This window comes from Microbacterium sp. B35-30, assembly GCF_010634855.1.
In the GTDB taxonomy this organism is placed as follows: Bacteria; Actinomycetota; Actinomycetes; order Actinomycetales; family Microbacteriaceae; genus Microbacterium.
The window spans coordinates 1-47,608 of the sequence record NZ_MWLQ01000025.1 but is presented as its reverse complement, the minus strand read 5'-3'; the positions used below and the strand labels follow the sequence as shown (position 1 = coordinate 47,608).

The 47,608-nt window shown below is 68.1% G+C and carries 41 protein-coding genes; 20 read left to right on the top strand and 21 right to left on the bottom strand.

From position 1 onward, the window contains the following. Together B2K11_RS14180 and B2K11_RS14175 are read left to right on the top strand one after the other, a co-directional pair. Positions 1-903 (top strand): carbohydrate ABC transporter permease (locus B2K11_RS14180; protein WP_204260141.1); only part of this gene is annotated, 903 nt, incomplete at its 5' end. Between the two features lie 50 nt (positions 904-953). Next, positions 954-2,681: an ABC transporter substrate-binding protein gene (locus B2K11_RS14175; protein WP_239526070.1), complete on the top strand. Its 1,728-nt coding sequence runs from the start codon at positions 954-956 to the stop codon at positions 2,679-2,681. A 326-nt stretch (positions 2,682-3,007) separates the two neighbouring features. Here B2K11_RS14175 and B2K11_RS14170 read toward each other — a convergent pair whose 3' ends face one another. Next, positions 3,008-3,568, bottom strand: coding sequence for a hypothetical protein (locus tag B2K11_RS14170; RefSeq protein ID WP_163618997.1), 561 nt, complete (start codon positions 3,566-3,568; stop codon positions 3,008-3,010). 239 nt (positions 3,569-3,807) lie between these two features. Here B2K11_RS14170 and B2K11_RS14165 point away from each other — a divergent pair, with 239 nt between their 5' ends. From B2K11_RS14165 to B2K11_RS14135, 7 genes are all read left to right on the top strand, one after another. Further along, on the top strand, positions 3,808-4,587 hold the full coding sequence (locus B2K11_RS14165) for a CPBP family intramembrane glutamic endopeptidase (protein WP_239526069.1): 780 nt from the start codon (positions 3,808-3,810) through the stop codon (positions 4,585-4,587). Between the two features lie 277 nt (positions 4,588-4,864). Then, positions 4,865-5,707, top strand: coding sequence for a metalloregulator ArsR/SmtB family transcription factor (locus B2K11_RS14160; protein ID WP_204260140.1), 843 nt, complete (start codon positions 4,865-4,867; stop codon positions 5,705-5,707). Positions 5,708-5,792: 85 nt separating this feature from the next. After that, positions 5,793-6,296: a dihydrofolate reductase family protein gene (locus B2K11_RS14155; RefSeq protein WP_204260139.1), complete on the top strand. Its 504-nt coding sequence runs from the start codon at positions 5,793-5,795 to the stop codon at positions 6,294-6,296. A gap of 38 nt (positions 6,297-6,334) precedes the next feature. Beyond that, entirely contained in the window at positions 6,335-6,844 is a 510-nt protein-coding gene (locus B2K11_RS14150) for an Rrf2 family transcriptional regulator (RefSeq protein WP_204260138.1), read from the top strand. Positions 6,845-6,941: 97 nt separating this feature from the next. Then, positions 6,942-7,424 carry a cupin domain-containing protein gene (locus B2K11_RS14145; RefSeq protein WP_163618995.1) on the top strand — a complete coding sequence of 161 codons (483 nt, stop codon included), beginning with the start codon at positions 6,942-6,944 and terminating at the stop codon, positions 7,422-7,424. Positions 7,425-7,712: 288 nt separating this feature from the next. Beyond that, a complete protein-coding gene (locus tag B2K11_RS14140) occupies positions 7,713-8,342 on the top strand; it encodes an ABC transporter ATP-binding protein (RefSeq protein WP_163618993.1) in 630 nt (209 codons plus the stop codon). After that, the gene (locus B2K11_RS14135; protein WP_163618991.1) at positions 8,339-9,832 is read left to right on the top strand and encodes a hypothetical protein; all 1,494 of its coding nucleotides are present in this window, start codon (positions 8,339-8,341) and stop codon (positions 9,830-9,832) included. Before B2K11_RS14140 ends, B2K11_RS14135 begins: the two co-directional genes overlap by 4 nt. A 132-nt stretch (positions 9,833-9,964) precedes the next feature. Here the strand turns inward: B2K11_RS14135 and B2K11_RS14130 are convergent, their stop codons facing one another. Beyond that, positions 9,965-11,101: an epoxide hydrolase gene (locus B2K11_RS14130; RefSeq protein WP_163618990.1), complete on the bottom strand. Its 1,137-nt coding sequence runs from the start codon at positions 11,099-11,101 to the stop codon at positions 9,965-9,967. Between B2K11_RS14130 and B2K11_RS14125 the strand changes: the two genes are divergently transcribed. Next, entirely contained in the window at positions 11,063-12,133 is a 1,071-nt protein-coding gene (locus B2K11_RS14125) for a YafY family protein (RefSeq protein WP_204260137.1), read from the top strand. The two genes, B2K11_RS14130 and B2K11_RS14125, sit on opposite strands and share 39 nt — an antisense overlap. Positions 12,134-12,518: 385 nt before the next feature. Here B2K11_RS14125 and B2K11_RS14120 read toward each other — a convergent pair whose 3' ends face one another. Then, the gene (locus tag B2K11_RS14120; protein ID WP_163618988.1) at positions 12,519-13,322 is read right to left on the bottom strand and encodes an alpha/beta hydrolase; all 804 of its coding nucleotides are present in this window, start codon (positions 13,320-13,322) and stop codon (positions 12,519-12,521) included. A 679-nt stretch (positions 13,323-14,001) separates the two neighbouring features. Between B2K11_RS14120 and B2K11_RS14115 the strand changes: the two genes are divergently transcribed. Then, entirely contained in the window at positions 14,002-14,793 is a 792-nt protein-coding gene (locus tag B2K11_RS14115) for a zinc permease (protein WP_163618986.1), read from the top strand. Positions 14,794-15,030: 237 nt separating this feature from the next. Here B2K11_RS14115 and B2K11_RS14110 read toward each other — a convergent pair whose 3' ends face one another. Together B2K11_RS14110 and B2K11_RS14105 are read right to left on the bottom strand one after the other, a co-directional pair. Then, on the bottom strand, positions 15,031-15,735 hold the full coding sequence (locus B2K11_RS14110) for a YhjD/YihY/BrkB family envelope integrity protein (protein WP_163618984.1): 705 nt from the start codon (positions 15,733-15,735) through the stop codon (positions 15,031-15,033). 314 nt (positions 15,736-16,049) lie between these two features. Continuing rightward, the gene (locus B2K11_RS14105; protein WP_239526068.1) at positions 16,050-17,390 is read right to left on the bottom strand and encodes a glutamate decarboxylase; all 1,341 of its coding nucleotides are present in this window, start codon (positions 17,388-17,390) and stop codon (positions 16,050-16,052) included. A 157-nt stretch (positions 17,391-17,547) separates the two neighbouring features. Between B2K11_RS14105 and B2K11_RS14100 the strand changes: the two genes are divergently transcribed. Beyond that, the gene (locus B2K11_RS14100) at positions 17,548-18,183 is read left to right on the top strand and encodes a YrhK family protein (RefSeq protein WP_163618980.1); all 636 of its coding nucleotides are present in this window, start codon (positions 17,548-17,550) and stop codon (positions 18,181-18,183) included. Between the two features lie 326 nt (positions 18,184-18,509). On the opposite strand, the gene B2K11_RS14095 is transcribed toward B2K11_RS14100, so the two are convergent. The 5 genes from B2K11_RS14095 to B2K11_RS14075 form a co-directional block, all read right to left on the bottom strand. Then, complete coding sequence (locus B2K11_RS14095) at positions 18,510-20,741, bottom strand: glycoside hydrolase family 3 C-terminal domain-containing protein (protein WP_163618978.1); 2,232 nt, start codon at positions 20,739-20,741, stop codon at positions 18,510-18,512. After that, positions 20,738-23,383, bottom strand: coding sequence for an alpha-L-rhamnosidase (locus B2K11_RS14090; RefSeq protein WP_163618976.1), 2,646 nt, complete (start codon positions 23,381-23,383; stop codon positions 20,738-20,740). Before B2K11_RS14090 ends, B2K11_RS14095 begins: the two co-directional genes overlap by 4 nt. Beyond that, positions 23,380-24,246, bottom strand: coding sequence for a carbohydrate ABC transporter permease (locus tag B2K11_RS14085; protein ID WP_163618974.1), 867 nt, complete (start codon positions 24,244-24,246; stop codon positions 23,380-23,382). Before B2K11_RS14085 ends, B2K11_RS14090 begins: the two co-directional genes overlap by 4 nt. Before the next feature lie 5 nt (positions 24,247-24,251). Beyond that, positions 24,252-25,136, bottom strand: a complete 885-nt coding sequence (locus B2K11_RS14080; protein WP_163618972.1) for a sugar ABC transporter permease — start codon at positions 25,134-25,136, stop codon at positions 24,252-24,254. A gap of 70 nt (positions 25,137-25,206) precedes the next feature. Beyond that, entirely contained in the window at positions 25,207-26,511 is a 1,305-nt protein-coding gene (locus tag B2K11_RS14075; RefSeq protein ID WP_163618970.1) for an extracellular solute-binding protein, read from the bottom strand. A gap of 171 nt (positions 26,512-26,682) precedes the next feature. On the opposite strand from B2K11_RS14075, the gene B2K11_RS14070 reads away from it, so the two are divergent. Beyond that, entirely contained in the window at positions 26,683-27,723 is a 1,041-nt protein-coding gene (locus tag B2K11_RS14070; RefSeq protein ID WP_239526067.1) for a LacI family DNA-binding transcriptional regulator, read from the top strand. 37 nt (positions 27,724-27,760) lie between these two features. Here the strand turns inward: B2K11_RS14070 and B2K11_RS14065 are convergent, their stop codons facing one another. Continuing rightward, a complete protein-coding gene (locus B2K11_RS14065) occupies positions 27,761-28,687 on the bottom strand; it encodes a LysR family transcriptional regulator (protein ID WP_163618968.1) in 927 nt (308 codons plus the stop codon). Between the two features lie 214 nt (positions 28,688-28,901). Between B2K11_RS14065 and B2K11_RS14060 the strand changes: the two genes are divergently transcribed. After that, complete coding sequence (locus tag B2K11_RS14060) at positions 28,902-30,620, top strand: IlvD/Edd family dehydratase (RefSeq protein WP_163618966.1); 1,719 nt, start codon at positions 28,902-28,904, stop codon at positions 30,618-30,620. A gap of 43 nt (positions 30,621-30,663) precedes the next feature. Here B2K11_RS14060 and B2K11_RS14055 read toward each other — a convergent pair whose 3' ends face one another. Both B2K11_RS14055 and B2K11_RS14050 read right to left on the bottom strand, forming a co-directional pair. Further along, positions 30,664-31,920 carry a GGDEF domain-containing protein gene (locus B2K11_RS14055; RefSeq protein ID WP_163618964.1) on the bottom strand — a complete coding sequence of 419 codons (1,257 nt, stop codon included), beginning with the start codon at positions 31,918-31,920 and terminating at the stop codon, positions 30,664-30,666. 188 nt (positions 31,921-32,108) lie between these two features. Further along, positions 32,109-32,993 carry a helix-turn-helix transcriptional regulator gene (locus tag B2K11_RS14050; RefSeq protein ID WP_163618962.1) on the bottom strand — a complete coding sequence of 295 codons (885 nt, stop codon included), beginning with the start codon at positions 32,991-32,993 and terminating at the stop codon, positions 32,109-32,111. A 122-nt stretch (positions 32,994-33,115) separates the two neighbouring features. Here B2K11_RS14050 and B2K11_RS14045 point away from each other — a divergent pair, with 122 nt between their 5' ends. After that, positions 33,116-34,102 carry an aldo/keto reductase gene (locus tag B2K11_RS14045; protein ID WP_163618960.1) on the top strand — a complete coding sequence of 329 codons (987 nt, stop codon included), beginning with the start codon at positions 33,116-33,118 and terminating at the stop codon, positions 34,100-34,102. Between the two features lie 55 nt (positions 34,103-34,157). On the opposite strand, the gene B2K11_RS14040 is transcribed toward B2K11_RS14045, so the two are convergent. Further along, positions 34,158-35,048 (bottom strand): AraC family transcriptional regulator, encoded by an 891-nt coding sequence (locus tag B2K11_RS14040; RefSeq protein ID WP_163618958.1) that lies wholly within the window; start codon positions 35,046-35,048, stop codon positions 34,158-34,160. Positions 35,049-35,167: 119 nt separating this feature from the next. Between B2K11_RS14040 and B2K11_RS14035 the strand changes: the two genes are divergently transcribed. The 3 genes from B2K11_RS14035 to B2K11_RS14025 all read left to right on the top strand — a co-directional run bounded on the left by B2K11_RS14035 (position 35,168) and on the right by B2K11_RS14025 (position 39,923). Next, entirely contained in the window at positions 35,168-38,155 is a 2,988-nt protein-coding gene (locus B2K11_RS14035; protein WP_163618956.1) for a DUF5107 domain-containing protein, read from the top strand. Between the two features lie 116 nt (positions 38,156-38,271). Further along, positions 38,272-39,153 carry an ATP-binding cassette domain-containing protein gene (locus B2K11_RS14030; RefSeq protein ID WP_239526066.1) on the top strand — a complete coding sequence of 294 codons (882 nt, stop codon included), beginning with the start codon at positions 38,272-38,274 and terminating at the stop codon, positions 39,151-39,153. Then, positions 39,150-39,923, top strand: a complete 774-nt coding sequence (locus B2K11_RS14025) for a hypothetical protein (protein ID WP_163618953.1) — start codon at positions 39,150-39,152, stop codon at positions 39,921-39,923. Before B2K11_RS14030 ends, B2K11_RS14025 begins: the two co-directional genes overlap by 4 nt. A gap of 59 nt (positions 39,924-39,982) precedes the next feature. On the opposite strand, the gene B2K11_RS14020 is transcribed toward B2K11_RS14025, so the two are convergent. After that, on the bottom strand, positions 39,983-40,591 hold the full coding sequence (locus B2K11_RS14020; protein WP_163618951.1) for a response regulator transcription factor: 609 nt from the start codon (positions 40,589-40,591) through the stop codon (positions 39,983-39,985). Beyond that, the gene (locus tag B2K11_RS14015) at positions 40,588-41,778 is read right to left on the bottom strand and encodes a histidine kinase (RefSeq protein ID WP_163618949.1); all 1,191 of its coding nucleotides are present in this window, start codon (positions 41,776-41,778) and stop codon (positions 40,588-40,590) included. Before B2K11_RS14015 ends, B2K11_RS14020 begins: the two co-directional genes overlap by 4 nt. A gap of 108 nt (positions 41,779-41,886) precedes the next feature. On the opposite strand from B2K11_RS14015, the gene B2K11_RS14010 reads away from it, so the two are divergent. Both B2K11_RS14010 and B2K11_RS14005 read left to right on the top strand, forming a co-directional pair. Further along, positions 41,887-42,771, top strand: a complete 885-nt coding sequence (locus B2K11_RS14010) for a hypothetical protein (protein ID WP_163618946.1) — start codon at positions 41,887-41,889, stop codon at positions 42,769-42,771. A 2-nt stretch (positions 42,772-42,773) separates the two neighbouring features. Beyond that, on the top strand, positions 42,774-43,556 hold the full coding sequence (locus tag B2K11_RS14005; protein ID WP_163618944.1) for an alpha/beta hydrolase: 783 nt from the start codon (positions 42,774-42,776) through the stop codon (positions 43,554-43,556). Positions 43,557-43,603: 47 nt separating this feature from the next. On the opposite strand, the gene B2K11_RS14000 is transcribed toward B2K11_RS14005, so the two are convergent. The 5 genes from B2K11_RS14000 to B2K11_RS13980 all read right to left on the bottom strand — a co-directional run bounded on the left by B2K11_RS14000 (position 43,604) and on the right by B2K11_RS13980 (position 47,498). Then, positions 43,604-44,233: a response regulator transcription factor gene (locus B2K11_RS14000; RefSeq protein ID WP_163618942.1), complete on the bottom strand. Its 630-nt coding sequence runs from the start codon at positions 44,231-44,233 to the stop codon at positions 43,604-43,606. Continuing rightward, positions 44,226-45,464, bottom strand: coding sequence for a sensor histidine kinase (locus tag B2K11_RS13995; RefSeq protein ID WP_204260136.1), 1,239 nt, complete (start codon positions 45,462-45,464; stop codon positions 44,226-44,228). Before B2K11_RS13995 ends, B2K11_RS14000 begins: the two co-directional genes overlap by 8 nt. Then, on the bottom strand, positions 45,461-46,195 hold the full coding sequence (locus B2K11_RS13990) for an ABC transporter permease (protein ID WP_204260135.1): 735 nt from the start codon (positions 46,193-46,195) through the stop codon (positions 45,461-45,463). The genes B2K11_RS13995 and B2K11_RS13990 overlap by 4 nt, the downstream gene beginning before the upstream one ends. Further along, entirely contained in the window at positions 46,195-47,124 is a 930-nt protein-coding gene (locus B2K11_RS13985; RefSeq protein WP_163618940.1) for an ABC transporter ATP-binding protein, read from the bottom strand. The genes B2K11_RS13990 and B2K11_RS13985 overlap by 1 nt, the downstream gene beginning before the upstream one ends. Positions 47,125-47,249: 125 nt before the next feature. After that, entirely contained in the window at positions 47,250-47,498 is a 249-nt protein-coding gene (locus B2K11_RS13980; RefSeq protein ID WP_163618938.1) for a hypothetical protein, read from the bottom strand. Positions 47,499-47,608 lie beyond the last annotated feature (110 nt).

The following is a 47,608-nucleotide window of genomic DNA, read 5'->3' as shown; positions in this document are numbered from 1 at the left end:
GCGCGCTATCGCGCCTCGGTCGGCGACATCCTGTTTCGCATCGGGAACTACACGCTGTTCCTGCTGTTCGCGCTCATCTGCGCCTACCCGTTCTACTACCTGATCATCAACTCGGTCAGCGCCAACGACGTCTCGGCGCTGGGTGACGTGCGCCTGTGGCCGGTCGGGTTCCACCTGTCGAACTATGGCCAGGTGTTCCAGCTGCCCGGGCTGCCGATGGCGGCTGTGGTCAGCGTCGGGCGCACCGTGATCGGCACGGTGCTGACCGTGCTGGCCTCCGCGTTCCTCGGGTTCATGTTCACGCAGACCCGCATGTGGGGCCGCAAGTTCTGGTACCGCTTCCTCATCATCACGATGTACTTCAGCGCGGGCCTGATCCCGGTGTTCATCATCATGAAGACGCTGGGGCTGACCAACAACTTCTGGGTGTACGTGTTGCCGTTCGTGGTGCAGCCGTTCAACGTCATCCTCGCGAAGACCTACGTCGAGTCGATGCCGCGAGAGCTGCAGGAGGCCGCCGAGGTCGACGGCGCCAACATCCTGCAGGTGTTCTTCCGCGTGTACCTGCCGAACATGACGCCGATCCTGGCGACCATCGCGATCTTCAGCGCGGTCACGCAGTGGAACAGCTTCCAGGACACCCTGATCTACATCACCGACCAGAGTCTGTACACGCTGCAGTACCTGCTCTACATGTTCATCAATCAGGCGTCGAGTCTCGCCCAGGCGGCGCAGAACGCCGGCGGCAATCTCGGGCAGATAGCCGGGGTGGCGACCCAGCAGACGCCGACCTCGATACGCATGACCGTCTCGGTGCTGGTCGTGCTGCCGATCATCTTCATCTACCCCCTGTTCCAGCGCTTCTTCGTGAAGGGCATCATGCTGGGCGCCGTCAAGGGTTGACGGCGGCCACGCACCACCAAGAAAGGAAAGCAATGAAGCTTCGAAAAGCGATGGCGGTCGCCGCGGCCGCAATGCTTGCTGCCGGCGCTCTCACCTCATGCACGGCATCTGCGGACGCTCAGCGTGAAACCATCTCCGAGTTTCCCCAGGCCTGGGACAACGAGATCACGATCGACGTGTTCTCGAGCCTCTCCAATTACATGGGGATGCAGGAGGGCTGGTTCGCCAAGATCGTCAAGGACAAGTTCAACATGAAGCTGAACATCATTGCCCCGAACGTCGCGGGCGGTGGTGACACGCTTTTCAACACACGCGTCTCGGCGGGCGACCTGGGCGACCTGATCGTCACCGACAAGGGCAATCGGCTGGACGAGCTCATTCAGGGCGGACTCGTGCTCGATGCGGCGTCGTTCTATCCGGCGATGGAGAATCTCAATCGCTTCGATCCCGCGGTGCAGCACCTGAGCGAAGAAAACGACGGGATGTACGCCCTGCCTACGCAGGTCTCGTCGATCAAACCGTGGGAACCGTCGGAGGGTCTCGACCCCACGTTCGGTCCATTCCTGCGCTGGGACTATTACAAAGAGCTCGGCTACCCCGAGATCGGCACGCTCGAGGACCTGCTCCCCGTGCTCGCCGACATGCAGGCGGCCCATCCCACGGCCGACAACGGTCAGCCCGCCTACGCACTGTCTCTGTTCAAGGACTGGGACGGCAACATGATGGTGATGGGCAAGCAGCCCGCGTGTCTCTACGGCTACGACGAACTCGGCTTCGTGCTGGCCAAGGCCGACGGTTCGGACTACCAAAGCATCCTCGACTCGGATTCGCAGTATGTGCGTGCGCTCCGCTTCTACTACGAGGCGAACCAGCTCGGCCTGGTCGACCCAGACTCAACGACGCAAAACTACGACACGATGTACTCGAAGTACCAGAACGGCCAGGTGCTGTTGTCGTGGTGGCCGTGGCTCGGCCAGGCGGCGTACAACACAGAGGCGAATCTTGCGGCCGGCAAGGGGTTCATGATGGCGCCGCTAGCAGACCAGCAGATCTTCTCGTACGGCGCCGAAGCGTATGGTGCCACCCAGGTTTTCGCCATCGGCTCCAAGGCCGAGGACCCGGAGCGGGTCGCGGCCTTCCTCGACTGGCTGTACTCGCCTGAAGGCGCCTACAGTGGCGCCAACCAGGTGTCCGGTGCCACGGGGCCTCAGGGGCTGACCTGGGACCTCGCCGACGACGGACCCACCCTTACCGACATCGGGCAGCAGGTGTTCCTCGAGGGCGACGCCGACGTGCCCGCGGAATGGGGTGGTGGCAAGTACGTTGCGGGCGCGTCGGCGCTCAACACCACCTCGGTCCTCCCCGCCGATATCGATCCGACGACCGGCTTGCCATACAGCTACAAGTTCTGGCCGAGCTACCAGGAGCTCCTCGCGAATCCGGTTGTTGATGACTGGTCGGCTCAGATGGGCGGTGCGACCAGCACCATGGACTATCTCAAGACGAACGACCAGCTGCTCGTCGGCGCGGGCGCCGGCTACGCGGCACCGGCGGACGACTCGCAGATCGAGACTCTGCGGAACCAGATCAAGGAGATCGTCGTCCAGTACTCGTGGCAGTTGGTCTACGCCGAGAACGACGCACAGTTCGAGTCGCTACTGACTGAGATGCAGAACACGGCGAACGGGCTTGGTTACGAGAAGGTTCTCGAGGTAGACCTGGCGAATGCGAAGGAGCAGAACGACGCGCGAATCGCCGTCGTGGAAGCCTTCCAGTAGTATCCGTCAGTCCACATGTGGAGGGCTCGGGCTGCGGCTCGGGCCCTCCCGTCATGCGGGACCCGAGTAGCCTCGCAAGCCGGTTCCATCCCGCCGTCCGGGTTGCCCGCCGGGCACGGAGGATCATGATCTCGTGTGCGAAGAATCTGCGAACAACTGAACAGCCCCGAGCCTCGTTGCACGTAGTCCCACGTCGCCTCCAACTGCGTCGAATCAACGCCAACGCACTTCACTGGACCTTGACGCAAGCCAAGAGGCGGGGTTCAAATCCCTCCGTCTCCGCAAAAAAGCCCAGGTCAGAGCGTTGCCGGCGACCGGGACCAGTGTCACGCCACTACGGACCGCGTGCCGCGCGAGCGCCGGGCTGCAACTGGGCTCCGCGGCGGCCGCCCCAATTCGGCGTGCCAGTACGCGGCATCCTGACTTCCGACCCGGACGATCCTGTCGTCGGCTGGGGGCGCGTGCCAGAGCTGGATCGTGTACCAGTCGACGATGCCCTCGGCGAACTCGCCGGCCTGACCGGCGTCCCTGCCACTCGCGCTGACGCGAACCCGATATGTGCCCGAAGGAACGTCGAGTGTGCCGCTCGACTCGCCGGCCCACGTCTCCCAGGACAGGCCGCCTTCGCTCACTTCCAGTGAGACTTCGACGATGTCTTCCGCCTTGTCCAGGTCAGGCTCATCCTGGTGCAGTTCAATGCTTACGGCCGAGCCGCCCGATCGTCGGGCAAGCACTACATGGACCACCCCGGGAACAGCGGCGCCCACCCAACCGTTTGTCTGGCCGGCGAAGAACCGGTTGGCATCCCCGTCGAAGCCGTCAGCACCCTGGAGAATCGTGAACTGGCCGTAATCCGTGCGCACCACCTCGTCGAGAAGTATCAACACGCGCTCAGGCTAGCGACACGACCCAACGCGTGCGCAGGTCGACCGATCATCGGATGCTGCAATTAGTCCCAACCGTTACGCGTTGACCGCTCGGGCCAGCATTGTGCTCTCGCTGCTATGACTCCGCTGCCGCCGTAGTGTTGATGATTCGGGTTATCTCGCCGAGCTGCACGCCCATCGCGGTCGCCGTCTCACACCGTACTTCGCAGGACCTTCACATCACCGAAAGGCAGCAGCGCATGCGCGTCACTCCCCGCGTCTGGATCGGCTTGACGATCTACGTTGGTTACGTCTTGGTCATCTACGTCGTCTCAAGACTCAGCGGAGTGGCATACACAGACATCGGGAAGTCCGCCGAGTTCACCTGGCGTGGAGCGGTCCTCGACCTCGCGGTCGGCGCCGTACTACTTGCCATCACCACATGGCTGTTGGGCTGGTGGAAGCCCGCGCTCTTCGAGCGAAAGCGTTCGCATCACAGGTGGCCGATCTTCGTCCCCGCGATCATGCTCGTCGTTGCCATCCTGAACCTTTCCAATACCGACTGGTCCAAGTTCGACGCATCGTTCATTCTGTCCCTCCTCGCTCTCGGGATCGCCGTCGGGTTCTGCGAAGAACTGCTGTCACGAGGTCTCCTGCTGACGGCGTTCCGCTCACAGCTGTCCGAAGTTTGGGTGTGGCTGCTCACCTCGCTTCTCTTCGGCGCCATGCATTTGATCAATGCCGCCCTCGGCGCCCCCCTCGCGAGCACACTCGGACAAGTACTCATCGCCGCGATGTCGGGCACGTGCTTCTACATCGTGCGACGGGTCACGGGCTCACTCATCTGGGCGATGGCGCTGCACGGCATCTGGGACGTGTCCGCGTTCTCGGTCGGCTTCGCCCCGCTCGGCCCCGCCTGGGCGACTTTCCTCACGCCAGTCATCGGCCTTCTTGCTGTCGCTGTTGTTTACTGGGTCATCAAGGGCACCGACGAGAAACCGATCGCACTGACTACCGCCACGACGAGCGTTCGACGGTAGGACCGACGGACGACGAACCGCACCCCGCTAGGCCGCCAAGCACCCCACGAGGCGCGTTGAACGACCCGTGATCGGGCCATCACTGACGACTCGTTCGGTCCTAAGCACACGCTCGATCGCGGACCCGACCGGCGGGCGTGGCGTGGATCTGGTGGAGCACTCGCGTTCGCGTATCGATTCGTTGACGGCCTGGAGATCGACTCTGTTCGGAGCCCGCGACCTCCTAAGCCCGCAGCTGAAACGCCAACAATAGTCATTGACAGGAATATTCGCGACGGTGAATACTTTCATCATGCTCGAATGGCTGACAGCACTCTCCGACACGGCACGATGGCGAATCGTCCGTCTCCTCGCGGACCGCCCCCGCTCGGTCGGCGTCATCGCCGAACTGACGGGGCTGCGGCAACCGCAGGCGAGTAAGCACCTGCAAACCCTGGAGCGAGCGGGACTCGCGGTCTCTCGTCGGAGCGGGCAGCGACGCATCTATGCGCTCGAGCCCGAGGCCATGCTGGCATTGGGTTCCGAAATCACGCGCCTGGCGGAGGTCGCAGCCGACGGCAGGGCGCTCTTCGATAGGTACGCATCGGCCGTCGAGGCGGAAACCGTGGCCGCTGAACACGGCCGCTGGCCCGACGAGCGCGACTACGTCTTCCGACGGACTCTCCCAGCTTCCACCGCCACCGTCTGGCGATACCTCAGCGAGCCGGAACTTCTCTCCCAGTGGTGGGCACCCGCAGATCTCCGACTGGCGCACCTGGAGTTCGGCCCCCAGCCCGGTCAGCCGATCAACCAGACCTACGTCGACGCTGACGATCGGAGCGGCAAGGACGGCGTGATTGGGCACGCGATCGGTGCCATCGAGCAGGTCGATCCCCAAGCCCGCCTGACCTTCGTTCTCTCCCCGCTGCTCGCCGACGGAAGCACCGCTTTCACGGCCCACTATGTCTGGCTCCTCGGGGCGACCGAGGCCGGAACGGATTTCGAGATGCGCCTCCGCATCACGGACACCTCCGCGCCGTCCGCGGAGTTCATCGCCGGTATCGAGCTCAGTTGGGACCAATGCCTCGACCGACTCGTCTCGCAGCTTGCAGCGATCATCAATGAAGGGGAACCGAAATGACCACCACCGACCGTCGCGTCGTCGCGAACATCGCCGTGAGCCTGGATGGGTTCTACGAAGGTCCCGGAGGCCCGTCGGACATGTCGTGGCTCATGCCCTACGCGGTCAGCGACGTCGCCGCGACCACCTCACCGGACTCTGGCAGAACGCCACGACCGCACTGCTCGGACGCACGAACGCGGAAGGCTTCTTCAGCTACTGGCCGACAGTCGCTGACGACGAGAACGCGGACCCGAGGGACCGTGGGTACGGAGCATGGATGCGCGACACGGAGAAGGTGGTGCTCTCCCACTCGCTTCACTCCGCGCCCTGGCCCAATGCGAGAGTCTTCGACGAGCCCGCCGCCGACGTCGTCAAACGACTGAAGCAGGAACCGGGTGGCGACATCGTCGTGTTCGCCAGTGCAAGTGTGATCAAGGCGCTCCTCGCCGCGGATGCCCTCGACCGGCTCTCAATGACCGTTTTCCCGAAGATCCTCGGCGGCGGAAAGCGTCTCTTCAACGGCGAGGCTCCGGCGTCCACCTGGACACTCACGAGCGTGACGCAGGGCGAAGGCGTCGTAGCGCTGACCTATGACACGAGTCGCTGATGGACCTCCATGCATTCTGGACATGTAGTGTCTAGATCATGGAACTGAGCAAGGGCGTCGAGTGGGCGTTGCACACGTGCCTCAACCTCAGTTGGATCGAGGGCGGCGAGGCGAAGACGACGGCAGAGCTCGCGGCGTACTACGACCTGCCGCAGGCTTATCTCAACAAGCAGCTGCAGGCGCTGACCCGTGCCGGCATCCTCTCGTCGACGCCCGGGCCGCGCGGAGGCTTCCGCCTCGACCGAGACCCCGAGCAGCTGAGCCTGCTCGACATCGTCGTGGCGATCGAGGGGCGTGTCGCGGCGTTCGCTTGCGAGCACCTGCTCGCCGACGGCCCCGGCGGCGACGCATCCGTCGACTACGCCCTGACCTGCGTGCTCTCGCAGGCGATGTCACGCGCCGAGCTCGCCTGGCGGCGCGAGCTCGCGAGCAGCTCGCTCGCGGACATCCGGCGCGAGGTCGAGGCGAAGTACCCGCAAACTCCAGGCGCCACGCGGGCCTGGTTCCTCACGGCCCGCGCCGATGGCCGGCGGCTCGCCCGGCGCTGAGGTACCAGGCGTCAGAGCAGTCGCCGCCGCGACGCCACTCGTGTCTCATAATTCTAGACATTTGATATCCAGATAACCGAATGAAAGGCAGTACCGAATGCACACCGCAACCAGCCACACGATCGTGCGAGCCGCAACGGCGGAGACGCTCGCAGACGGCCCAACGAGCACCATCACGCTGCTCGCCGACGGAGAGCACACCGCTGGCGCGACAACCATCAACCGCGCGCACCTCGCCCTCGGCTCGCCCGGAGCACCGGCGCATCGGCACGAGCACGCCACCGAGACCATCTTCGTCATCGACGGCTCACTCGACGTGCTCATCGACGACGAGGTGCACACCCTGACCGCGGGCGACCTCGTCTTCATCGACTCGGGTACCGCCCATGCCTTCGCGCCGACCACCGGCAGCACCGCCGACTTGCTTGCGATATACACCCCCGGCCAGGAGCGCTTCGCCTACTACAGGATGCTGCAACAGCTCCACCTCGGCGAGATCACGCTGCCCGAATTGCAGGCGACCTCCGACCGCTTCGACAACCACTACGTGGACAGCCCGGTCTGGCGCGCTCGCGACTGACCGCGGCAGGTGTGACCGCCCCATGCGGCGGTCGGCCGCGCCCATGTCCTCGCACGATGATGCGCGTGCGACGGGTTGTCAGCAGCGACGGAGACTATGGTCGCCTGCAGCCCAGGCACCAAATGCCAGCACCCGTGGATCGACCACGTCCCTGCCGCCGGCCGCCCGCCGGGGGTGTCCAATAGGGTCGATAGCCCGTCCGGGGAGCTTTCGTGCGTTGCGCGCTCGCGGACCCCACGCGGCGGTCTTGTCGAGTTGCGGGTCTGCGGTCTCTGGGAGAGTGGATTCATGATCGAGATGGACGACGTCTGCGTGACGACGGGTGACGTGACGCTTCTCGCTGCCGTCTCCGTGAGGGCGCGGCGGGGTGATGCTCTGATCGTGCGAGGTCGGAACGGGGCAGGGAAATCGACCTTCTTGCGGGTGCTTGCCGGTGTCCGGAAACCGACGGCGGGGCTGGTACGCATCGGGGGTGCTGACGTGGCTGAGCGGGATGTTGAGTTCCGGCGACGGGTCGCGGCGATGATCGGGCTGCCACCGATGGCCCCTGACCTCACCCTCTATGACCATGTCCTGCTGGTCGCTACTAGTTGGGCGCGCGCACCGGGGACGGCGGTCGCGAACGCACGTGACGTGCTGGCGGAGCTTGGGCTCAGCGGGCTGAGTGAGCGGTTCCCGCATGAGCTCTCGTCTGGTCAGACGCAGTTGTTTGGTCTCGCGATGACCCTTGCCCGCCCTTTTGAAGTGTTGATCCTCGATGAACCGGAGCAACGGCTGGATCCTGAGCATGTTGAGTCGGTGGCCCGCGTCTTGCGCGCTCGCCGCGAGCGGGGCGTAACCCTGGTGCTTGCCACGCACAGCTCAGCACTTGCGGACGGGGTGGGCGGACAGACCGTCTGGCTGGGTGCCGCGGCATGAGCGCACGCTCGGAAGCTGCGATTCGCGTATGGCGCGCACGTGGCGCTCGCACCGTCGGCGACCGCGGCTACGTGGTTTACATGTTTTTCATGGTCACGCTTGTGGTCGCGGCGCCCGTTGCGCGCGCCGTGTGGTCGAGCGCGTTCAGCACGGAAGGCGCTGCCCTGTTCGCGTCCCCTGCGGCGCCGGCAGTGACCGCGCTCGTTGTGGTGTGTGTTTGGGTGGGGGCACTGCTGGTGGGTCGCGAACGTGGCCCCGCCCTGCTTCCCCCGTTCCTCACCCATGCGCTGGCCACAACCGACCTGCCCCGATCGGACACATTCGCCGGCCCGGTACTGCGCGCCGGCGCCGTGGTGACGGCGTCGACGACGATCGCGGCGGGCCTCGTTGCGAGCAGTCTTGCAAGCCGTGGCCTGGCTGAGCCGCTTCATGCGCTGGCGTTCACCGCGGTCGGAGCGGCAGTCGGAATCATCTCAACCGCCTTCTGGCTCGTCGGCCAAGCCTTTTCCCGCGCCGCCATGCCACTGGCCCTTGGCTCGGTGACACTCGGCGCAGCCACCGCGACACTCCCCAGTACACGACCGTTCACCCCCTGGGGATGGGTCGCCCTCGCTTACCCAGGTATCGGTTCAATGTCCGCCACCGCCGCGGCATGCGCGCTCGCCATCGCACTCGCCGCCTCGCTCCCGACGCTGATGAACCGACTCAGTCACGCAGAACTCGCAGCGCAGGCGGCGCGTTGGGATTCCGCCACGATTCACGCCGCCGGCATGGACTTCGGCACCGCCGCCGCGATCTACCAGGGAAGACCACACCGAGGCCGCCGTCTTCGCGCCGTTCGACCGATGAATCGGCTATCCGTGACGTTCTTCATCCGCGACGCCGTCGGAGCGACGCGCACACCGGGCCGCTTGCTCGCCGGCATCCTTGCCCTCACCGGCGCAGGTGCACTGATCGTGCTTACTTTCGCGCCCACAACACCCAGCCTTCTTCTCGGGGCCGTGGCAGGCGTACTTCTGTTCACGGGACTCGGACCCCTCACCGACGGGTTGCGCCACGCCGCCTACGTCGCATCGGACCTCCCGCTGTACGGGATCAGCGACGCGCACCTATTGACGAACCACCTGCTTTTTCCGCTGACCATGACCGCGATCGTCCTAGTAACCGCCGTCTCGGTATGCGCGGCCGTCACGGGAATCGCAGTCGTCCCACCGCTTCTGAGCGCTTTGACTCTCGCACTCCTCAACCTGGTCGCAAGAGTCAGTAACGCCCTTAAGGGCCCACTCCAACCCGCCCTCCTCGCACCCATCCCAACCCCAATGGGCGACCTGGGGGCGGCGATTCGACTCATCTGGGCCATCGACGCAGTGCTCGTGGCGGCGATAGCTGGGGTATCCGCGACGCTCATCCTCCAAACTCCAATACTGCTCGTTGGCATCACAAGCGCGATGCTCGCAGTCGCTGTCCACCGATGGCGTCGGCGCGGATAGCCCCACCGAAGCGCCGAGCCCTGTGGACACCGAAAAGGCGCGCGCAGCAGGACCCATTTGCGTACACCTGTTGGTGACGACGTACCGCGCCGATTGGGCCGGCGAGTGCAGCCCGCCGGCCCTCTCGAGGAGTCAGGACATGCCGTGGAAGAAGCCTCGGATGTCGTCCGCGAGCAGCTGAGGCTCCTCCATCGCGGGGAAGTGGCCGCCCTCGACGTGGTCGGTCCAGCGGTCGACGGCGTTCCAGGGGTCCATTGTGCGGCGGATGAGGGGGTGGGTGTCGAACGCCACCCATGCTGACGGCACGCCCGGGGCGAAGGCGAACGCCAGTTCGGAATGTTCGGACTCGTAGTAGAACTGGGCGCTCGAGGCACCGCTTCGCGTGAACCAGTAGAGGCTGATCGTGGTGAGCAGCTGGTCGCGGTCGACGACCGGCGCTTGGTAGCCGTCGCTGGTCCTGGTCTTGAACTTCTCGCCGATCCACGCGAGCAGGCCGGCCGGTGAATCGGTGAGCGCCGGTCCGATCGTGTCGGGTCGGTGGTTGTGCATCTCGAGATAGCCGCGTTCGGCCGCGCTGACGGCCTGCAGCGTCGCGAGCTGGTGGGCCTCGTCGCCTGTCAGGCCTTCGGGCGCGGGGAAGATGACACCGACCAAGCCGAGCACGGCGCGGTCGAAGCCGAGGTGCGTGCCGATCACTCGCTCCGGGTACAGAGCCGCGAGGCGGCCCGCGATGCCGGAACCGATGTCGGTGCCATGCACCGCGTATCGCTCGTAGCCGAGCCGTGTCATGACCTCGGCGTAGGCATCCGTCGTCCGTGCCAGTTCCCATCCGCCCGACGACAGCGGAGTGGAGAAGCCGAACCCGGGCGGCGAGGGGATGACCACATGGAACTCGTCGGTCAGCAGCGGGATCAGCCGCTGGTACTCGACGAACGAACCCGGCCAGCCGTGGTTCAGCAGCAGCGGAGTGGCGGCCCGGTTCGCTGATCGTACGTGCACGACATGGATCATCTGGCCGTCGACGACAGTAGTGAACTGCTCGTACTGGTTGAGCTTCGTCTCTTGCGCACGCCAGTCGAAGCCATCATGCCAATAGCCGGCGAGCTCCTGAAGATACGACAGGGGGATGCCGCGGCTGAAGTCCCGGGAGTCATTTCGGTCTGGCGAGGGGATAGGCCAGCGCGTGCGGGCGAGTCGGTCGCGTAGGTCGTCGAGGTGAGCCTGCGAGATGTGGATGCGGAACGGCGTGAGCGCCGTGGACGTGTTCATGCCATCGACCATTCCAAGCGATGCGGCAGGATAGCTTCCGCAATCTCCGGAATGATCGAGGACATGCTGGAGACATCGGCCCGCCTGCTCGAATTGCTGTCGCTGCTACAGCTCAAACGTGACTGGACGAGTTCAGAGCTCGCCACCCGGCTCGAAGTGAGCACCCGAACGGTACGTTCCGACATCGGAAAGCTGCGATCGCTCGGCTACCCCGTTGATGCTCGGCCCGGCGTCGCCGGCGGCTATCGGCTGGCCGCCGGCACAGCCATGCCGCCGCTGTTGCTCGACGATGATGAGGCTGTCGCCGTCGCGGTCGGACTGGGTGCGGTCGCGACCTGGAGGCTCGGCGTCGAAGAGACTTCGCTCACCGCCCTCGCGAAACTCGAGCAGGTGATGCCCGCACGCCTGCGACGGCGCGTCGATGCGATACGGGAGTCGACCAGCGTCGTTCCGGGAACCGAACCGCGACCCGATCTCTCGGTGCTGAACGCGGTGGCCTCGGCCATCCGCGGCCATGAACGGCTTCGGTTCGGCTACACCAGGCACGACGGCGGTGTAGGGGCGCGCCACACCGAGCCGCAACGGCTCGTGAGCTGGGGCCCCGTCTGGTATCTGTTCGCATGGGACCTCGACCGTGAGGACTGGCGAGTCTTCCGCGTCGATCGCATCGTTCCGCACCAGCCGACGGGGGCGCGATTCCGTCCGCGCATGATCGCGGAGGACGATCTCGTCCACCACGTCGTCAGACGCATCGTCCAGGCGAGCTGGAAGTACCGCGCACGGGTCTTGGTCCACATCCCCGCCGCCAGGGTCGCCGCTGCGCTCGGCATCCCGGTCGACGTCGAACCGGTCGATGACTCCACATCTCGAGTCGAGCTCGGTTCGGATGACCCCGACGCCCTCGCGCTGCGGATGGCGCAGCTCGGCGCCGACATCGAGGTCGTCGAGGGCGACGAGCTGAAGGTGGCCTTTGAGCGCCTGGCAACGAGATTCAGCCGCGCAGCCGGCAATGACGGTCATTCGGCCAGGTAGCCGGTACGCGGATCGATCTCAGACAGGACCGCACGTATCGCGGAACTGACCACGTAGCCCGCGTTAGGGCCGCTCACCCAGGTGAGGTGAGTCGAGCTGCCATTTCTGACCACGTCAAAGGATTCATCGTCGACGACGACTCGGGCTAGTTCCGTCACGACGCGTTGGTCTCACTCGCGGTTGATCCCTGGCGCGATCGCCGCCGGCGGCCGGCGGTACCCGCGCAGGCGGTTCGTATGAGGATCCTTCAGCGGGCCGATCGCGTTCACAGTGAGCAAAGTGCCCGGGCAGAGGGTGCAGGGAGCTCACATGACCCGCGATCTGCTCGGTCGGTGAGTATCCACCTACGCTCTGCGCGGCGCCGATTCTGGTTGGTTGGACCTGATCACCGGGTGGGCGGCTCGGCGTGGGCACGCGCCTCGCGCGAGGCGGCGACCAGTAGAGCGTCGAGCTCTGGTCCGGTGCAGTCGTGCCCGGCCCCGGCGATCTCCACCAGGCTGGCCTGCGGAAGAAGTGCGCACAACTCCAGTGACGCGCTGCGAGGACTGCGCGCGTCGCCGGTGCCACGCACGACGACGGTCGGCGTTCGGATTGCAGACAGACCCGGACGGAGATCTTGCGCCATCACGGGCAGCAGGGCCGCCGTCGTGGCCGGTCGCCAGTCGTCGAGGAGACGGCGGGCATGGGCGCGACGCTCCGGGTCGGCATCGGGTGCGAATACGGAGTCGAGGAACTCGTCCGCCCAGTCTTCGGCCGGGTGCTCCATCGTGAACCGCACCGCCGCGATGCGCTCTGCAAGCGCGTCGGGGGCGAGGGATCCGCCCCAGCCCGCGTACGCGCCGACGAGAACCAGCCGACCCACCGAGGGGGGATGGTCCCGGGCGAGGAGTAGCGCGATGATCGATCCGAGCGAGAAGCCCGCGACTGCGGGGCCCCGTAGTCCCAGGGCCGTGATGAACCCAGATGCTGCGCCGGCCCAATCCGCGTCGACCCACCCGTTGGGTACATCCTCGGATGCACCGCACCCGGGTGCATCCCACGCGATCACGTCGATGTGCGGGCTGAGTCGCTCGAATTCCTCATCCCAGACCCGAGCGTCTTCGAATGCTCCGTGAAAGAGAACCAGTGGCGCCCCGCGCCCGCGCCGCCGGTAGGCGATGCGCACCGCGCCGACCACGACCTCGGGCATATTCCGAGGGTACGCCTTCGCCCTCGCCTGGAAGCGATACCCATTTTGAGCCTGGAAGGGCAAGCGTAGGCCGCCGCTAGCGAGTGTGAGCGTCGAGTTGCTCACGCCTCGACCAGGGGTTCAGCGCGACGCATGGTGTGCGTCTCGATTGCCTCCCGTTGAACGACTCCGAGTATCTCCGAACGTGGTCGAGCACGATCGTAGACCGAGTCGAATCAACGCGAACGTCGTCCAGCGCACAGGAGGATACCCGTGCAGACCGGGTTCAAATCCGTCCGTCTCCGCCGTAAAACCCCCTGATAAGTGCCAATTTTTTTGGGCTCATGCCCACGTTTCGCCCACATTCGTTGGGGCGCGCAGCCCCACCCGCCGAGGTGGGCTGTCCTCGATCTGTCGAGCGCTATTGAAGACCCGCACTGCTCCCGCCGCGCGCAGCTCGCCGGCATCAGCCGTTGTCCCCAGCCCGGGCCGAACGTCCACATCGGGTCTCTGTCGGCCTGGACGCGCGCCCGCGGTACCACGTCAGCCCGGGTAGCGCCATGGGCTCACTCGACCGCGGGGCGGTCGCTAGCGTCCGCGTCATGGATGACCCGACTGATGACCGTTCGGCCCCCGCAAACGGGACGCGCGCAGCAGGCGTCGGCGGGACCGAACTGCGGGAGGCTGTGGAGGACTACGCGTGTGGATGACTCTCCTGTTCGGGGCCGTTGCGTCGAGCGCATTGATAATCGGCGCGGCCGTCGGCGTCCGGTTCGAACTTCCGAAGCGGCTGCTTGCGATGCTGCTGGCGTTCGCGGCAGGCGCCCTGATCACTGCTTTGAGCTTCGAACTGTTCGAGGACTCGTACGAGCGAGGCGGCATCTGGTTGGCAGCGATCGGGCTGTTCGTTGGCGCGCTAGTCTTCACCGGCCTGAGCGCACTCCTGGACAGGTGGGCGCAGCCCGGCTCGCGATCCAAGCCGGCCGATGAGTACCGGGGAAGTGCGAAGCTCGATACGGACGCCGCGGCGGCTGATCAACCAGCTACCGCCGCGACCACGCGTGGGACGGCGGGGCTCGCGCTGCTGGCGGCTGTGACGCTCGATGGTGTGCCCGAGAACCTGGCGCTGGGCATCGCACTCACCGAGGGCACTGGCGGTATCGCCTTGCTGGCTGCCATCTTCGTCTCCAACTTCCCCGAGGCCTTGGTCGGTGCGGCGTCGATGCGAGAGCAAGGTCGCTCAGCGGCGCAGGTGATCCTTCTGTGGACGGCGTGCGCCGCGCTACTGACGGTCGCGGTGGTGGCGGGCGCGGTCTTCCTCTCCGGCAGCGACCCTGCGGTGGTCTCCCTGCCGCTCGCCTTCGCCGCCGGAGCGGTGATCGCCTCGCTCGCTGACACACTGATGCCCGAGGCGTTCGAGCACGGTGGGCCCGCGGTCGCGCTCAGCACGGCTGCCGGGTTCGTGTTGTCCTTCGTGCTCTCACTCGCGTGACCGATGTTGCTGCTTACATGGTGCCCCCGGACGACGCGGATGGAACGGGAACGAGTTCCGCAAGCGCCCGGATCTGGCAATCGAATTCCGCGTGATCCCGCGGAAGATTGAGCCCCCAGGATGCCCAGCACACGAAGCCAGATCGACCGGCTCGGGGTTCGGTCCGCGTTTGTCCAGTGCTGGATTCGATGTCCCTCGTTGTCATAGTCATCGATCTAGGCGCAGAGGCGCACCAACTCATCGCGGGGCTCGCCGCATGTAGGTGAGGTAGATCACGCGACCGACCGCTGCCCCGACGAGCAGGATGAACGCCAGAACCAAGAGCCAGCCGATGTAGGTGAACGCCATGCCCAGCACGCCGAATCGCGTCGCCGAGTCGGCGAGGAGGGGCGGCAGCACCACTCGTGCGACCAGGCCCGCCAGGGCGAACCCGATGCCGGCGAGCAGGGCACCGGGCAGCAGTTGCCGGAGGCCCACCAACCGGTTGATGACGATCCAGGAGGTCAGCCACCACACGGCCGTCCACAATATGACTTCGGCGAAGAACGCGACGACGGATACCGGGCCGTCGCCGCGCACGAAGATGCGTGTGGCGAGTATGAACCCCAGCCCGACGATCACGCAGACAACCGCAGCCAGCCACCTCCACGCGAACTTGATGCTGATGGTCGGTGTGCCCCAGATCGTGTGAAGGCTGCGTTCCAGGGCGCGGGCGAACGAGGTCGCGGCGATGATGAGCAGCACCGCGCCGATCACACCGGTCGCCCGCAACTCCTGCACCCCGCCGGGCAGCGACTTCTCCAGAATGTCGGCAGTCGCCGCATCCAGTCCCATGTGCTCGGCCAGGATGGGACCACTTCCAGGGTCCAATCGAGACCGTATCGCGCCGGCGACGATCAGTAGCGGCAGGATCGACGTGAATACATGGGCGGCGAGGGTCATCCCGCGATCAACGAGTTGCAGGTTGCCGAGGTCGCGAGCAACCCGCAGTAGGAACTGCCCCGAAGCCGATCTTGCGGCCAACCGCACCAGGCGATTCACAGTCCAACGTGACATGGAGCACCTCGGAAGATCGATCGAGGAAGACGGCGCCCGCCCGTGCTGAGGCTAACACCGGCCTCTTCGCGGACTGGTTCCACCAGCTTCGGGCCCGGTGTAGGGCGGCCGCCTTCGCGGAGGGCTCTTCACGTCCGGGCCGGTGGCGGGGCGCTGCACACGCATCGCGGAATGGGAGCGGCGGGCGGCGTGATCAGGGACTAGTGGGTGAAGGTGGAGACGAGCCCTTCGGTGGGCATGGGTGATTCGAGCGCGTCGAGGTAGGCGACGGCGTCGCGGATGTCGAGAATCAGGCTCTCGGCGAGGTTGCGGCTCAGCCCGTTGCGCACCACGATTCGTTGCACGACCAGGTCGGTGAGGTTGTCAGGCATCGGGTATGCCGGGATAAGCCACCCCTTCAAGCGCAGCCGCTCGGACAGATGGTAGAGGTTCCACTTGTCGGTGTAGCCGGGGCTCAGTTGCCATGCGAATACGGGGATGTCGGTTCCGTCGTTCCAGAGGTCGAACGCGGGCATCTTCGCGATCTCGCCGGCGAGGTAGACAGCGACGTCCTGGGAGGCCTTCTGCACCTTGTGATAACCGTCCCAGCCGAGCCGTAGGAACAGGTAGTACTGCAAGAGCACTTGCGCTCCCGGCCGGGAGAAGTTCAACGCGAAGCTTGGCATGTGGCCGCCGAGGTAGGTGACATCGAAGACCAGGTCCTCGGGGAGGTCCTGGACGGTGCGCCAGACAACCCACCCCAGCCCTGGATACACCAGCCCGTACTTATGCGCGGAGGTGCTGATGGAAGCGACCCGTTCCAGGCGGAAGTCCCACTCCAGCTCCGGCTGAAGGAACGGGGCGACCATCCCGCCAGAGGCGCCGTCGACGTGGATGGGAACGTTCAGGCCTGTCTGGCTTTGGATCCGGTCGAGCGCTTTCGCGATCTCTGCGACCGGCTCATACATCCCGGTGTAGGTCACGCCCATGATCGCCACCACGCCGATGGTGTTCTCATCGACGTACTTCTCCAGCTCGAACCCGTCGAGGCATTTGTGCTCGTCGGTGATAGGCACATATCGTGCCTCCACGTCCCAGTAGTTGCAGAACTTCTCCCAACACACCTGCACCGCGCTGGAGAGAATGAGGTTCGGCTTCTCGGTCGAGAGCCCTGCCGCACGGCGTGCGTGCTGCCAGCGCCGCTTCAGTGCGAGCCCGCCGAGCATGCACGCCTCAGAGGACCCGATCGTCGACGTCCCTATCGCCGACTCGGCGTCCGGGGCGTTCCAGAGATTGGCGATCATCTTCCAGCACCGCGTCTCGATCGCCGCGGTCTGCGGGTACTCGTCCTTGTCGACCATGTTCTTGTCCGCGGTCTCCGAGTACAGCCGGTCCGCATGCGGATCCATCCACGTTCCGACGAAGGTCGCAAGGTTGAGACGGGAATTCCCATCCAGCATCGCCTCGTCATGAACGATCTGGTACGCCGTCTCTGGGAGGCACTCTGCCGGAGGAAGGGTGTTGAGCGGGAAGTCGGTCGCCTCCCCGTCGCGCGCGAACATCGGATTGAGCTGGTTCTGGTCACTGATTCCGGTGAAGGCATGAGCTGGTTCGCCGCGGCGCGAGGGGGTCGTCATGTCGTCAGGATAGGACCTCGCCACCATTCACGTCACTGGGTCCATGAAGTGGCGTCGTTCCGTGGAACGCTACCCTCAGATCGTGCCCCCCGGTCGCAGTGCTCGCCTTCGTCGTGAGGCGTGGGGATTCGCCATCGGCTCCGTCTGCTTCGCGGTCGGAGCCGTGCCGTTCTATGCGGATGGCGTTGGCCCCGTCCTCACGAACGCGACGTTCTTCGTCGGCGCCATCTTCTTCACCCTCGCCGCCCTCATCCAATTGGTCTTGAGCGGACGCCGCCCACCCCGGCGGGGGACCAACCCGGCGGACCGCTGGGACTGGTGGGCAGCCCTCGTCCAGTTCGCCGGAACACTCTTCTTCAACGTGAGCACCACCGAAGCCCTGATCACCGCGATCAACCCGGCCACCCAGGTCGCCAGCGGGTGGCGCCCGGATGCGTTCGGCTCGATCTGCTTCCTCGTCGCCAGCACCTTCGCTGTCATCGCCACACGAGACCGCGACCACCTGTGGGACCCGGCGTCGCGAACCTGGCAAGGTAGCTGGCTGAACATGCTCGGCTCGGTGTTCTTCGGAATCTCCGCCGTCGGCGCGTTCGTCCTCCCCGCCACCGGCGACCTCGCAAGCCTGCTATGGGCAAACCTCGGAACCTTCCTCGGCGCCCTCTGCTTCCTCACCGCGGCCCTCCTCAGCCGACGCACCGCACCGGTCCAGAAGCAGTAGGAGGTCGGTTGCGCTCAGCGTGGCCGTCTCGCCCTCACCTGTCAGCGGGCTCGCGAACCGGAGTCTTCCGGCGCACGCCGGGCGGGCTGCGTGGGCACAGGCCCGGGGTCAGCGAGCGGTGGTGTGCCGAGCGTCAGCGGAGAGCCGGACTCGACGAGCACGGGCGTGCCGAAGTGGCGGATGCTGAGGGCCGCTGCAGCGCCAGGACCAGGTCTGCCTGCTTGACGACCTGCTTGCGGTATCTGCGGAGGCCGCGCCGATCCTGCGCGCGCTGGGCATGCTCCGGCAGTGCCACTTGAAGCGCGAACGGCGCGACCAGACAACACCTAGGCGCGTCGCACCTCGTCGAGGAGGTGGGATGAGAGGACGTTGCCGGCATCGACGGCGAGGCGCTTGATGGGCAGCCCGCCGATCATCAGCCGGGCGGTCGGGTCACTGAGCAGTCCGATCGTGTTTCCCACGGCGTCGAGCTCGCGGACGCGCGCGAGCAGCCGGGGCCCCACGACCGGATGGTCGAGCCACTCCGAAAGCGTCGACTCCGGCGTCAGCTCGTCCACTGCCCCGGACGCGGCGACCTCCACGTCGACGGACGCGATGACGTCGCGCGATGACCGGGCGAAGCGCAGGGCGTGGGTTCCGGCATCCGTCACCCATCCGCGTGGCTCGTCCCAGCGTGCGAGGGCCCGATGCCCGACCTGGATGACGACCTGGGTCGACTCTCCGGGGGCGAGTTCGGCGGTCGCGAATCCGATCAGCTCGCTCGGCGCACGCCGTGCGGGCGCGGGCGGTGCGCCGAGGTAGAGCTGGACGACGTCGCGGGCGGTGAAGGCGCCCACGTTGCGGACGAGAAGGGAACACTCCCACCCCTCCTCCGTCGCGCGGACGGCGGGGTCGGAGTACGCGAACTCGGAGTACGTCAGTCCGTGACCGAAGGGGAACGCCACGTCCCGTTCGAGCTCGTCGTAGCCCCGGTAGCCGACGAAGATGTCCTCGCCGTAGGCGCCGCTCTCGGTGGTTCCCGGGAAGGACAGGTGGCTGGGCGTGTCCGACAGCGCCAGCGGGATCGTTTCGGCCAGACGCCCCGACGGCGAGACGGCGCCCGTGAGGATGCGTGCCAGCGCCTGGGAGACTCCCTGACCGGCCAGTCCGGGGAGGATGATCGCGTCGACCTGCTCGCGCCAGGGTTCGAGGTCCACGACGCCGCCGGCGATGCAGACCACGACCAGAGGCGTGCCCGCGTCGACGAGCTCCTCGAGCAGGCGAAGCTGGGCGTCCGGGAGTGCGAGCGTGGTGCGGTCGTAGCCCTCGCTCTCGGCAGCTTCTGGCAGCCCCACGACGACGATGCCGACATCGGCCGCGGAGACGGTCGCCTTCGCTCGGGCGAGTGCGTCGGCATCCGTCGTCACTCCATCGTCCGCGTAGCCGGGGGAGTACGTGACGACACCGCCGCGCGCGGCGGTGAGCGCAGCGACGAGGGGAGCGGGCGGCTGTGCAGCGTTGACGCCGGCACTGCCGCCGCCCTGGAAACGAGGAGTCTGGGCGAAGGCGCCAACGACCGCCACTGTGGCATCCGACGGCAGTGGGAGGACACCGCGCTCGTTGCGGAGCAGGACGGCGGCGCGTTCGGCCGCTTCCTCCGCGAGCGCTGCCGTGTCGAGAGGGGCGGTGGATGACTCGCCAGTGCGGTCGTCGCCACGTGTAGCGGCCGCCGCCTTGCGGGAGAGCTCGACGATGCGCTGGGCGGATGCTCGCACCGCCGTCGCGTCGAGGGTGCCGTCCTCGACCGCGGCGAGCACGAGCGCGTCGGAGGCGCCCGACGTCGAGGGCATCTCGAGATCGAGGCCGGCGGCCAGCGCGGCGACACGGTCGTCGACCGCGCCCCAATCCGAAACCACCACTCCGCCGAAACCCCACTCGTCGCGCAGCACGTCGGTGAGGAGCCATCTGTTCTGCGTGGCGTAGGTGCCGTTGATGCGGTTGTACGACGCCATGACGAGCCAGGGCTCGGCCTCTGTCACGACCTGCTCGAAGGCGCGGAGGTAGATCTCGCGCAGCGCCCGAGCCCCCACGTCGGCGCTCACGCGCATGCGGTCGGTCTCCTGGTTGTTGGCAGCGAAGTGCTTGACGCACGCGCCGATACCCGTCCGCTGCACCCCGCGCACGAACGCGGTCGCGAGCCGGCCGGTCAGGTGAGGGTCCTCGGAGAAGTACTCGAAGTTGCGGCCACCGAGCGGGGAGCGCTTGATGTTCATGCCCGGGCCGAGCAGCACCTGTGCGCCGGCCCCGCGTGCGTCGAGGGCGATCGCCTCCGCGACGCGGGCGACCAGGTCGGGGTCCCATGTCGCGGCCATCGCCGAGAGTGTCGGATAGCACGTCGCGGCCACCTTGCCCGCGAAGAACGGCAGGTTCATCGCCAGCCCGTTGGACCCGTCCGTCAGTTTGACGGGCGGGACGCCGTGGGCCGGAAGGGCGCGGGTGGTGTCCATATCGGCGCCGGAGAGCAGGCTCGCACCCTGCTCGAGGGTGAGGCTCGGCTCTGCGGCGGTGGTCTCGTTCACAGCACACCCGCTTCGATCATCTGCAGACGCTCCTCAGGATTATGGATGTTCCAGCGGCGGGGGCGCGGCGGATCCGCGTCGGCGGGTCGATAGGCGCACTCGAACCGGTGCGCGCCCTCGCCGACCTCGATCGGCGCGGCCTGCGCCGAGGGGAGGACGATCTCCGCAGTGACGCCCGGTGGCACGTCCACATCGACGAAGAGGCGCCCGTCGGCACGCCGCCACTGTACGCCGATCAACCCGAAGGGCGAGAGGTGTGCCGTGGACGCCGACTCGAGGCCGCCGCCCGGCTGAGGGGCGACGCGCACCCGCGACCAGCCCGGCTCCAGCAACTGCAGCCCACCGACAACGCGGTGAAGGAAGTCGGCGACGGCGCCCAGCGCGTAGTGGTTGAAGGATGTCATCTCACCGGGATTCACCGAGCCGTCCGGGAGCAGGCTGTCCCACCGCTCCCAGACCGTCGTCGCGCCCATCGTCACGGGGAACAGCCACGACGGCGTCTCCGTCTGCAGGAGGAGGTGATACGCGGTGTCGGGGTGACCCGTGGTCGCCAGGGCGTCGCAGACGAGCGGCGTGCCCACGAAGCCGGTCTGGATGCGGTGGTCGCCCTCGCGGACGAGTTCGGCCAGACGAGCACCGGCCGCCCGCCGCTGGGCGTCATCCCGCAGCAGATCGAACATGATTGCGACCGAGAGTGCGGTCACGGTGTCGCTGACGACGAGGCCGGCGGGCGAGACATAGTGGTCCCGGAACGCCGCGACAGCACGGTCGGCCATGCGGCCGAGATCGGCTGCGGCATCCGTCTCTCCGATCAGGTGCGCCGCCTCGGCCGCCAGGCGCGCGGACCGCGCGTGGTAGGCGGTGGCCACGAGACGCGGATCGGTGCGGGAATCGCCCGGGCGGTCGGGCGGTGCCGCGGGGTCGAGCCAGTCGCCGAGCTGGAAGCCGGTGCTCCAATGCCCGGTCTGCCTGGTCAGGGCGTGAACCTGCTCGACCCACGCGCGCATGCTCGCGAACTGCTCGCGGAGGATGCCGACATCGCCGGTGCTGCGATACAGCGCCCACGGCACGATGACCGCGGCGTCGCCCCAGGCAGCGGCGGGATCGCTGGGGAACCCGCAGTCGATCCACGGATGGAAGTTCATGACCGAGCCGAACTCCGCCTGCTCAGCGGCGAGGTCGCGCAGCCAGTTCTGAAGCACCCCGACAGAGTCGTACAGATATGTCGCGACCGGCGCGAAGGCCTGGATGTCGCCGCTCCAGCCCAGCCGCTCGTCACGCTGCGGGCAGTCGGTGGGCAGGTCGACGAAGTTGTCGCGCATGCTCCACACGACGTTCTGGTGGAAGCGGTCGAGGAGCGGGTCGCTCGCCGAGAACCAGCCGGCGCGGGGCATGTCGGAGTGGACCACGAGTGCTTCCGCCGAGAGGAGCGACCCGCCGGCCGGCAGGCCTCGCACCTCCGCGTAGCGGAAGCCGTGGAGCGTGAACCGCGGCGTCCAGATCGACGGCTCGTCGCCTCCCGGAGTGTAGACATCGACGGATGCCGCGCTGCGCAGCGGGCGCGTCGCCAGTTCGCCGTTCTCGAGCACCTCGGCGTGATGGATCTCGATCGGGGCGCCGCCGGAGCCGGCGACGCCGATGCGGACCTTGCCGGCGATGTTCTGGCCGAAGTCGATCAGGATGCGGCCATCGGCCCGCGTCACCATGTCGGCGGGGGTCAGGACGTCGACGACCCGGACCGGGGGACCGGTGGGGGATTCGAGGGTTCCGGTCGCGGCGTGTGGTGGGAGGATGCCGGCCGCAGTCCACCCCGCGCCGTCGAAGTCGGGTTCCGACCAGTGCGCGATCTCGAGGCCGGCATCGTGCGACTCGCCCTCGTAGAGCCCCGTGCTCGTGATGGGAGAAGGCGCCCACGACCAGGTGAGCGGAACCGTGCGGCGACCGAGGTCGTCCTCGACCTCCAGCTGCACCAGTGCTGCCACGTCGGTGCCGTAGTTGTCCCACAGGCCGCCGTTGAACCCGAGCCGCCCGCGGTACCAGCCGTCGGCGAGCCAGACGCCGACGGCGTTCGCCCCGGACTGGAGGAGCGACGTGACATCGTGCGTGCGATACCTGAGGCGATGGCGGTAGCTGCTCCACCCGGGCGCGAGCACGTCGTCGCCCACGCGGCATCCGTTCATCTCGAGATCGAAGACGCCGTGCGCCGTCGCGTAGACCCGGGCGAGACGGACCTCGCCGACCACGTCGAAGGCCGCCCGCAGCAGGTATGCAGGTCTCGCCCCGTCGTGCGGGGCAGCGGTCGATGGGCTCACCCAGTCCGCGGTCCAGTCCGTGCTGGTGAGCAGGCCGGCCTCCACGCGGAGCGGCTCGCTCCACGCCGTAGGCCCGTCGCCGTCGGCGTCCCACAGCCGGACTCTGACGTCGGCGGTCTCGCGCGAGGCGAGGGGACGGCTCGGCCAGGACCGGAAATGCGACGCGGTCGTGTCGACCCGACCGGATGTCGTGATGTCGCCGTTGCCGTGACAGATCTCGATCTCGTACGCGGCCTGCCTGGTCGTGGCTCTCCAGCTCACGCGGGGCTCGGTCGAGCCGATGCCGAGCGGATCGTCGAGGTGCTCGATGCGCAGGTCGGTCGCGGTCATCCCTTCACCGACCCGGCCGTCAGACCCTTCATCACACGCTGGTTGAGGAAGAGGTAGATGGCGAGGGTGCCGATCACGTTGATGGAGATGGCGGCGAAGGTCGGCCCGTACTGGATCTGGCCGAACTGGCCGGTGAAGTTGAGGAGCCCCACCTGGATGGTGCGCAGGTCGTCGCTCGTCGTGAAGGTGAGGGCGATCAGCAGGTCGTTCCAGATGAAGAAGAACTGCACGAGCGCGACCGTGAAGACGGCATTGCGCACCAGCGGGAAGCCGATCGAGAAGAACGTGCGGTAGATGCTGGCGCCGTCGAGGGTCGCCGCCTCGAAGATCTCGCGCGGGACGCTCCGGAAATACGTCGCCATCATGAAGACGGTGAGCGGCAGGCCGATCGCGGTGTACGTGATGATCAGCGGCCAGAGCGTGCCCGTCAGCCCCGTACGGAAGTACATCGTGAACAGCGGGAGCAGGATCATCTGCCCCGGGATCATGATGCCGACCAGGAAGGCCAGCAGGACCGGACCGCGTCCCTTCCACACCATGACCTCGAGCGCGAACCCGGCGGCGACGCCGAGCACGATCGTGAGGAAGAGCGAGGGGAAGACGGCCAGGATGCTGTTGCGGATGTAGACGGCGAGATGCCCGACAGTCCACGCCTCGACGTAGTTGCTGAAGTTCGTCCAGTCCTCGGGGAGCGCCCAGGTCGGGTTGTTGAGGAACTCGTCCTGGGTCTTGAGCGAGCCGGTCAGCATCCAGAAGAGCGGGTAGACCACGACGATGAGAAGGATGCCGAGGATGATCCACATCGGCACCTTCGCCAGTGCGCGTCGCACGCGGCCGGGGTGGTGAACGGTTGAAGTCGTCATGGCGGCTAGTCCTTGGTCAGATCGCGGCGGTTGGACTGGAAGATGAAGATCGTCACGACCAGGCACAGCACCGTGAGCAGCAGCGCGATCGTGCTGCCGAACCCGTACTCGCCATAGGTGAACGACGTCTGGAACATGTACAGGGTCAGCGGCGTGGTGGTGTTGCCCGGCCCGCCGCCGGTCAGCGCGAGGATCGAGTCGAACACCTTGAGGGTGCCGTTGATGCTGAAGATGATCGACGACAGCAGCACCGGCAGCGACAGCGGGATCACGATGTGCCACACCAGGCGGAAGCCGGAAGCGCCGTCCAGCCGGGCGGATTCGAAGATGTCGTCGGGGATGTCGACAAGGCCCGCGTAGAGCAGCACGGCGTAGAACCCCATCGACCGCCAGAGGTCCATGAAGATGATGACCCAGAACGCCGTCGCCGATGACGCGAACCAGTCGACGGAGGCGATGCCGAACACGTTGAGGATGTCGTTGACCAGCCCCTGCACGGGCGCGATCTTGAAGAGCTCCTGGAAGAGCAGGGCGACCGCCACCGTCGGAAGGACGACAGGGAAGAACGCCAGAGTGCGGATCACGCCCGAGGCCTTGCGCAGCCAGAAGACGTAGATCAGGGCGAGCCCGTAGCCGAAGAGCACCTGCAGCAGCGTGAGGACGACGGCGTATCTGATCGTGAACCACAGCGCGTCTCCGACCTTCGGGTCGGTGAACAGCTGGGCGAAGTTGTCGAACCCGACGAAGGTGAAGCCCAGGATGGGGTTGCCCTCGAACACCGTGTACCCGAGCGACCAGAAGATCGGGACGAGCATGACGAGGGTGTACACGAGCAGGGCGGGGCCGAGCAGGATGGTGATGGCGCGCCAGTCGCCGAGTACGCGGTTCACGTGGTGGTGCTTTCCGTTGGGTGATGACTGTGGCCGGGCGAGGTCTCGCCCGGCCACAGCGGGGATGCTGCTACTTGAGGTCGGCCTGGACGAGGCCCATGAACTCCTCAGGGGTGATCGCACCCGTGACGAGCTGAGACGCGTTCGACTGGCTCGTCGTTGCGGCCTTGGCGTCGAACAGCGCCTCGAACCACAGCACGCTCTGCTCGGTGGCCGCGATCTTCTCCTGGATCATCTCGGTCAGCGGCGGCAGGCCATCGACCGGCGTGTTCGTCGCGAAGCCGGTGATGACGCCCTGAGACCCGAGGGACTCGGAGCCGAAGTTCTCGGCGATGCATCCCAGCCATGCTGCGGTGTCGTCGTCGAACGTCGCCTGCGACATCGCCAGCGGCACGCCGACATTCGCGGCGAGCTGGTCGCTGCTGCCGGCGCCGCCCTCGACCTCGGGGAACGGCATGAAGCCGATGTTCTCTGCGCCGATCTGGTTCTGGGCCTCGTCGTTGAAGTTGGCGAGGATCCAGCTGCCCATGTAGAACATGCCCGCCTGCCCCGTGAGGAACTGGTTGACGGCCGTCATGTAGTCGATCGATCCGACCGAGGGGCCGAAGTAGCCGGCTGCACCGAGCTCTGCCACGGCGGCGGCAGCTTCGACGTACTCCGGGTCGGTGAGCTCCGCGTCGCCGTCGGCGACCTTCTGCAGCGCGTCGGGGCCGAGCGAGCGGTACAGGTAGTTGCCGACGAGGCGCGTCAGCGGCCACCCGTCCTGACCGTCAGCCGAGAACGGGATCACGCCGGCGTCGTTGAGCGTCGCGGCGGCTTCGGTGAGCTCGTCCCACGTAGAGGGCTCCTCGATGCCGAGCTCGGCGAAGAGTGCCTTGTTGTACCAGATGCCCTCGACGTTCAGCTCCGTCGGCAGCACGAACACCTCGCCGCCGTAGAGCGCCTCGATCGTGGAGCGAGCGGCCGGCAGGATGTCGTCGGCGGCGCCCAGCTCGTCGAGCTCGGCGGCGATGTCGACGAGCTTGTCGCCCGTCTGCAGGTCCTTGGCGACCTGAGGCGAATTGCCGCTGGCGAATACCGACGGGAGTGCGTTCTGACCTGCGAGGAGCTGGAGCTGCTGGTCGTAGCTCGCCTGCGGCTGGGTGCTGACCTTCAAGGGGAGAGCGTCGTTCTCGTCAGCGCAGCTGTCTTCGCTGAGCGTGGTGAGGGTGTCCTGGATGCTGGTGTTCTCTGCGAACGAGAGGTACGAGAACTCGCTGGGAGCGGCTGCCTCGCCGCTGCCGCCACCCGCACACGAGGTGAGTGCGAGAGTCGTGACGCCGATCGCGGCGCCGAAGAAGGCGAGGCGGCTCGCCTTGGTACGTGCTGTGGTCACAGTTCCTCCTTGAATGCGGCCTCAATTGAAGCGCTGCAATCGACAGTAGGAGCGGCGTTGAGGGCGGCAAAGCCAGCACGGCATGGCATCTTCGATAGCGGTTATCGACCGATTCGATACCGGCTTCGCCCTCGTTCTGAAGCGCTGCAATCCTGTGCGTAGGATCGTGGGGTGATCTCGACGACCATGAGGCGGCGGCCCGCCGATGCCGTGGGGATCGACGACGTCGCGGCGTTCGCCGGTGTGTCCCCCTCGACGGTGTCGAACGTGCTGAACCATCCCGAGCGGGTTTCACCATCGACTCAGGAGAAGGTGCAGCGGGCGATCTCCGTACTCCGCTACGTGCCGAACGGTGCGGCGCGGTCGCTGGCTGCAGGCGGCAGTCGCACCGTCGGCCTCGCGCTCTCCGATCTCGGCAACTCGCTCTTCGTCGACATCGCGCAGGGCGCAGAGGCGCACGCCGGCGAGTTGGGCGCGTCGGTGATCCTCGCCAACAGCGGAGGGGAGCTCGAACGCGAGAGGCGAGCGCTCGCGGTGTTCGAGCAGTCGCTGGTCCTCGGGTCGTTGCTGACGCTCAACGACGCCCAGCACTTCCGCGCGATCGCCTCCCGAGCTCTCGGCCGCACGCCGCTCGTGATGCTGAACTATCACGACACCTCGGCGCAGTTCTGCAGCGCCTTCATCGACAACGCGTTCGGCGGGCAGCTGGCGACGAAGCACTTGTTGGATCAGGGGCGCCGCCGTCTGGTCTTCGTCGGCGGGCCGGGCTCGTTGCAGCCCGTCGCCGATCGCCGCGACGGCTTCCTGCGCGCCCTCGCCGAGGTCCGGCTCGCGCCCGTCGATGCCGTCCAGCCGGAGTGGATCAACCGTGCCGACGGCTGGAACGTCGGTCGGGCTCTGGCCCCGCGCGTCGCCGCGGGTGAGATCGACGGCGTGGTCGCGGCATCCGATCTGCTCGCGGCGGGCATTCTGCAGGCGTTCGCCGAGTCACCCGGGATCAGCCTGCCCGACGACGTGAGCGTCATCGGGTACGACAACAACCAGGCTGCCTGGGATGCCCCGGTGCCGTTGTCGACGATCAGTCAGCCGGGCGAGGAGCTCGGAGCGACCGGCATCCGGTTGCTGATGCGAGAGCTCGAGGACGCCGACCACGAGCACGAGGCCGTCCGGCTCGTGCCGACGCTGGTCGAGCGTCGCAGCACGCAGCGCTGACGTGCACGCGGAGCGGAGCCGGTCTGTACTCCCGGCCTCATTGCTCCGTCAAGATGCCACCGGCACGCACGAAGATGTCGCGCATCCACGCGTGGGCGGGATCGTTCCGGTACGCGGGATGCCACCAGAGCGCGTTGGACAGAGGAGTGGCCTCGAACGGCGGGTCGAGCAAGGCGACGCCATCGAACCGCTCGATCAGCCGGGCGATACCGCGCTGCACCATGGCCAGCCGGCTGGTGCCGATGACGAACTGGGGGACCGCGAGGAAGCTCTCGACGACGACTTCGACGCGGGGCTCCAGCCCGAGCTGCTGCAGCTGGCGGCTCGCGGACGTGAACGCCGTGCGGGTCTGGTACGTGAGGACCCAGCTGGCGCTCGCGAGATCGTCGAGGGACAGCCCGCGGGCGACGGCCGGGTGGTCTGCTGATGCGACGACCACCCACTCGTCCCGCCACAGATCGGTGAACGGCAGATCCGACAGGAAGCCGTGCGGGAGGACGATGCCGTCGACGGAGCGCAGGCGTTCAGCCGCGTCGTCGACGATGGTGGGGGTGTGCAGCAGGAATCGGAAGCGGATGTCGGGAGCCAGACCGTGGCTCAGCCGGGCGACGACCGGAGCCGCCGTGGCCATGCCGTAGTCCGACAGGTAGATCGAGAACTCCCGCGTCGAGTCCGACGGGTTCCAGTCCGCTTCGATCTCGAAGACGCGACGCGCGCCCTCCAGAACGGTCGGCACGAGCTCGGCGAGCCGCGCGCCGAGTGGTGTGAGGTCGTAGGTGTTGCCCCGGCGGGCGAGCAGCTGGTCGCCGAAGTGCGTGCGAAGTCGAGCGAGCGATGCGCTCAGAGTCGGTTGGCTGAGGTGGAGTCGCTCGGCTGCGCGGCTCACACTGCGTTCGCTCAAGAGGGCGTTGAGCGCCACGAGCAGATTCAAGTCGAGACGCGACAGCGGCGCTTCGGCGTTCATGTCGTCCTCGGAACCCGCTCCCGGAAATCGCCCTTGAGTATCGACCGAGTCTATAACTGCAGCGGTGGGATTGGGGTGGTCGATGGTGGGCCAACCGCCGACGACTCGCGCGATCATGGCGCGGAGCCGGTGCCGGTGGTTCAGTAGGTGGCACGGTCGCCGCCGACTCGAGCCGGCGACGAGCCCGGACGTGATTTCCGAAAGCTGGTAGATGATGGCGTCAGATCTCCGGAGCTCCGAGTGGTATTCGGCAGGCGACAGGAACGCCTACATCCATCGCGCGTGGATGCGGCGGGGAGTTCCCGACACCGCATTCCGGGGTCGTCCGCAGATCGCCATCGCCAACACCGCCTCGGATCTCACGCCCTGCAACGCGCACCTCGACGAGGTGGCGCAGTCGGTCAAGAACGGCATCTACGAGGCGGGCGGCATCCCTCTGAACCTTCCCGTGGTGTCCCTGGGCGAGGCGCAGGTGCGCCCGACGGCGATGCTGTGGCGCAACATGATGGCCATGGCGACGGAGGAGATGCTCCGTGCCAATCCGATCGACGGCGTGGTGCTGCTGGGCGGCTGCGACAAGACGATCCCGGCGCTGCTCATGGCCGCGGCATCCGTGGATCTTCCCGCCGTCGTGATCCCCGGCGGCCCCATGCTCACCGGCCACTTCCGCGGCGAGGCGCTCGGCTGCGGAACGGATGTCTGGCGCCTTAGCGAGGAGGTGCGCGCGGGCACGCTCAGCGAGGCGCTGTTCAACCGGTCGGAGTCGTCGATGATCCGGTCGAAGGGGCACTGCAACACGATGGGGACCGCCTCGACCATGGCGCTCGTCGCCGAGGCGCTCGGCACGATCTTCCCCGGTCTCGCCGGCACCCCGGCGCCTGACAGCCGGCTGCTGGAGGCCTCGCACGAGACGGGGAGGCTCGCGGTGCGGCTGATCGAACAGGACCGCCGCCCCTCGACGTTCCTCACGAAGGCGAGCTTCCACAACGCGATCGTCGCGCTCGCCGCGATCGGCGGCTCGACGAACGCGGTGGTGCACCTGCTCGCCATCGCCGGTCGGCTGGGCATCGATCTGACCATCGACGACTTCGACCGGATCGGCGCGGAGGTGCCGCTGCTGGTGAACCTGCAGCCCGCCGGCCGCTACCTGATGGACGACCTCTACCGGGCCGGCGGATTCCTCGCGGTGCTCCGCGAAGTGCAGGACCTGCTCGACCCCAGCGCACTGACCATCACCGGCCGTCCGCTCGTGGACTACCTCGACGACGCACGCATCTGGGACGCGGACGTCATCGCACCCCGCGATGCACCCCTCATCCCGGCCGCGGGCATCAGCGTGCTGCGCGGATCCCTCGCCCCGGGCGGCGCCATCATCAAACCCGCCGCCGCGTCGCCCCACCTCTTGAAGCACCGCGGGCAGGCGGTGGTGTTCGACTCGATCGAGGACTTCCACCGCCGCATCGATGACCCCGGCCTCGACATCGACGAGGACTCGGTGATGATCCTCCGCGGCTGCGGGCCCATGGGGTACCCGGGCATGCCGGAGGTGTCGAACATGCCGCTGCCGAAGAAGCTGCTCGAGAAGGGCGTGCGCGACATGGTGCGCATCTGCGACGGACGGATGTCGGGCACCGCCTACGGAACCGTCATCCTGCATGTGACCCCCGAGGCGGCCGCCGGCGGGCCGCTGGGACGGGTGCAGACGGGCGACTGGATCGACCTCGACGTCCGCAACCGTCGCCTCGACGTCGAAATCCCCGCCGACGAGCTCGCCGCGCGGGGTGTGAACGACGCGACCGTGCAAGGCTTCGCGAACCCCCGCCGCGGCTGGGAGCGCCTCTACGTCGACCACGTCATGCAGGCCGACACCGGGGCCGACCTCGACTTCCTGGTCGGGTCGAGCGGCTCGAAGGTCTCGCGCGAGTCGCACTGAGGACCATCGTCCCTCGGCGCTCGGGAGCTCGATGCCGGAGGTCTTAGTTCTCGGCGAGCGCGATCCTGTTCCCGCCGGCGGCCTTTGCGCCATACATCGCCAGGTCTGCGCGGCGGATCAGCTGCTCGGCCGGCGATTGGCTGCCCTCGGGGGCGATCGCTACTCCGATACTCGCGCTCAATCGCTGATGGGTGGCCGGCCGCGTCAGATCACCGCGGAGCAGATCAAGGATCCGCTGGCTGAGTGCGAGAGCTTCGGGTTGCTCGGAGATCTCACAGACGACGACGAACTCGTCGCCGCCGTACCGGGCAACGAGGTCACCTGCGCGCACACCGGACAGGAGGCGTTGCGCGACATCCCTCAGCATCCGGTCGCCGGCCTGATGGCCGAGTCGGTCGTTCACACCCTTGAAATCGTCGAGGTCGATGAACAGCACCGCGCACCGCGAAGCGCCGACGATCTGGTCCATCTGGGTCTCCAGGAGCCGCCGGTTAGGGAGGCCGGTCACCTCGTCATGGCTCGCGGCGTGCGCGAGCTGGGCCTGCAGCCGAAGCGTGGCGAGCGCTTGTGCGGCCTGCCCTGCCAACGCCTCCGCCAGCGGCGTCGCCTCGTCGTCGAATGTGCGTTCGTGATGGAACCAGCTGACGAACGCGCCGAAGTCCGCCTCCTCATGGTGCAGCGGCGCGGCGATGAACGCGCGGACACCGGCCGCAGTCATCGCGGGTCCGAGCCCGGCGACCATTCGCTCGCCGGTCTCCGCGTCGAGGACCTTCTCAACCCGGCGTGCTGCGCTCACGGACCTGAGAAGCGGCCCGAGGTCGATCCGACCGTCGAAGGCGTCGGTGCCGGCGGCGATCGCATACGTTCCGTCGGGCTCTACCAGGTAGACCGCCGACGTCTCGGCGCGATAGGCCCGGGCGGTTGTATCGGCGAGGATCTCCGCGAGCCGCTCTTCGGTGGTCGAGGATGAGAACGCGATGGACGAGTCCATCACCAATTGGAGCCGAGTACGCGTGCGGTCTGCGAGCGCGTAGCGCCGGCGCAGGTCGGTCAATGCACGGAACCTTTCCGACGCCTCCTCGATGACGAGGAAATCCCCTTCGGAGCGTGGGTGGCGACTCACCATGACCGCCCGTTCGCGATCGCGGGCGTGGACCATCATCCACGGTCCCGGCCCGGCGCCGGCCGGGAGCAGATCACCCGGTGCAGGGACGAGAAGCTCGTCAACCGATCGGCCGACCATCTCGTCAGCGCTCGTCCCGTACCACTCCCTGAACCAGTGATTCGCCTCAGCGATCACGCCCGACCGCTTCAAGCGCACGACACCCGCCGGGAGCGCATCTGCGCTGCGTCGTTCCACGCATCCTCCCTCCGGCGGCGTCGGCGGCGTCGAGCGAGCCGGTGTTCGAACCATACAGGTGAGCGGGGCGCGTAGGCACCTCGATCGCTCAGTCGCAGCTTCCCTCGACCTGGCACGCCCGGGCGGTGTCAGTCGTGCTGGGGGAGTGTCACGTGCCGGGGTGCGGGGGCGTCGGTGGTGGCCGCCCAGGTCGCGAGGAGCTTCAGCGCGTCCTCGGAGGATGAGCCCGGTTCGGCCGTGTAGGTCGACAGCTGCAGGCCCAGGTCGGCGGGAAGCTCGAAGGCTTCGTAGGTGAGTTCGAGGTCGCCGACGACGGGGTGGTGGAGGCGTTTGACGCCGGTGCGGTGATAGCGGACGTCATGCGCGGCCCACAGCGTGCGGAACGTCTCGGATCGGGTGGACAGTTCGCCCACGAGGTCGGTGAGTCGCTTGTCGAAGGGGTTGCGGCCGGCGTCGCCCCGCATGGCGGCGACGAACTCCTGGGTGACCTTGTCCCAGTCGAGGTAGAAGTCGTGCGCGGCGGGGTTGAAGAACGCGAACCGGGCGCTGTTGGGCGCCGGCTCCGCGAACACGGGTGAGTAGAGCGCACGGCCCAGGCGGTTGGCGGCCACATAGTCGTAGTAGTTGTCGCGGATGATCGCAGGCGCGTCGGTGATGGCGTCGAGCAGTCGCTGGATGCTGGGACGCACGGTCGTCGTCGTCTGGCGCGCCTTGCGGGCGACGGGGGACGCGTTGGCGGCTCGGGCGAGGTCGTGCAGGTGCGCGGTCTCGGCGTCGTCCAGCTGCAGCGCCCGGGCGAGAGACTGCAGGACGGTGTCGGACACGCCGGAGAGGTCGCCGCGCTCGAGGCGCGTGTAGTAGTCCACACTCATTCCCGACAGCAGCGCGACCTCTTCGCGACGCAGCCCGGGCACGCGCCGGTTGCCGCCGAATGCGGGCAGTCCCGCCACGTCGGGCGTGATGCGTGCGCGCCGGGTGGTGAGGAACTCGCGCGCTTCGCTGCGGTGATCCATGTCCTCGACCGTACGCCCGTCTCCTGACCCGAGGGGGGTACTGACGGTACCGGTCACGCCTGTCACTGCCGGACGAGCACGCGTGCGCGTTGAATGGAGGCAGTTCGAGAACCGGAGGAATCATGCACACGAGAGAACTCGGCCAGGGACTTCAGGTCTCGGCCATTGGACTGGGCGCGATGGGCATGTCGATGTCGTACGGGCCGAACCCCGGCGACCGCGACGACATGATCGGCGTGCTGCGATATGCCGTCGAACAGGGGCTCGCGTTCATCGATACCGCGGAAGTGTACGGCCCGTACGTCAACGAAGAACTCGTGGGCGAGGCGATCGCCCCGATCCGGGACCAGGTCGTGGTGGCGACCAAGTTCGGATGGAACATCGTCGAGGGGCGGATGGTGGGCACCGACTCGCGTCCGGAGCAGATCCGCCGCGTCGCCGACGCGTCCCTCCAGCGCCTCGGCGTCGAGGCCATCGACCTGTTCTACCAGCACCGTGTAGACCCCGAAGTGCCCATCGAAGAAGTCGCCGGCACGGTCGGCGAGCTGGTCGCGGCGGGCAAGGTGAAGCACTTCGGTCTCTCCGAGGCGGGCGCCCAGACGATCCGCCGCGCACACGCGGTGTTCCCGGTGACCGCGGTGCAGAGCGAGTACTCGCTGTGGACCCGCGACCCCGAGACCGAGGTTCTGCCGGTGTGTGACGAGCTCGGCATCGGGTTCGTGCCGTTCAGCCCGCTCGGTAAAGGCTTCTTCACCGGCACCGTCACCCCGGACGCGAAATTCGAGGCGGGCGAGATCCGGGCACACGTCCCCAGGTTCCAGGCCGAGAACCTCGCGGCGAACCAGTCGCTCATCGACCACGTCACCGCCCTGGCCGCCGCTCGCGGCGCCACCTCGGCGCAGGTGGCGCTCGCCTGGCTGCTCGCGCAGCGTCCCTACATCGTCCCGATCCCCGGCACGCGCCGCCGTGAGCGGGTCGACGAGAACGCCGCCGCGACGACCGTCGGCCTGTCCGCTGACGACATCGCCGATCTCAACGCTCTGGTTGTGCGCCTCGGCGTCGCCGGCGACCGCTACGACGAGTCGGGCATGCGCATGGTCGCGCGCTGAGAGCTTCCCAAGGACCTGGTCGCGGCGCTCGGCCGGTGTCTGGGTGCAGCGCAGGTCACCCCTTGTGCTGCGCCCGGTACTGGGTCGGACTGACGCCGTGCACCCGGCGGAAATGGCGGGAGAAGTACAGCGGGTCCGCGTAGCCGACGGCCGCAGCGATCTCGCCGACGCTCACCGTCGTCGTGTCGAGCAGGCTCCGGGCGCGCGCCATCTTCACCGAGGTGTGGAACGCGCCGGGCCCGCTTCCGGTCGCCCGGCGGAACAGCGCGCTCAGGTGGGAGGGCGACATGCCCACCATCGCGGCCAGCTCGCCCACCTGGATGTTGCTGTCGACGCGAGCCTCGAGGAAGTGCATCGCTCGTTCGATGGGCGAGCCCTCCGCCGGAAGGATGCTGTCGGCGACCACCCGCGTCAGCAGCTGCCACGCCACGCCCGAGGCCGCGAGCAGGTGCGCGGGGGAGTGACGTCGCTCGAGCAGGCTCACGAGCTCGTCGAACAGCGCAGCGACGCCGTCGATCGCGCGCAGGCTGGTGAGCGGGCGGGGGATGCCGAGCAGCGGCCCGGTCAGCTCGGAGACGTCCGTGCCCCGGACATGCATCCACCAGATCGTCCATGGATCGTCGAACGACGCCTGGTAGTCGTGAGGCTGGTGAGCCGGGATGGTGATGCAGGTGCCCGGCGTGAGCGCATACGCCGTGCCGGCGATCCGCACGACGCCGGTACCCGCGACGCACAGGATCACGATCGTCTCTGCCGCGCCGTTCGTGCGAGTCCGCCGGTGGCCTCTCGCAGCGGGGAAGTGTCCAGCATCCGTGACGGTCATGCGCCGCGTCCCCGCCCGCTCGAGAGCCGCCTCGACCTGGGGTCGGGGGACGACGCAGAGGCGTTGGTTCTCGAAGCCGTCCTTGCGATAGAACGGTTCGCCGGTGATCGGTGTTTCGTCCATGAAGTCCCTCATTCTCACCATACCTCCGCGTGCGGACGGCTCGTAGCGTCGTATCCGCTCGCAACGTTCGCGAAAGAATCCACCCGGCACTCCGCCGCAGTCTCCCGAGGAGGTCAGCGATGACCGCTGAACGGACGGACGTCGACACCGTGGACAGAGGCCCGGTTCTCGATACGTCGCACGATCCCCATGAGAAGCTCCGGCTTCCCGATATCCCCGCCCACCTCGAGGCGGCGCTCGGACGAGGAGAAGCCGTCGCCTGGCGTGAGCCGCTGACCATCCGCACGTACGAGCCGGGTGAGCCGAGCCGCTACCCGATGTTCCTCGACCACCGGGTGTATCAGGGATCGAGCGGCAAGGTGTATCCGCTGCCGTTCACCGAGAACGTCTCCGATGAGCCGACGCTGCGCGACTGGGATGCGATCCATCTCGAGAACGAGTACGTCCGCGTCGTCGTGCTGCCGGAGCTGGGCGGTCGCATCCACATCGGCTACGACAAGACCACCGGCTACGACTTCTTCTATCGCAACAACGTGATCAAGCCTGCCCTGGTAGGGCTCGCAGGGCCGTGGATCAGCGGGGGCGTCGAGTTCAACTGGCCGCAGCACCATCGGCCGGCGACGTACCTTCCCGTCGAGGCATCCATCGAGTACGACGACGACGGCACGGTGACGGTCTGGTGCCACGACCACGATCCGTTCGCCCGCATGTCGGCGCAGCACGGCGTGCGGCTGCGTGGGGGCAGCTCGGTCGTCGAGCTGGCCGTCCGGCTGCACAACCGGACAGACGAGCGTCAGACCTTCCTCTGGTGGGCGAACGTCGCGGCTGCGGTCCACGACGACTACCAGTCGTTCTTCCCCGAGGACGTGCGCTACGTCGCCGATCATGCCCGCCGCGCGCTCACCGCCTTTCCTGAGGCGGACCGGCCGTACTACGGCGTCGACTATCCGGCGCTCGCGCAGACCGCCCCCGATGCGAACCGCATCGACTTGTACAAGAACATCCCGGTGCCGACGTCGTACATGATCGTCGACTCCGGCCAGGACTTCTTCGGCGGGTACGACCACGCCGCCGGCGCCGGTTTCGTGCACTGGGCCGAGCGTCGGCTGTCGCCCGGCAAGAAGCAGTGGACGTGGGGGACCGGGCCCCTCGGGCAGGCGTGGGACGCGCAGCTCACCGACGGCGACGGCCCCTACGTCGAGCTCATGGCCGGCGTCTACACCGACAACCAGCCGGACTTCAGCTGGCTCCTCCCCGGCGAGACCAAGGTCTTCACTCAGTACTGGTATCCGATCCCCGCGATCGGCGCCGCGCACCAGGCCACGCCCGACGCGGCGGTGCACGTGGACCGCGACGGCACGTTGGCGGCGTCCTTCGCGGTGACGCGATCGCACCGAGGCGCGCTCGCGCGCATCGTCCGCGACGGCGAGGTGCTCGCCTCGCAGAGCGTCGACATCGACCCGGGCGTGCCCTTGCGGCTCGAGACCGACGCGCGATACGACGGCCAAGAGGCGATCGCGGCCGAGCTGCTGACATCGGCGGGACAGCTCCTGGTGCGGTGGAGCCCGACCGTCGTCGGCGACGAAGAGCCCTGGGTCGCCGAGGAGCCCCCCGCTCCCGACGCGATCGACTCCGTCGAGGAGCTCTACCTCACGGGCCTTCACCTCAGCCAGTACCGTCACCCGACGCGCTCGCCGCTGGCGTATTGGAACGCCGGCCTCGAGCGTGATCCCGGTGATATCCGCATCAACCTCGCGCTCGCGGACCGGGACTATCGCGCCGGAGACTACGTCACGGCTCTGGGGCGGGTGGAGACGGCGCTGAGGCGGCTCACCCGTCGCAACGCGAACCCGGTGGATGCCGAGGCGTTCTACCTGCAGGGGCTGGTGCTGCGCCGGCTCGGGCGGATCGCCGAGGCCGAGCAGGCCTTCAGCAAGGCCGGCTGGGACGGCACCTGGGCGGCGGCAGCAGGGTTCGCCCTCGCCCAGTCGCTGGCGTACCGGGGCCAGAACCGCGCCGCACTGCGCGTCCTCGACACCCTCGACGGGGTGGTCGGCCACGACGCACGCCGTGTCGCCCTCCGCGCGATCCTGCTCCGCCGCTCCGGAGCGGACACGGATGCCGAAGCCGTCCTGCTGCGTGCCCTCGAGGCCGATCCCCTCGACGCCACCACCAGGGCGCTCGCGGGTCGACCCCTGACGGACGAGGCCGGGCTGCTGCTCGACGTCGCGTTGGACCTGCGCAATGCCGGAGCGCTGGACGAGGCGCTGCAGGTTCTCGAGTGGGCGTCGACGGCAGCGGCCGCCTGGTCCGGGAATGTCCGCCCGATCGCGCACTACATCGCCGCAGCGCTCCACGAGACACGCGGCGACACCGCCCGTGCTGAGGAGGAGCGCGAGCGCGCCCGGGTCTCCGACCTGACGCGAACCTTCCCGTTCGGGCTCGATGCGCTCGACGCGCTCGAGGCGGCACTCGCGGCGGACCCGGATGACGCCGTGGCGCATTCGCTGATCGCGATGCTGCTCTACGCGCACGGGCGGCGCCCCGAGGCGCGCGCGCACTGGGATCGGGCGATCGCGCTCGGACGCGTCGACGCCGTCCTCTTCCGCAATGCCGCGCTCGCCGCCTACAACATCGGTCACGACGACGCCCGCGCCTGGGATCTGTATGAGCGAGGGGTCACGGCCGCGCCCGACGATGCCCGCCTCCGGTACGAGCAGGACCAGCTGGCGATCCGGCTCGGACAGTCCCCGTCGGAGCGCCTGCGCCGGCTCCGGCCGGTGGAGACCCTCGTGCTCTCTCGCGATGACTTCACGATCGAGTACCTGCACCTGCTCGTCGACGCCGGCGAGGCGCAGCGGGCGCTCGAGGTGCTGCTGACGCGATCCTTCCACCCCTGGGAGGGCGGCGAAGGCCAGGCGATCGCGGCATGGGACGCGGTGCTCGCGGCCAACGGCCTGCCGCAGACCGACCCGCCCGCGACCCTGGGCGAGGCGCGCCTCCAGCACGTTCCGCCCGTGGCCCGCCACGCCAGCGGGGAGACGGACTACTTCGCCACGAGCCTCCCTGAGCTCCTGCTGTTCGCGCGCGAGACGACCGAGGACTGATCGGGCCCGTCACCGCCGCCGGACCCAGCGGGGACCGTAGGCTGAGCGTGACCGAGGAGGAGCCCAGGTTGATAGAGGTAGCTCGCCTGACGCGACACTTCGGTTCTCGCGTCGCCGTGGACGATGTCAGTTTCACGGTGGTTCCTGGCAGCGTCACAGGGTTGCTCGGCCCCAACGGCGCGGGCAAATCGACCACGATGCGCATGATCCTGGGCTTGGATCGGCCGACCTCCGGCACGGCGCTCATCGACGGCGCACCGTTCTCCCACTCGAAGGCACCGATGTCGACGGTGGGCGCGCTGCTGGATGCGACCGCGGTGCATCCTGGCCGCACCGGCCGGACGCACCTGCGTGGGCTGGCGGCCACCAACGGCATCGGCGACCGTCGGGTCGACGCGGTGCTGGCGATGACCGGATTGACGGATGCCGCGGCGCGGCGCATCGGCACCTACTCGCTGGGGATGCGTCAACGGCTCGGCATCGCGGCCGCGCTGCTCGGCGATCCGGCGACGCTCGTGCTCGACGAGCCGGTGAACGGGCTGGATCCCGACGGAGTGCACTGGGTGCGAGAACTCGCGCGATCTCTCGCGGCGGAGGGCAGGACGATCCTGATCTCCAGCCATCTGATGAGCGAGATGGCCTTGACCGCCGACCGGGTCATCGTGATGGGCAGAGGGCGTGTCATCACGGACGGGCCCATCGCGGACGTCATCGCGCACGCCACCCGCTCCTCGGTCCTCGTCCGCTCGCCGCGCAGCCCTGACCTGGCCGCCATCGTCACCGCGAACGGCGGGCGTGTGGAGAGCACGGCACCCGCTGGCGCACTGGTGCTCACGGACATCACCGCTGAGGCGATCGGAGACCTCGCCGCAGCTCACGCGATCCCCCTGCACCAGCTCGTCTCACAACAGGGCTCCCTGGAAGACGCGTTCCTCTCGCTGACCGAGGGTGAACAGCAGTTCGCCGCGGGCCAGCCGGCCGACAAGGAGTCGCGATGAGTGTCGCCCAGACCGCTCGCGACAATCCCGTGACGCTCGCGCGCGCCATCCGATCGGAGGGGATCAAGCTCGCCGGGCTGCGCGCCACGAAGTGGCTGATCGGCGCCGCCCTCGTCGCACCGTTCCTGATCACCCTCATCTGGGCGTCCGCGGCGTCGGGACCCGTCGATGCGGCCGCGGTCCTGGACACCGCGACGCCGTCCTCGTTCGCGACGTTCATCATCCTCATCCTCGTCGGGATCATGACGGCGACCTCCGACTATGAGAGCAACGCCGCGGTCCAGACATACAGCGTCGTTCCCGCGCGAACACCCGTGGTGCTCGCGAAGTACACGCTCGTCGCGGCGATCGCCCTTGCCGTGTCCCTGGTCACCTCCGTCGGCACGTTCGCCCTTGCCGACGTCCTGAGAGGCGGAGGACTGGACGCGTGGTCGCCGGAGGTGATCCGGGTCCTGCTCGATCTCTCCCTCGCGGAAACGTGCGGCGCGCTGATCGGCGTCGCGGCCGGCCTGATCGTCCGCTCCTCGATCGGTGCCCTGGGAGTCGTCCTCGGCTTCTTCTACCTGGTGCCCCTGATCCTCGGCCTCATCCCCGTCGGTGCCGTGAACCTGATCGGGAAGACCATCCCCGGATCATCCCTCACCACGCTCGCCTCCCTCACGAGCGAGGATGGCCAACTCGATCCGCTCACGCTCATCCTCACCACCGTGCTGTGGACGGCCGTCTGGCTGGTGGTCGCGGCCATCGCTGTCAAGCGGCGCAACGTCTGACGCCCACGGCTCGGGGCTCCGGGGGAACGCGGGTGACCGACGTCGGTCGACCCGGTGGATCAGCGGATCCACCCGGCGTCACGGCCGATGCGAGCGGCGTCGTGGGAGCTCACGGCATCCAGCTTCACGCGGACGGAGATGAGCAGGTTGCGGACGGTGCCCCGGGCGAGGTGCAGGCGGGCGGCGACACCGCCGACGTCAAGGCCCTCTCCGGTGAGCTGAAGGACCTCCGTCTCGCGCTCCGTCAGCGGAGACGCCGGGATCGTCAGCGCCTCCGCCGCCAGCACAGGATCGACGTAGCGCCCGCCCTCGTGGACGCGCCGGATCACATCCGCGAGCGTGGAGGCCGGAGCACCCTTCACGACGAAGGCGCGCGCCCCGGCGCGAAGCGCTGCCGCCATGTGCACGGGGCGGCCACGGCCCGTGAGGATCACGGTCGCGCATTCGGGGCGCGCCCGCTCGAGTTCGGCAGCGGCCTGCATGCCATCGAGTACCGGCATCTCGAGGTCCATCACCGCGACATCCGGGCGGTGCCGCAGCGCCGACTCGATGGCGGACCGACCGTCACCGGCCTGCGCGACGACCTCGATATCGGGCTCCAGGTCGAGCAGCAGCGCCAGCGCGGTGCGGATCAGATCCTCGTCGTCCGCGAGCAGCACGCGGATCACGCCGCCCCTCCCAGCTCTGCACGCAGCTCGAACGTGTCGTCGTCCTGGATGATCGTCAGGACGCCGCCCGCCTCCCGAAGCCGCTCGCGGACTCCGGCGAGGCCTCCGCTGGCGGAATCGCGGTGCGTCGCGCCGTGCGCGGCGCCGTCGTTGCGCACCATCAGCACGGTTCGGCGGTCGACGGTCATCAGCGCGATCTCGCACCAGGAGGCGCGGCTGTGCCGCAGCACATTCGTCACGGCCTCCCGAGCGATCGGTGCGAGAGTCGCGAGGCGTCGTCCTGCCGGATCGCCCTCGACACGAACCGTGCACCGCACTCCCGAGGCCTCGAGCACGCGGCGCAGGGCGTCGATCTCGTCAGCCAGCTCCACGTATCGCGAGCCGGCGACCGCGGCCCGCATCTCTTCGAGGGCGGAGGCGGCCAGACGCCGGATCTCGGCCGCTTCACTCGAGTCCCGAACGCCGTCGGTGCCCCCTGCGGCGTCCGGCGGCGCCGGGCGCGCCGCCGACGTGCGGCGCTCGAGCAGCTCGGCCTTCAGGGCGATGACGGTGAGGGTGTGACCGAGGATGTCGTGCACCTCACGGGCGAACCGGAGCCGCTCCTCGCTGACGGCGAGCGCGGCGATCGCCTCGCGGCCCGCCTGCGCATCCGCGATCACGCGCCAGAGCCAGAGCACGCTGACGTTGACGACGGCCAAGCCGGCGCCGATCACTGCGACGATGACCAGCGCCTGTCGGGCCTGCCCGCCGGTGAGTGAGGCGACGGCCGCGCCGATGACGCACACGGCCGCGGCGGCGACCACGACCCATCGCGGTCGCAGCAGGACGGGAAGCGTCCCCACGACCGCCGCACCGATCCATGCCCACGACTGCCAGCTCCCCGCCGCCACCGGTCCCACCAGTGCGATCGACAGCCCGGTGGCGATGACGAACGCCGCGGTCCATCCCGGTCTGCCCCGCACTCCGCCGGGCGCCACAGCCCCGTAGAGCACTCCCGCCTGCGTGACGGCGAAGCACAGCGTGCCGATCGATCCCAGCACGATCCACGTCGGCCGCGGCTCTCGGATCACTCCCACGCCCGGCATGAGCACGCTGGTCACGACGGCGCCCGCCAGCCACGCAAGAGTGAGTGCACGAGCCCTGACCAACCGACGGTCGTCGAGTCCGCCGTGCGACGCGATGCCCATATCGACCGAATCTCCGTCGGCGGATACACGTTCCGACCGTGCGATGCCCACGGAATCGCGTGCATCGCTCCCGTAGGACCGATCGCCGGTCGGACGGACCCTGGGGTCATGTCCACACCGCTCTTCTCCGCATCCGCACTCCCGAGGCGCCGCGACGGCGCCCGGACCACTCCGTTCCGCGGGGCGCTCCTCGGCGCCCTCGAGCTCCTCACCGCCGCGACGGTGTCGATGGTCCTCGTCGACCAGATCACCGCGCTCGTGCTGAGTCTCCTCGGGCGGTCGTCCGTGCTCGCCCAACCCGCCGGTGTCGCCGTCGTCATGACCTTCGATGTCTGCGCGGGCACCGCCGTCTGGATGCTCGCGCGCGGCCGCTCGAACCGCTCCATACTCGGCATGGTGATCGTCACGGGCGCCGCCTTCGCCCTGCCGCTCCTGCCGTTCTGGCTGGGCGGGATCTCCGGTCCGACGGCCGTGCTCCTCGGCCATGTGCTCGTCGTCCCTGCGATCGCGCTGCTCGTCGCCATCCTGCCCGGCGATCTGGCGTCCGGACGCAGCCGGCCGATCGCGGAAGCGCCCGACTCCGGCATCCGTCTCCGTCGTCTCTCGCGTCGGTGGCCGACGCTCCTCGCGCTGCTGCTCACGTTCGGTGAGATCCTGCACCCCGACGTCGCGCCGCCCTGGGCGCTCGTCGTCCTCGGCGCCGAGTATCTCGTCATCGGTCTCGCTCGTCGCCAGTTCCGCGATCGGCGGCTGCTCACGCTCCACGCCGCCGGCGCGTTGGCCTATGCGGCTCTCGCGACACTCGCCGTGTTCGTCACCCCTGAGGCCGCCGGCATCCTCATCGGGATCGGCTGGCTGCTGCACGCGGGTTGGGATGTCGTGCTTCATCGCAGCAACGTGGTGGTGTGGCGATGGTTCGCCGAGGCGTGCATCGTCATCGACGTCGTGGTCGGCGTCACCGCCATCGTCGCAACGGTCGCGATGTGGAGCTGACGATGAGCAGGAGCAGCCGTCTTCCGCTCGGCGACGTCGACCTCTGGTTCGAGGAGCGCGGCGCCGGTCCCACCGTCCTGATGATGCACGGAGGATTCAGCGACTCCCGCGATTTCGAAGACAATCTGGCGGCGCTCCGTTCGGAGTATCGGCTGCTCCTGCTCGATCGACGCGGGCACGGTCGCACGGCGGATGTCGACGGGCCGCTGACCCTGGAGGTGATGGCGGCGGACTCGATCCGCTTCATCGAGGCGGTCGCGGGAGGTCCGGTGGCCGTCGTCGGATACAGCGCCGGCGCTGCGGTGGCGCTGCGGGTCGCCGCGCGCCGACCGGAGCTGGTGACCGCGCTCGTGCTCTTCAGCGGGTGGTTCGATGCGGACGGACTCCTCGTCCGGACCGCTGCGACGGCTGACTGGCCGGCCGAGATCGTGCACGCCTACGGCGAGGTCTCGCCGGACGGACTCGACCACTTCCCCGTCGTCGCCGCCAAGATCGCGGCCGCCGCCCGCGACGAAGCGCCATTGACGGCGAGCGACCTCGGCCGCATCACCTGTCCGGCACTGGTGGCCGCAGCCGACGACGACCTCGTCGCCCTCGAGCACACGATCGAGCTGTACCGGGGGCTCCCGGACGGCCACCTCGCGGTGCTGCCGGGCGCCACGCACCTCCTCCTGCACGAGCACCCGGAGGAATGTGCCCGCCTCGCCGCCGACTTCCTCGCCGGCCGCAGGGGTCCTCGGCGGATGCCGTTCTCCCGTTCCGCTGAGGCAGGGCGCGACAACTGAAGCGACGAACCTCGAGCTCCCGGTGAGACCGAGGCCGAGCCGCGCGGTCACGTCAGCAGCCCCCGCTGGAATCCCACCGCCACCGCGGCGGCGCGATCGTTGACGCCGAGCTTGTCGTACACGTGGAGGAGATGCGTCTTGACGGTCGCCTCGCTGATGAAGAGCTCTGCCGCCACCTCTCTGTTCGATCGGCCCTGGGCGATGAGCGAGAGCACCTCCAGTTCGCGATCGCTGATCGGCGATCCGGGCTCCCTCACCTGGTGCATGAGCCGGGTGGCGATGGTGGGCGAGAGCACCGACTCGCCTCGCGCCGACGCTTCGACCGCCCGCTTCAAGTCGTCGATCGGGGCGTCTTTGAGGAGGTAGCCCGTCGCGCCCGCCTCGACCGCGGGCAGCACTTCACTGTCGGTGTCGAAGGTCGTCAGCACCAGCACGCGAGCCGTGATCCCGAGCTCGCGCAGGCGCCGGATCGCACTGACACCGTCCAGACGCGGCATCCGCAGATCCATCAGCACGACGTCGGGGTCGAGCGCGCGCGCGAGCTCGACGGCATGAGCGCCGTCGCTCGCCTCACCCACCACGTCGAATCGCGGGTCGCCCGCGAACATGCCCCGGAGTCCGTCCCGGACGACCGGGTGGTCGTCGGCGATCAGCAGGCGGATGGCGACGTCAGGCATGCGAGCCTTCCTCCGAGGTGCGCGCGCCGATGGCGGGCAGGGTGGCCGAGATCGCCGTGCCGGAGCCGATCGAGGATTCGACCTCGAGGTCCCCGCCCAGCCGAGCCACGCGCTGCCGCATGGACGTGAGACCGAAACGCCCGTCGCCGGAGTTCTGCGCCGCATCGAATCCCACGCCATCGTCGCGGATGTCGAGGGCCACTTGATCGTCCATATACGAAAGGGTGACACCCACGCGGCTGGCGTCCGCGTGCTTGGCCGAGTTCGAGAGCGCCTCCTGCGCGATGCGCACCACGGTGGCCTCGACCTCCGGATGCAGGGGGCGCGTGTCGCCCGTCACCGACACCGTCGCGCGGACGCCGTTCCGATCGCTCCACTCCGCCGCGATCGCGGCCACGGCATCGGGCAGCAGCGTCGCATCGAGCTGTGCGGGGCCGATCGCGCGGACCGAGCGCCGGGCCTCCTCCAGTCCGTCGCGCGTGAGCCGGATCGCGTGGTCGAGGTGGTGACGCCAGGCGAGGTCGTCGCCCGCGATTCCGGCGCGCTGCGCGGCCTGCAGCTGCGTCGCGATGCCGGCGAATCCCTGGGCGAGCGTGTCGTGGATCTCGCGCGCCATGCGCTGCCTCTCCTCGCGGATGCCGGCCTCGCGGGCCTGAGCGACCAGCCGCTCATGCAGCTCCGCGTTTTCGGCGATCACGTCCTGCAGCTGGGTCACCGTCTGCTGATACGCGGCGCTGCGCTCCGCCGTCACGTCGCCCAGCATGCTGAAGAGGACCACGAGCGGCACGGTCAGCACCACGAACGACACATACGCGGCGAACTGGAGCGGAGTGCCGAGAACATCGCCCATGAGAGCGGCGACGTTGATCATCGCCGTGAGGGTGACCCCCACATAGCGCCACGCGCCCCGGAGCACCGTCCAGGCGTAGAGGTAGCCCGTGAAGCCGAACAGGCCGGCGAACCAGGGGTTGCGCCACCCCAGGATCGCGATCAGCACGAGGAGCCCGACGAAGAAGATCACTCCGGGTTCGCGTCGTGTCGCCATGAGCCACAACCAGAGCACCGCGACCGCCGCGACGCCCAGGGTGATGAGGCCGTCAGGCCACTCGGCGCCGAGCACCGTCGTCACGACGGTCGGCACGAGCAGCAGCACGTAGGGCGCCACGGCCAGCATCCGTTCGATGCGGTTGTGGCGCTCTTCGAGCTTGCTCGACTGCGGGATCGCGATCACTCCCAGCGGAACAGTATGACGGCGGCGAGGCTGACGCAGACAGCGTACGCGGCCATCACCCCGAGCGACAGCGCGCTGCCGCCGCCGTCCCAGGCTGCGGCCAGTGCGTCGCGAAGGGCCCCCAGGGGAGTGAACGCCCCGATCGCGAGAACGGCGGGAGGCATGAGTGGCGGAGGAAGGATGAGACCCCCGAGGTACGCCAGCGGGAAGTAGAGCAGCACGCCGATGCCGTTGGCCGCACGGCCGTTCGGGGCGACGGCGCCGATCAGGAGACCGCAGGAGAGAAGACACGCGAGCCCCAGGACGACGGCGGCTGCGAATGCCACCACGTCGACCGGGAGCGCCGCCCCCATCGCCGCTCCCACCGCGACGAGGAGGGTGCAGCTCGCCACTGCGAGCACCGTCTGCAACAAGAGCTGCACGCCGAGCAGACGCGCGGGCGACAGGGGAGTCACCGAGAGCCGACGCAGGATGCCCCGCTCCCGGTACGTCGCGAGGGTGGTCGGCACGAGGTACAGCCCGAACAGGCCGATCGCCGTCGCGAGGGTGGTCGGCAGCACCGCCGTCGCGCCCGCCCTGCTGGACGCGCCGAACACGACGAGGAGGAAGACCGGGATCGCGACGGTGAAGAGGGATGCCGGATCTCGGAGGAGCAGCCTCCCCTCGATCGCTGCGAGAGTGGCGGTCGCGGACACGGGGGAGCGGGGATCGCGCCGCGCCATCGTTGACATCAGGAAGCACCTCCGTCGCTCGACCGGTCGGCCAGTGACATGAAGGCATCCTCGAGCGTCGTGTCGGAGACGCGTACATCGGTGATCGGCACCTCGTGCTCGGCGAGCGCGGCCTCCACGCGCGCAGCGAGGTCCCGGCTTCCGGTGACGGTCACCGAGCGGCCGAGGCGCCGCACGTTCATCACACCGGGCAGCCCGTGGAGGAAGTCCATGTCGGGGGTGGTGGACGCGCCCCCGGCGAGCACGAAGCGCATCGTCCTCTCGCCGCCCAGCCGAGCGGTGAGCATGGCGGGTGAGCCGACCGCGACGATCACTCCGCCGTCGAGGATGGCGACCCGATCGCACAGATACTCGACCTCGTCCATGAGGTGCGACACGATCACGACAGTCACGCCGGTGTCGCGCAGCCGGCGCACGAGTTCCCAGGTCGCGTGACGCGCGTTCGGATCGAGCCCCGTGGTGAGCTCGTCGAGGAACACGACCTCGGGCTGCCCGACGAGAGCCAGCGCGATCATCAATCGCTGGCGCTCACCCCCGGAGAGCTTCGCGTACCGCACCGAGCGGAGACGGACGAGATCCCACTCCTCGAGAAGCACGCGCCAGTCCGTCGGGCGCGCGTAGAACGAGGCGTACAACCGCAGCGCCTCAGCCACCGTGATGTTGTCGGGCAGCTGGGCGCTCTGAAGCTGCACCCCGATGGACTCGCTCAGCCGGCGCCGCTCCTTCCACGGGTTCATCCCGAGCACGCGCACCGACCCCGCATCAGGACGGCGAAGTCCCTCCAGGATCTCGACGATCGTCGTCTTTCCGGCACCGTTGGGCCCAAGGATGCCGAAGATCTCCCCGCGTTCCACGGTGAACGTCACATCGTCGAGCACGGTGCGGCCGGCGTACCCCTTGCGGAGTCCGGCGATCTGGGCGACGGGCATGATCTCAGGCTGGCGCGCCCTGCCCGCCCTCGCGTCACCAGGTCGGCTGAGAAGGCGGGCGGCGCCGGATGATTCCACGCTCCACCGTTCGGTTGATGCGCGCTCAGCCGGCGAGAGCCGGCGCATCATCGCAGGGCTCCGAACGTCGTCGCCAGAAGCCGCATCAGCGCTGCGTACTCGCGTTCGCGCCGGTCCTTCTCGGCGAGCCGCAGCCGATGGTGCTCTTCGTTGGTCAGCACCGGTGTGCGCCGTCGGCGGGAGAGCACCTTCGTGAATCTGTCGAGCGGTGCCGCGAGCCGACGGGTGAGCAGGGCCGCACCATCGAGCGGTGCGGCCCTGCCTTTGACGGAGGAGGGGTATTCGTTCTGTGCCATGCTTCGACGCTCGCGCGACGAGCACGCAGGCACATCCAGCGATCGGCGCCGTCTCGATGACGCAGCGGCTGCGCCGGTGATCGATCGATCGGCTGACGGCGGGATCCGCC

Bases quoted from the DNA above. Each gene is read 5' to 3' on its own strand.
- B2K11_RS14175 (WP_239526070.1), top strand. From the start codon at position 954: ATGGCGGTCGCCGCGGCCGCAATGCTTGCTGCCGGCGCTCTCACCTCA.
- B2K11_RS14165 (WP_239526069.1), top strand. From the start codon at position 3,808: ATGCGCGTCACTCCCCGCGTCTGGATCGGCTTGACGATCTACGTTGGT.
- B2K11_RS14150 (WP_204260138.1), top strand. From the start codon at position 6,335: ATGGAACTGAGCAAGGGCGTCGAGTGGGCGTTGCACACGTGCCTCAAC.
- B2K11_RS14145 (WP_163618995.1), top strand. From the start codon at position 6,942: ATGCACACCGCAACCAGCCACACGATCGTGCGAGCCGCAACGGCGGAG.
- B2K11_RS14140 (WP_163618993.1), top strand. From the start codon at position 7,713: ATGATCGAGATGGACGACGTCTGCGTGACGACGGGTGACGTGACGCTT.
- B2K11_RS14135 (WP_163618991.1), top strand. From the start codon at position 8,339: ATGAGCGCACGCTCGGAAGCTGCGATTCGCGTATGGCGCGCACGTGGC.
- B2K11_RS14130 (WP_163618990.1), bottom strand. From the start codon at position 11,101: ATGAACACGTCCACGGCGCTCACGCCGTTCCGCATCCACATCTCGCAG.
- B2K11_RS14120 (WP_163618988.1), bottom strand. From the start codon at position 13,322: ATGCCCGAGGTCGTGGTCGGCGCGGTGCGCATCGCCTACCGGCGGCGC.
- B2K11_RS14110 (WP_163618984.1), bottom strand. From the start codon at position 15,735: ATGACCCTCGCCGCCCATGTATTCACGTCGATCCTGCCGCTACTGATC.
- B2K11_RS14105 (WP_239526068.1), bottom strand. From the start codon at position 17,390: ATGTTCGCGCGCGACGGGGAGGCGACCGACTTCCCGCTCAACACCCTT.
- B2K11_RS14090 (WP_163618976.1), bottom strand. From the start codon at position 23,383: ATGACCGCGACCGACCTGCGCATCGAGCACCTCGACGATCCGCTCGGC.
- B2K11_RS14085 (WP_163618974.1), bottom strand. From the start codon at position 24,246: ATGACGACTTCAACCGTTCACCACCCCGGCCGCGTGCGACGCGCACTG.
- B2K11_RS14065 (WP_163618968.1), bottom strand. From the start codon at position 28,687: ATGAACGCCGAAGCGCCGCTGTCGCGTCTCGACTTGAATCTGCTCGTG.
- B2K11_RS14060 (WP_163618966.1), top strand. From the start codon at position 28,902: ATGGCGTCAGATCTCCGGAGCTCCGAGTGGTATTCGGCAGGCGACAGG.
- B2K11_RS14050 (WP_163618962.1), bottom strand. From the start codon at position 32,993: ATGGATCACCGCAGCGAAGCGCGCGAGTTCCTCACCACCCGGCGCGCA.
- B2K11_RS14045 (WP_163618960.1), top strand. From the start codon at position 33,116: ATGCACACGAGAGAACTCGGCCAGGGACTTCAGGTCTCGGCCATTGGA.
- B2K11_RS14040 (WP_163618958.1), bottom strand. From the start codon at position 35,048: ATGGACGAAACACCGATCACCGGCGAACCGTTCTATCGCAAGGACGGC.
- B2K11_RS14035 (WP_163618956.1), top strand. From the start codon at position 35,168: ATGACCGCTGAACGGACGGACGTCGACACCGTGGACAGAGGCCCGGTT.
- B2K11_RS14025 (WP_163618953.1), top strand. From the start codon at position 39,150: ATGAGTGTCGCCCAGACCGCTCGCGACAATCCCGTGACGCTCGCGCGC.
- B2K11_RS14015 (WP_163618949.1), bottom strand. From the start codon at position 41,778: ATGGGCATCGCGTCGCACGGCGGACTCGACGACCGTCGGTTGGTCAGG.
- B2K11_RS14010 (WP_163618946.1), top strand. From the start codon at position 41,887: ATGTCCACACCGCTCTTCTCCGCATCCGCACTCCCGAGGCGCCGCGAC.
- B2K11_RS14005 (WP_163618944.1), top strand. From the start codon at position 42,774: ATGAGCAGGAGCAGCCGTCTTCCGCTCGGCGACGTCGACCTCTGGTTC.
- B2K11_RS14000 (WP_163618942.1), bottom strand. From the start codon at position 44,233: ATGCCTGACGTCGCCATCCGCCTGCTGATCGCCGACGACCACCCGGTC.
- B2K11_RS13990 (WP_204260135.1), bottom strand. From the start codon at position 46,195: ATGTCAACGATGGCGCGGCGCGATCCCCGCTCCCCCGTGTCCGCGACC.
- B2K11_RS13985 (WP_163618940.1), bottom strand. From the start codon at position 47,124: ATGCCCGTCGCCCAGATCGCCGGACTCCGCAAGGGGTACGCCGGCCGC.
- B2K11_RS13980 (WP_163618938.1), bottom strand. From the start codon at position 47,498: ATGGCACAGAACGAATACCCCTCCTCCGTCAAAGGCAGGGCCGCACCG.